Origin of the sequence: Paracholeplasma brassicae (assembly GCF_000967915.1) — a bacterium.
GTDB lineage: Bacteria > Bacillota_I > Bacilli_A > Acholeplasmatales > UBA5453 > Paracholeplasma > Paracholeplasma brassicae.
In genome coordinates this window covers 1672469-1730139 of the sequence record NC_022549.1, presented here as the reverse complement: position 1 = coordinate 1730139, position 57671 = coordinate 1672469, and the positions used below count along the sequence as shown (strand labels likewise).

The following is a 57671-nucleotide window of genomic DNA, read 5'->3' as shown; positions in this document are numbered from 1 at the left end:
TTATGGTGAGTCATCAATTGAAAACGAAATCTAGAAAATTACTTTATGTGCAACTCTTTGGCCTAACCTTGACGTTAATCGGGCTGATTAGTTATTGTCTAGCCGTCGTTAACCTAAACGTCACATTTCTAGAACCACCACTAGATGCTTCTCAAGAAGTCTTGGGCAGTTATTATATTAAACTAATCGATCACAACATAAAGTCAAATAACCAACGACTTTTAGGACAGTTTTTTTCAGTTGTGGGGATTCATGTGTTTGGTTTGGGGAGTTTGGTGGTTATGGCCGAACTCAAAGAGAAAAGATAATTGAGGTAAAAATCCACGTTTTGGTGGATTTTTTTATTTTATTGACAAATCAGTTCGATATGCTATAATGAAACTACCATAAAGAGAAGGTAAGAGACAAGCTCGATGACCCTTCAGCAACCTGCAGACGCAAGGTGCTAAAGCTTGAATGATGGGAAACACTAAACCCATCATAGATGGTTTTTTTTCTTTTTGGTAGAAAAGAGGAAATGAATGAAAACATTCAACGTAGAAAAGGTAAAAATGAATTTACCAACGGATTCAAGAAGTAGGCAAATTTATGTGAAGTTAGATGAGGAAAAACAGTTATTTGAGCTGTTGTCAAAGATGGACTACAGACTAACCTACCAAGAGACGCTGTCGAAAGTAATTTGTGTTGACCTAGAAAAGAAAGTAGCTTTTGGTGGCATTCGGGTCGGCATCTTAGCGTGTTTGTCATCAGTCAACGGGGAAGTTCTTTCGTATCGTCAATTTTTAGAGTTACTTGAAGACTCAAATAGATGATGAGAAAATCAATTATCTTTTCAAAATTAACAGGGTAAACGAATGTAACGATAGAAGCGAATAGTTCGCTTCTTTTTTTTCAGCATCTGGCAGATTGATGGTGATGAAACGATTTTGAAAAGATCAAAGAAGTTCTTGCTTTATTTTCATGGAGACAGGCTTAATTTCAAACTTAAAAAAAATAGTAAAATCAATTTCATAAAGTTGATAATGGCTTTATAAGGCCATTTTATAAGACAATATAAAAAGTATTAGTTAGTATATTTTTTTGTATAAGTGCACTAAGGCGCGACGAAGTGGTATTCTTAATGGAATAATTATTCACGTTTTTTAGTAATTAGACCAAGTAGATTAGATGTGGTTTACTATGCATGAATTATAATAGCGTTTACATAAATGAAAATGCGCAATTGAGCCAAAGAGAGGAAAAAAGGCGATATGAATAAAATGATGGTTGTATTGTTTCTCCTTCTAGGTCTTGGACTAGCATCTTGTGAAGAGGCACCAGAAATTTCACTCACAGATGATATCATTGAACTAGAAGTCGGGGAAACAAAACAAATTAGCGCAGAAGTGACGAAAGGATTTGAACTTGAGTTTTTTCTACCAAATGAAACGGTAGCAAAACTAGAAGGAACCTCAATTACGGGTGTTTCTGCTGGTGAGGTCATGTTGACTGTCAAGGTAAAGGATAAAGATATTGAAAAAACCATTACCGTCAAAGTGACACAGCAAGTCGTTGAAGTTAGTAGCATCAACGTTACGGGAGATAACGTTGGTTTTGTTGGTGAAGAAATCACCTTAATAGCCGAAGTACTACCAACAAACGCAACCAATAAAGACGTGGTATGGACCTCAAGTGATGAACTAATCGAAACCGTTACAAATGGTGTCGTTAGCTTATTAAAAGCACGGTAAAGTCACAATCAAAGCGACGGTTGGGGTAATTGAACAAACCCATGTGATTACAGTAAGTGATCCAATAGTACTTGCTGAATCAATTACAATTAGTAGATTAAATCAAGGATTAGTCGGACAAAACATTCAGTTAACAGCATAAAGTGCTACCATAAGATACAACGAATAATGAAGTCACTTGGCAAATCGATGTCACAAGCTTGGGCTAAGGCAGATTATCGTAAATAACATTTATATTCTAAAATCCCCACTCATTGAATGGGGATTTTTTGATTGATAGAGCGCATAATGTTTTGGATTCGAACTATTATCCGTTATAATCGATATAGGTTCATAAGGAGTGATTACATGAGTAAAGTACTAAAATATAAATTTGAAGGTCATGAAGGCTTTTTAAGTATCACAACAATTGATGAGTTCTATTATGCATTAGTTGTTAAAGATACTGATAAGGTTAGACATATTCAAAAAGAAAACAAAATTGAATTAACGACGAGCTTAAAAGGGTTAAACTTTAAAGAACTAGCTGTATCTTATATAGATGATGAAACATTGACATCAAAGATTTATCACAAGTTAGCAGAAGAGAAGAACTTATATTTTAAAGAGTTAACAAATGGTATCGGCGTCATTCAAATTAAAATTAACGACCTCTTATAGGTCAAAATAGAAAACTAAGAACATAAAATGAATGTTTTTAGTTTTTTTTGACTTGTTATATAATGTTAATATAGATAATATGTTATCAAATGGAGGGCTTATGTTTAAAAAAGATTATAGAAGTCTAACTATTTATGAGATCATCCATACTTATAGAAAAATAGTCATTAAAGTAACAAAAAACAAAGATTACTATTATGGTCACCCAAGTTTAAAAAGAGAAGATAGACTTGAGGTCATTAAACGCTTAATGAATAAACTTCAGATGAATGAGACACAAGCATTATTTTTATATGATAACCAAAAGATGGATTTAGATTTACTTAAGATTGAGTTAATCAAAAGAGATCAAAGACCATATGACTTTAATGTTCATAAAGCAAATGAATTTGTTAATCGTATTAAATCAAGATTGGTATTTTTCAAGTATCATCAACAAGCAACGCTATTAATTTCAATCTCTATCGTTCTTACGTTACTACTATCGCTATTTAGCCAAAATGGAATCGTTGGATTATGGATAGTGTTAGTAGAGGTTCTTTTATCAAGTGTGCTAGTCTTATATGTTTATCTATATTACTTTACGGTTTTTAAGATGAAGAAGGCTATAAAGACTGGGAAACGGATACAAAAAGAAGTTAAGATCTACAAATACCGTTTTAAAACATACTTAGAAACCAATAGAAGACCACCTATTATATACGATACATTTGGGCTAAACATATATTGTTTGATTGATGGAAAAAAGACTAAATTGTTCTATCCTTTTCTATCTTCTAATATAGTCATTAGACCTGATAAAAACACCCACGCATTTAAAGAAAAAATGAGATTGATATCGAAGTTAAATGAACATGATAAATTAGAAGTGACTTACCTTAATAAAACAAAAATTATTGTACAAAGTTCAATCAAATTTGAACGTTTATTGAAGTGAAATATTCATTTTTAGATATACCATTGACAGTAATCTATGGTTCAATGTCTAAATAAACCAGACGGTCTAAATAGACGGTCTTTTTTTAATATCTAAGAATTAAAGCCTTAAACATTTGATTATTTATAGTTTGTTGTATAATAAAATTAAAGGGGAATGAGTTTATGAAAATGGTTGTAGCGGATTTGGACGGGACGTTGGTTCATCAAAAAAAAATGAGCAAAGAAACCCGTCAAACGATTCATCAATTAAAAGAAGACGGGTATTACTTTACGCTTGCCACAGGTAGACATAAAGATGCCACTAGAGCATTAGTTGAGGAATTAAACATCGATTTACCGGTTATTCTTACCAATGGCGCGTGCATTTATGATTACCAAAGTGAAACAGTCATTCATCAAGATACGTTAGAGAAGGCTTTACTTGATCAACTACTTAGAATCATTAACCAAAAACAAGTGTCGTATTTAATTTATACGACCAAGCAAATCGTCTCTAGTAAAGTAGCTAAAGACAAATTAGAAAAACGAATTGGTACATTTGAATCGGTAATAGTTGAATTAGAAGAAGAAAGAGCTTATCTAGAAGATGGTGTTTTAAAACTCTTAGTGATCGAAGAAGATCATGACCTACTAAATGAACTTAAAGAAACGTTAAAAACGATTAAAGGAATTTATCTTTTACAAAGCCAACCACAGTTCTTGGATATTGGCAATCAACTTGCGAGTAAAGGACGAGCACTTAAACGCTTAACCAAGTACTTAGGTGTTGATTTAAAAGATGTGCTTGCGATTGGGGATCAAGAAAATGATTTATCCATGATTTTAGAAGCGGGTGTTGGGGTTGCGATGGCAAATGCAGAAGCCATCTTAAAAGAGCATTCAGACTACGTCACAAAATCAGTGACTGAGGAAGGGTTTACTCATGCAGTCAAAACCCTCATTTATCAAAAGTAGGTCATTTTGGACTCACGTACGCGTGCGTCCTTAAATTATAGTGTCTGTAATAATAAACGGTGTTTATTTTTTACAAATTGTGATAAAATGATAATAAAGGCATCCCTTTGAATCGAGGGGATGTATGAAAATAAGAAAGGTTTTGACGCATTTATAAATCCTATTCGAGTAGGAAAAAAAACAAAAGGGAGAAAAAATATGCAACAGACAAAAGAAACAATGTTACAAGAATTGGCTTCAGTGGATGGCATCAAAGAAGCGACTGTGTATGAAAAATCCATTAATCAGGTTTCAGATACTTGGGTTTTCATGCAAAAGAAAGAAACAGTTGATGAATTAATTGCGTATGGCAGTCTATCGTCTAAATTTGAAGGTAAACCTTTTATGGTTTTTGGTAAACCAGGTGTAATTGCACCCTTATCGTCTCATAACGCTAACGTGTTAAGAGAACTATTTAGCTTTACAAAACCTGTACCAGTACTTCATCAAAAAAGAAGCTTTGGACTTGGTGACCGATTGGGTCTTGCGACCGAAGGACATGCGCGTGTTTTTGAAAAATACGACGCTTACCCAATCTTCGCACAACAATCGATTCGTGAGTTAAACATGACAAATCGTACGTACGAAGATGTATTAAATAGCGCAACGTTTGGTGTGTATAAAGTGGGTTTCAAACGCGGGTTTGGCGCTGATGGGGATCACTTGAAGACGAAAAAAGACATTGAATACGCACTATCCTTAGGTTTTACAATGATCACACTGGATGCAAGTGAACACATTAGAAATGATGTTAATCGAATGAGCAAAAAAGAAATACTTGATCAAGACGTGTTATCAGATGAACTCAAAGGACGCTATTTGAATCAATCATTTAATGTTTCTGATCAAACCATCACGTTTAGTGAATATGAGTTAAAACGATCAGTCTTAGTGTATTTAGAGGCAATTTCATTTGTTGAAGACATTTATGATACGTTCTTTAGAGGTAAAAAAAATGCGCCTAATTTTGAGTTATCGATTGATGAAACAGAAACACCTACCACACCAGTAGAACACTACTTTGTTGCAAATGAATTGGCATTAAGAGGTATTAAAGTCGACACATTAGCACCTAGATTTTGTGGTGAATTCCAAAAGGGTATTGACTATATTGGCGATATCAAACAATTTGAACAAGAATTAATCATTCATGTGGCAATCGCTGAACACTTTGGTTACAAATTATCAATTCACTCAGGTTCTGATAAATTCTCGATCTTTGAATTAATCGGTAAACATACCAAAGGTCACTTCCATGTGAAAACTGCGGGTACTAATTGGTTAGAAGCGGTTCGTGTGGTTTCGATGAAAGACCCGGGATTATATAGAGAATTACATGCGTATGCATTATCGATGTTTAAGGAAGCAACTAAGTTCTATCATGTGACAACGAACATAAATAATATCCCATCATTAGATTCACTTAAGGATGAAGAATTACCATCGTTAATGAATCATGAGGATGCAAGACAATTGATTCACATTACGTATGGGTTTATCTTAAACCACAAAGATAGCGATGGAAATTTTGTGTTTAAAGATCGACTTTATCTGTTGTGGCGACAAGAAATATCTGCCTACAAAGACCGTCTTGAAACACACATTGGTAAACACTTAGAATTACTATATCAAGGATTTAAAGCATAGGGGAGGCAATAGAAATGTCATTTAGAAAAAACAGTAAGTATCAGTTAGTATCACCAACGTCGATGGGGGTTAGAATCACACCGTTTGATCGTCAACCGGTGCACACAAGTCATTTATTTGAAATGCAAGCAACGAGCGCTGAAAGTAACGTTTTAAGTATTTCAGCATCGTTAGGTTTAAATACAATGGTGATGACTAAGTTTGTTAAAGATAGTCCAATCGCACTTCTAATCAAAGGGGATTTAAGAAGACGCGGTATTGCTTATGAAGGACTCGATGTTGAACAGGGTGGTCCTTGGGGATTACGTCATCAGTTTAATATTGCCGATAGCGGTTATGGCATGAGAGGGCCTAGGGTCTTAAATGATAGAGCTGGTGAAGTTGGGCGTACAATGTCCATTGACGATTTTGATTTAGAACGTATTTTTAAGGATGAGGGTGTTGAGTTATTACACTTATCAGGGTTAATTGTTGCTTTATCAAAAGAAACCAGTGATTTCTGTTTGAAGTTAGCAAGATATGCTAAAGAAAATGGAACAAAGATTTCATTTGATTTAAACTATCGTGCCACATTCTGGAAAAATAGAAGAAAAGAACTACTTGAAGTCTTTAAAGAAATCGCAAGCTTAACAGATATCTTAATCGGTAATGAAGAAGACTATCAATTAGCACTTGATATTGAAGGTCCTAAAGCAGGCGGTAAAGATATTAAAGCTGAGATTGAAAATTTTAAGGACTTAGTAAATAACGTGAGAAAAGCGTATCCAAACGCACAAACTTACGCAACCACACTAAGAGAAGTTGTGGATGCAAATCACCATGAATGGGGTGCAATCCTATATGATAATGGCAACTGGTCAGTGATTGAACCAAGACCAATCAGTGTCTTAGACCGTATTGGTGGTGGAGACGGGTTTGTTGGTGGTTTATTATATAGTAAACTCAGAGGTTTTGAAAGTGAAAAATGTGCACAATTTGCTTGGGCAACTGGTGCCTATGTCACGACGGTGAAAGAAGATTTTGGGCTACCTTTAGATGAAGAACAAATATGGGCGATTTATGAAGGTAACGCGAGAGTTAAACGATAAGAGGAGAATACTATGCAAAAATTATCAGATATTGGATTAACAGGGCTTGCGGTGATGGGGGAAAACCTAGTCTTAAATATGGCTTCTAAAGGTTTTCAAGTCACAGCGCATGCAAGACAACAAAGTCGCGTCGATGAATTCCTAAATGGCCGTGCTAAGGGCATGTCTATCATTGGGACATCTGACTTAAAAGAATTAGTAAAAACATTAAAAAAACCACGTAAGGTCATGATGATGATTAAAGCTGGTAATCCAGTCGATCAAGTCATTGAGCAATTAATTCCCTTACTTGAAGAAGGCGATATCATCATTGATGGTGGTAACTCGCATTATCCTGATACCATCAGACGTACTAAGTATGTCGAATCTAAAGGTCTATACTACATTGGTACTGGTGTTTCAGGTGGTGAAGAAGGCGCATTACTTGGACCATCAATCATGCCAGGTGGCTCAGTTAAAGCATGGGAACACGTTAAACCAATCTTCCAAGCAATCGCTGCGAAAGTCGACGATGGTGCGGTTTGCTGCGACTGGGTTGGACAAGATGGCGCTGGCCATTTCGTTAAAATGGTTCATAACGGGATTGAATACGGTGATATTCAATTAATCACTGAAGCTTATCATTTAATGAGAAATGTTTTAGGTATGTCTGCGGATGAAATGGCAGAAGTATTTAAAGATTGGAATAAAACAGAATTAGATAGTTATCTCATTGAAATTACTGGCGAAATCTTATCTCATAAAGATGAAGATGGCAGTCCATTAATCGATAAGATTTTAGATACTGCTGGTCAAAAAGGCACAGGCAAATGGACCGCTGTTTCATCACTTGAAGATTCAGTGCCACTAACTTTAATCACTGAAGCTGTATATGCTCGTTTCATTTCAGCAATGAAAGACGAACGTGTGGTTGCTTCAAAAACATTCAAACAAGTACCAATCACTTTTGATGGAGATAAGAAAGCATTTATTGAAGACATCAAGAAGGCCTTATATGTCTCTAAGATTGTTTCATATGCACAAGGTTATGCGTTAATGAAAGAAGCCGCTAAGTCAAACCATTGGGATTTAAACTATGGCGGCATAGCATTAATGTGGCGTGGTGGATGTATCATTAGATCTGTCTTCTTAGGCAAGATTAAAGAAGCATTTGATAAAAACCATGAGTTAAATAATTTACTGCTTGATCCATACTTCAAGCATGCTGTTGAAGAAAATGCAGCCTCTTGGCGTAAAGTCATTGCTACTGCAGTAATGAATGGTATTCCAACACCAGCAATGAGTGCAGCACTTAACTATTTTGATTCCTACCGTACAGAAAAACTGCCTGCAAACTTACTACAAGCTCAAAGAGATTTCTTTGGTGCGCACACTTATGAAAGAACAGACAAACCAAGAGGCGAGTTCTTTCATACAAACTGGACAGGTCGTGGGGGTAAAACCTCATCAACGACTTATAACGTTTAATTATGTATCCACTAACGTTTGACTTAACAGATAAAGTCGTTGTTATTACCGGTGGTGCAGGTGTTTTAGGTTCAAGTTTTTCAAGAGCTTGTGCACAAGCAGGTGCGAAGGTCGTCATTCTTGGTAGAAGTTTAGAAAAAGCATCAAAACTGAAAGATGAGATTGCGAAAAGTGGCTATCATGCCCTTGCGGTATCAGCTGACGTATTAAATAAAGAAAGCATTGAACAAGCCAAAGAGATTGTTAACCAAGTATTTGGACCAGTCGACATTTTAATTAATGCCGCCGGTGGTAATGACTTAAAAGCAACCACAAAAGATGAATATTTCAATGAAGAAACCGTCTTAAAAAACGAGGACATGCATTTCTTCAACATGGACTTAAACGGTTTTGATTATGTCTTTGGATTAAACTTCCAAGGCACATTAATCCCTTCACAAGTATTCATGAAGGATATGATCGGGAAAGAAGGATGTAGTGTGTTAAATATTTCATCCATGAGTTCATACAACCCGCTCACTAAAGTAGCGGCTTATAGTGCAGCAAAAGCAGCAATCAATAACTTTACACAGTGGATGGCTGTCCATTTTGCACAAGCTGGTATTAGAGTTAATGCCATGGCACCAGGTTTCTTTGTTACTGAACAAAACAAAAACTTACTTGTGAATGCCGATGGTACACTCACACCAAGATCACATAAAATCATTGAGGCAACCCCAATGAAACGCTTTGGTGAACCAGATGAATTAGTTGGTACACTCTTATACCTAATTGACCCAAAACAATCTAAATTCGTCACCGGTATTGTAGTGCCTGTCGATGGTGGATTCTCTTCATATAGTGGGGTATAAACAATGGAAAAATTTTATCTTGGAAAAACAATAGAAGGCTTAACTAATGAAGAGATTAAACAAGCGTTAAAGGATTCATTAGAAGGCAAATCTTATAAAAAAGTATTAATTATTCCACCTGATTTTACAAGATTCCACTCAAACTCAGGTTTTATAACGAACACATATTATCATCTATTAAAAGATCACGCACAAGTTGATATTTTGCCTGCTTTAGGTACACACGAACCAATGAGCGATATAGAGATTGATGAAATGTATGGGGATATTCCTAAAGACAGATTTTTAATCCATAACTGGAGAGAAGATGTCGTTCGTGTTGGTGAAGTACCGGCTAGCTATGTTAAAGAGATCACAGAAGGTCTTTGGGATAAAGGCGTTGGGATGGAAGTCAACCGTATTTTAATGGATGAATCATATGATTTAATTCTATCGGTTGGTCAAGTTGTCCCTCATGAAGTCATTGGTATGGCTAATCATGCGAAAAACTTATTTGTTGGTTGTGGTGGTAAAACAACCATCAATGAATCTCATATGATCGGTGCCGTTTTTGGTATGGAACGTATGATGGGTAAAGACCACACACCGGTTAGAAAAGTGCTTGATTACGCGTTAGAACACTTTTTAAAGAGTCGTCCTATCGTGTTTGTATTAACAGTAACTACCGCACCAAAAAATGTCATTAAAACACATGGTGTGTTTATTGGTAATACAAGAAAAGTCTTAGAAGAAGCCATCAAGTTATCTCAAGAAAAGAATATAAATTTTGTTCACAAAGGGATAAAAAAGGCAGTTGTGTATCTTGATCCAAAAGAATTCAAGAGTACTTGGTTAGGTAATAAGTCTGTTTACCGTACACGTATGGCAATCGCTGATGGTGGTGAGTTACTTGTTTTAGGTGAGGGCATTGTAAAGTTTGGTGAAGACCCAAAAATCGATCAACTCATCAGAAAGTATGGCTACTGTGGCAGACTTAATGTCTTAGATTTATTCAAGGAAAATGATGATTTACAAAAAAACATGGGTGCAGCTGCACACTTAATCCATAGCTCTTCAGATGGCCGTTTTAAGATTACATATGCAGTTAAAAACATCACTCTAGATGAAGTTAGAGGCGTTCATTTTAATGCTTGTAGTTACGATGAAGCAGTTAAAAAGTATGATCCTAATAAACTTGAACCAGGTTTTAATACATTAGAAGATGGTGAAGAAATATTCTTTATTCCAAACCCAGCACTTGGGCTTTGGATTGATAAGAACCGATTTTGACATCAATATAGAAAGAAGATAATTCATGACAAACAAACATTTGAAATCCCTGATTTTATCGGGTTTAATGATAGCTTTAGGGATTTTACTACCATTTTTAACTGGATCAAATCCAGCCTTAGGTTCCGTCTTTTTATTGATGCATATACCTGCGTTACTCACAGGGTTAATACTCGGTCCGTGGTATGGTTTAACGGTTGGGTTAATTTCACCCATCTTAAGAAGTGTGTTATTAACCACACCGCCGCTTTATCCAATCGCGACAACAATGATGTTTGAGCTTGCGGCTTACGGATTTTTTATTGGTTTGTTACACAAACTTCTACCGAAAAAAGACGCGCTTGTCTTTGTTAGTTTGGTCATTGCGATGTTACTAGGGCGTGCGACTTGGGGGTTAGCGGCAAACGTATTTTATAAAGACGCAGGAGTACCTTTTAATCTTGATGTGTTTTTAACAACTTCATTTGTTAAAGGCTTACCAGGGATGGCCATTCAATTGATTATGATCCCAGCACTTTACATTGGTTTAACTAAACGAGGTGTTTTGGATGCCTTTAAAGATAACTAACGAGCATGTGCTTCATTTAAAGAGAATCAACCATCATAAATACGAACTAGATAAAAGGGGGACGTATTGTCTTTCTTTTAACCGATTTGAACGGTTAAATAGAGAACAGAAAAAGCTTGGACTTATCGTGGATGAACAAAGCATTTTTGTTACAAAGAACGCTAGAAATTTGATGACAATGGTGTTTGTTATTGAAGAGCTTCAAGACAATGATCAAATTGTCATAAAACTCGATGGGAATGCAGCCTCAGGTAAAACAACCTTAGCTCAACAACTTTCCATGATTTATGAAATGAACGTCATTCACATGGATGATTTCTTTAAAAAACCAGAAATAGATCAAACTACCGCATATGGTAAATATGCTACGAACATCGATTTTAATAAAATGAATCAAAGTGTCGTCAAACCATTTTTATCGAAAGATAAGATTTGTTATCGACCATTTGATTTTAAAACCCATAGTCACGTAGGAGAGGTCCGCTTACCTTATAAAAAATACTTATTGATCGAAGGTGCCTATTCAATGCATCCATCTCTAAAAATTGATGCGGGTTTGACTGTATTTTATGGAATAGGTAAGTATAAGCAAATTAAACGAATTTATGATAGAAATGGATTTAAGCGTCTACGAATGTTTCTTAAAAAGTGGATAAAAAATGAAAATGCCTATCATAAAGCGCTAGAAACACAATCGTCGGCAACGGTTGTTTTAAAAGCGTAAATAGACTTAGAACTCTAATAATTGATTAGAGTTCTTTCTTTTCCCTCTTGAAAAATGGATAAGATGAGGCGTATAATGAACCTAGATGCCGAAATAGCTCAGGTGGTAGAGCAGCTGTCTCGTAATCAGCAGGTCGTAGGTTCGAGTCCTATTTTCGGCACCATTTTTTGAATAATTAGTTTTTAGAGATAGATCATTGAAGTTCAATGGTCTTTTGTTTTTATGGCGAATAAGAATAAATACTCTTTAATTGGGTGACAAGAAATGTAAAATATGAACTTCTAGAGTCAAAAGGGGCGATTTGAATTTGAGTCTCACCCATGAATTTCTAAGAGTTATACCCCAAAAATAATATAAATAGTCTATTAATTGAAGCGATATGTGAAATAACTAAAACAGTCATAACTCTCCTAGTCTTTTTAATGACATAAAAACAAGGAATCATTTATTTCGAAACAAAAACAATGAAAAACGATTCAAAATGAAACGATAATATAATCTATTGTTGCAAGCTTTATTTATCTAGAAAGGAAATTGAGTTTGTTCACACCACTTGTTTCGACTAAAAAAAGAACGAATAAATTATTGTCGACCGAATTTTCGAACGAATCATAAAATGTCGTTGATATTATTTTATCGAAATGAGCTTATTTGATATATTGAAAAAACAAAAATTTTTTTGTATGTGATTTCACTTATGGCGTACACTGTGTAATAGGGAAAAATCACTCTATATTTAACTTGATTAGTAATCAAAAAAACATTAAGCAAATATATAATGACTTTTGTATATCGCAAGAAATGACAGACTATTTTCTAGGTCTGTTTTCAAGCGCAGGGATAAGCCATTATGATGCGATGGGAAATTATCTTTATACAACTACAAAAGCTAATGAATATTATAAAAAAAATGATGACTATTGAACAGGATGGGCAATGGAAAATGGGAGGAGACAAATAGTCTTAAATCTTGATTATGTGTATCAAATGTGATACAATACTATTGAGGTGGATTGTATGAGAAATGATGTTATTCATGTCAGAGTTTCTGATGATTTAAAGAACAATGTTGAATCGATTCTAAGTGATTTGGGGATTACTTTATCCTATGCCGTTAATATATACTTAAAGCAAATAGAATCTAAAAGAGGCATTCCTTTTGAAGTGGTTTTACCAAGTCAAGAGAAAGCTAAAGAAATTGAAATGCTAGCAAACGCGATTAATTTAACTGGTGGGAAAGAAGTATCTTCTTATGCAAATCGAATACTAGGCTTATACGCTCAAGACTTGATTGATTATGAAACAGCAGTATTTGCACTTGGAAGAAACTTATAATGAAAGATCCATATATTTACAAAGACTCTGATGTTTTAATCAACAAAGCTAACATTAAAGATAAAGACAAACTTGATGAGTTTGAGAACCGTATGACAAATCTTGCTTTGATTTCATTAATCAAAGATTCGTTCAAGATAAATACATCAAAAGATGTCTTGAAAATCCATAAGAAATTGTTTGAGAATGTTTATGATTGGGCTGGAGAAACAAGAAAAATTGACATCTATAAAGAAGAACCTATCATCAATGGCAAGAGCGTTGAATATACAGCACATATGAGTATTATCAACGAATTCACTCATATAGATCGTCAATATTTTAAAACCGAGTGGATTTTACTGAAGAAAGAGGACTTCATTCATTTATTTACTCGAATGATTGCTGATGTTTGGAAAGTACACCCATTTAGAGAAGGGAACACAAGAACAGTTGCAGCATTTGCTTACCTATTTTTAAAGCAATATGGGTATGATTTCAATGCTAGACTAATTTCTCATCACGCTAAGTATTTTAGGAATGCCCTTGTGATGGCTTCATTAGGACAGTATGCAGAGTATCAATATTTACAAAACATATTAGTTGATGCTGTATCAAACAAAGTAGATATTGATAATAAAGAAAAATATACTCAAATTAAAGATTACCACATGGATCAATACAAATATGCTTATCACAAGGCAAAGTGATGTAAATATATGTATAAACTTCGGGTCATCTTTTCGGCACCATTAAAAAATAGACGGATTAATTGTAATGAACCCCAATAGTTGGACCAAGTAAAATTGGAAATGTGATTTTATAATAATCAAGGGGCAAACTAAGAAAGGCTATTGATATTCAAGGGTCTTTTTTTAACATTCGAAATAAACGGATTTTTTAAATTTAAAAGAATCCAAATCATGAACTTCTAAGAAAAAAGGGGATGAGTTGGAATATTTTGTCATTCAAGGATATCAAGGAAATCTACTGTATTGATGTTTAGTATAACGCATTGCTGAAAGTGAGTTTCAATACCCAGTCAAATTAAATGATAAATTTAAGATGATGGCTCATTTACTCCCATGGGATAACAACATCAAGATGTCAATTTAAAATGAAAGAAACCTCTAGATTGATATGATCCCCTTAAAGTAGACACTACAAATAATTAAAGTTTGTAGAAGTGTACAGAGAGGGGATTTTTCTTATGTCAAGAACACCAAGATTCAGTAAAGAAACAAAAATCAAAGCAATCAAAGCATATCAAACAGGAATCAAGTCAATGTTAGAAATCGCATGTGAATTAGGATGTGACGTATCCAGTGTTAAACAATGGGTCAGGAACTATGAATCGATGGGAAGTATGGCATTTGAGGATAAACCAAGAAACCAAAGTTATATGAAATCATTCAAATTAGAGGTGATTAAAGCTTACCACGATGGCAAAGGATCATACGCAGAACTGGCCAAACAATATCAAATAACATCAGACTCAATGATTAAGAGTTGGGTTTCCAAGTATAATAGACATAACGAGATCAAAGCGTATGATCCAAAGGGGTATGTTTATATGGCGAAATCAAGAAAAGTGAGTTATGAAGAAAAGTTAGATATAGTGAAATGGACGATTGAACATAACTTTGAATATAAACTCGCAGCGGAGAAGTTTGAGACAGCCTACTCACAAGTGTATAACTGGGTCAGAAAATACAACGTAGAAGGTGAAGCTGGTTTAAAGGACGAACGAGGCAAGAGAAAGCCTGTAGAGAATCTAAGTGAAATTGAGAAACTAAAACGTGAAGTTGAGCTTCTAAGACGGAAGAATGAACGTCTGGAGATGGAGGCTGAAGTCATAAAAAAATTCCAGGAGATCGAAAGGAGGGATATTTTAGCAAGATCCGCCAAGAAGCCAAATACAAAACGATAAAAGGGCTTCATGAGGCAAAAAACTATCCTATTTTGGTGTTATGTGAAATCCTTTTGATTGTTCGTAGCAGCTATTATAAGTGGTTAAAACATGAAGAAACAAATGAAGAAAAGATTAATCATGAGTTATCTCAATTGATTCTTGAATATCATGATGAGTTTAAAGGTATCTTAGGCTATAGACGGATGACTTTATGGATTAATAAGCGGAATCAAACGAACTATAATGTAAAACGCATCAGACGATTGATGAAGAAATTAGGTGTATCGTCGGTTATCCGTAGAGTGCGTAAGGGGTATATTAAAGTAAGACCAGAGATCACAGCAGAGAATGTCTTAAACAGACAATTTGAGGCTAATAATCCCAATGAGAAATGGTTAACAGACGTTACCGAGTTCAAGGTGATTGGATCGAATACTAAGTTATACTTAAGTGCCATCATCGATCTGTGTGATACCAGTATTATCAGTTACAAAATGGGTATATCGAATAATAACCAACTGGTAAATGAAACCTTCGAGAAAGCATTCCAACTTAATCCGGAAGCCAAACCGATGGTACACAGTGACCGCGGGTATCAATATACGAATAAAGTGTTTCAAAAGAAGCTCACTTCTAGAAGCATGACAGTCAGTATGTCTAGAGTTGGTAGGTGTATTGATAATGGACCGATGGAGAGTTTTTGGGGTACACTTAAATCAGAAATGTACTATTTAACCCAGTTTCACGACATCAATCAACTCAAAGTAGCGATTGATCAATACATCCAGTTTTATAATAAACAAAGGTACCAAGAAAAACTAAAAGGCTTAACTCCGATGGAATTTCGGAATCAAGCCTTAAAAATTGAATCAGTTATTTAATTATTTCCACTGTCTACTTGACAGGGGGCGGTTCAGATAGCCAAAAATCGGGCCTAGAGGTTTTTACTTTATATGGGACGTGCTTTTTTAAACGCTCACTTTTTTTCCTACACTTAAACCATCAAAAGATGTTAAGGAAACAGACAGGAAAACATGATACAGATAGAGAACGATTTGAAGTAGTTAAGCATTTCTTAATACATTTTCAAAAACGCCATTGACACTAAACAATGTTAAACACCTTGTTAGAGATGCAGTAGTACCAATGGATGTATGGCAAACCGTTGTCTTAACTTGGGATGGAGACACCTATAACGTTTACGATGGTGTAGACACAAAAACTGAAACTGCAACCCTATCATTGGAAGGATCTCAAACCGTTGTTGGGTCAAACCTAAATGGGTTTAATCCAGATAAACACTTAAATGGACAACTAGAGATGCTCGCCTATAAAGATGATGTGGTTGATTCAACCATTATCTCAAAACTATGCCAAACCAATCATATGATGTCAGTTAAAACCTATGTGGACCACCTAGGTAGAAGTACCAAGGATGTTATTAATACTGGATTACATACATTAGAGAACAGTTATACCTATAAAGCACCAGGTGCTGGTAAATCATCCCTACAAGTAGAATCCATTCAAAAATACGACAGTACAACCGTTATTTACTCGTATGATGCCCTAGGAAATGTAACTTCAATGATTACGCCTGATGGTACCTATGAATATGAGTATGATTACTTGAACCGGTTGGTTAGAGAATACAATCCAATTGATGGACAACCACTTGGTAGAACGTTAATTATGACCTATACTGGTAATAACAATATCCAGTTCAAGAAATACTATAACGGCAATCAACCACTTTCAACTCAACTAACACCAAATGAGTCTTATGAATATAAGCATGATAACGCTTGGAAAGATCAATTAACTAGAATCATTAAGTATGTTGATAATGTTGAAGATAGTACAGAAACCATCTCATATGCTGGTAGTAATTTTATTGGAAATCCAAGTCAAATTGGAAGTAAATCGTTAACATGGTCAGGTAGAAGATTAACAGCAATCACTGAACCAAACAAAGATAATATCGAGTATTTCTACAATGAAGCAGGTATTAGAACTAAAAAGATTGTAGGTAGTGATATCACAACCTATGAACTCAATGGATCAAACATCATTTCAGAAACAAAGAATGGAACGATAACAACTAGATATATCTATAATGAAAGAGGACTTCTAGTAGGGTTCGAATACCTGAGCAAAATGTATTATTATATTAGAGACTTGCTTGGCATCATCACAGAAATAGTTGATGAAAATAAAGTAGTTATGGTATCATATAAATATGATGCAAAGGGTAGATTACTTAACAAAGTTTATACACCAAATACTACTGGCGAAATTATTGCAGAATTAAATAGTTTTATCTACAAAGGGTATTACTTAGATGAAGAAACTGGATGGTATTATTTAAAGAATCGATTCTACGATTCAAAAATCCAAAGATTCATAAATTCAGATAGTGAAACCGGTGATGTTGGTGATATTTATGGCACTAATTTATTCGCATATTGTGAGAACAATCCTGTAAATCTAGTAGACGATAGTAGAAACTGGCCTAAGTGGTTAACGACAGCAATTGTTGTTGTCGCAGCTGTAATAGTAATTGCCGCAGTTTCTGTAGCGACTGCTGGCTTAGGCCCTCTAGTACTTGTGGGAGCTGGCGTTGGAGCTGGGATAGGCGGAGCAACTTCCGTCGTTACCCAGTTAATAACTACCGGTGAAGTTGATCCTCAACAACTTTTCATAGATATAGCAATAGGTGGTGTAATGGGTGCTTTTGGTGGTTCTGCAATCGGTAGATTAGGCATGACTATTGCAGGTGGAATAACAGGATCTGCTGGTGAACTTGCTTCACAACTAGTTTCTGTAGGCCCTATTGAATGGGGTAGAGTGATTGGATCAGGTGCAACAGGTGCTTTATTTGGATTCATCAGTGGACCTGGAGTACAGCATGGTAGACTAACTAACATTCAAAAAGTTAGAGTTAGACAAAGTAATCCGAATAGTAAAGCAAGACATATTAAAAACTTGAACAAACAAATGAACAAGTATGTATCAAGACTTTTAAACTCAGGTAACAAGGATATTAAGAAAAATATTATATGGGATGTTGTTTCATCGATTTTGGATGAATTAATTTAAGAAAATGGGAGGGTAACAAATGGACAATGTATCAAGGTACATCTTTATTGCATTAACGATATTTATTTTAGGACTTATGAGATATGGTTATAAAGCTAAGCCCAAATCTAATAGCAATATTATTAAGCAACCTCTTATGATTCTTAGAGGAGGAATTTTTGTCTCTATTATATTCGTAATTTTGGGTATATCAATGCCGTTTCTACCAACTACAGGTGGGGTTGAAATATTAGTGATGTTTTTTGTATTATCTATACTTATGACTTTATTTGGTATTACATTTATTTGGTACTACATTGTTTGGGAAATCAGAATTGGCGATCATGAATTTATCTATAGAAGTATGTTTGGTAAATCGATTCAATATGAATACACTGAATGCAAATGTGTAGTAACGCCTGCTAGAATTGATATTTATGTTGATAAAAAATGTATTCTTAAAATTTCGGCATTATCAGAAAACTGGTATGAATTATCAAACCGAATTGAACCTTACATGGAAAAGTATCAAAATGAATAAGATTTAAATTTTACATTTCATAAACTAATCAAGGGTGAATCATCATTGTGATAGCCTTTGATTTTTTATTTAATCCTGTGAAGCTGAATTATTGATATTAAAATATAAGATTTATTTTTGTTTTTTGTGAGCGTTTAAAATAACCCGTTCTTCCAATGATGTTTGACAAATACTACAATATCTATAAAAAGATAAGGTGGTAAATGATATGGCAAAAGCATACGATCAAACATTCAAAAATAAGATCATAAAAGAACGACTAAGTGGATTAAGCGTTAAATCAATTTCAATCAAACATGGTGTTTCTGTTTCGGTGATTCATAAGTGGCTTAAAACGACGAAGGAAGATTCATCAAACAAATCCCCACTCATCAACGTGACGGAACTGATTAAAACAAGAGAGATTTCATTTAAACTAAGTGGGCATTTAGTTCGTGTTGAGCTTAGTGATTTACCTCAGTTCCTACAAGCACTTAAATCATGATTGATCTAAAATACATCAAAAACATCAATGGTGTTGAAACTAAGTATTATCTACAAGGCACTAATATCATTGCAGAAGAAAAGAATGGTCAAACCATGCACTTCATCTACAATGAGCAAAACCAACTAGTTGGATTTGAACATCAGTCAAACAAGTATTTTTATGTAAGAGATTTACTCGGAATTATTAGAAATATTATTGATGTTAATGGTAAGATTGTGGTAACATATAAATATGATGCATGGGGTAATCATAAGGTATATGATTCATCAAATGCAGAAAACACACGTTCATCATTTATTGGTAATATTAACCCATTTAGATACAAGGGATATTATTATGATGTAGAAACTGAGTGGTACTGTCTAGAAAGCAGATATTACAGTCCATTATTATCAAGATTTATTAATATGGATCATACATTGTATTTAGAACCAGGAAACGTTGACGGTATTAATCTGTTTGCATATTGCGCTAACAATCCAGTTCACGGATTTGATACAAGTGGCAAGTTTAACTTTAAAAAGCTTTGGGGCAAAGTCAAAGATTATGCTAAAAAAGTAGTAAACAAAGTAGTCGACTATTTTCTAGAAAAGGTAGACATCAAATTTGACTATGGGTTTGGTTTTATAGAAAACCAATTCAGAACTGGTGAAATTGATAAACTATGGGATGCTAAATGGAGCGATGGAGTTGGTTCAATCAAGATACCATCATTGCTCAATCTTGTAGGTATCAATAGTACGTTTAATATTTCTGGTGGATTTAGTAAAGATACAGAGTTGTTCTTATCATTCGGCCATTAAACACAGATAGGCAATACAACAAACACAACAACTTTTGGTATTAGACCAATTCCATTAGCACTAGCAACAGTTGCCATAGAAGGATATGAGTATGCAAAAGAAAAAATAAAAAGTGTTGATTGGGGAGTTATTGGAGGATATGTTACTGTTGGAGTTGCAATATTAGTTGTTGCTGCAGTAATATACTTTGCTCCCTACTTAGCACCGTTATTATTAAAAGTTGCTGTTCCTGCATTAGCATCATATATAAAATTCTTAAACTTATAGGAGGATTAAAATGGAGTATAATTATGAGATTGACAAGTAAAAGGCTTTGAATTTAGCCAGAGAAAATGTAATATATGCATATTCATTTAGAAAAAAGACAGCCTATAAAGTATTTTCAATTCTAACTATATTGGTTCTTATCGGTTTAATATTCTCTATCGTTCCCAAACTAAATATTTTATATTTACTAACAAATTGTATTCTCTTACTCTTTCTAGTATCTATGATTTTGAAGGGTGAAGAACTTCAAATTTATGCTTTAAAAAGACAAACAGAAAAACTATATAGAAATAAGAATATAATAAAGTATGGTGTTGTTATAGATGAAGATCAAATAGCATATATTGGGAAAGATAATTCAAAAAAGTCATCCTTATTAAACTCAATCAAGCATATTACATATAGAAGTGATTTAAATGGCATCTTCTTTTCGAACAGCAAATCAGTTAGATTTGTATTCTTTGTAGATTTATCGGTTATAGACACAAAGGCCAAAGAAAGAATATTAAATATTCTATTGGAAAATCTCATTGACAAAAATGCTCAACAAGAATTAAAGAAGTCTTTACTATAATCTATGAGAGGAGTGATGTATATGATATACATTCAAATAGGACTACCTATACTACTTTTTGTTATTTTAGTATATGTATTGTTCATTAAAAAGAGAAACTTTCAAGTGCATAACCAAGAAAGTAGTATAAAACAAGGTATCTTTTTTATGACTTTTATGTCAACTTCAATCGTTTCTATTATACTTATAGAATATGATGTACCAATATTTATATATCTTTTAATATGGTGGTTTACATTAGCGTTACCAAATATCTATATATATAATTATTTTAGGAATTCTAGTAAATGAGTTGAGGGCTGCAGAGTAGTTATTATTTTTTTAAGGTACATTTTAAGTTATAAAAGTTTAAATTAGTGGCTGCAACTTTTCTCACATAGTTATTTATGTGTAAAAAGTTGCAGTTTTTTTGTGAGCGTTTAAAAGATATGTTGAAATTAAAGAAAGCCTATGTAAACTAAATTATATTAATAATTGGCCATTTAATTGGCTAGACTAAGGAGTGAGGTATGAGGCTATTAGCTAAAAGACATTATAGACAATGGTATCCTTTAATCTGCGGAATCATAATTATCACGTATGGTTTATTGAATTTTTATAGTGATGATTTTATTAGGCATCTAGTGATTTTGAGTAGGATATTAACAATTGGCATACTTACTATTAATTTATTAAACTTAAAGCACATGAAATCTTGGGTTAAAATCTCTATTTTACTGTTGCATTGGCATTTATACTCATATGGATACTTCAGTTTCAAATAACCTATAGTTATTTCTCTTTATTCGCATCTAGTTTCCCGCTAATAGCACTTCTATCAATTACTATCTTTTTTGGAATTCTAAAAGTAGAATAGTTTGGTGAACTAATCTAAAAATACTTATTTATGCATTATTTAGAATAATTTTTTATACCTTCTATAATCATTGTGAATTTCTGTATAAGTAACGAAAAGAAATGATGCTTGATTATATGAGAATAAAACACCTTACACTTTTGAGGGCCTCATTGGGCTATATCGTGCGTTGGGCTCATGGACAATATTTGACAATTATGATAGAGTGTATTTATCGTTGAGTACTGGCTAAAAGTAAGCCTAGAAGTAATAGGCGTTCGAGATGATCGAATTCCTTTTTTTGCTTAATAGGAAATTCTATTTTCAAATCTAAAAATCTAAATAGACAAAAATCCCACAGTCATGTGGGTAAGCAAGATATGAGTTAAAATAATTATTTAAAAACCATTAAGGTTTGTTTATAGTAAGCATCAAGTGGTACAGAAGATTCTTTACCACAATGATCACAGTAAATCACAGGATAATCAGAGATGGATTCATCCCACATTTCTAGTAGGATATCATATTCCTCATCATATTCGAAGCCACATTTAAGACATTTAAAATGGACAAATTCATCAAAAATATCTTTGTTCATAATATCATCGATATCAACAGGCGGTCCAAAGCAATAGTCGTTTTCAAGAGCATAGCGATAATCTTCTAAGCGTAGTTTTTTCTCTTGATCAGAGATCTTTATTTTGATTGTAGTAAAAATGTTTTGGCATTGTGATGCTAGTATAAATAACGGATAAGTTAAACATAGAGTGTTCATGTTAAAATAATTCATGAAAAGGAAGTGAGCTTATCAATGGCAAAACAGTATGATAAACAGTTTAAACTAGACGCAATCAAGTACCAACAAACACATCCTGAATTAAGTGTCGCGGCAGTGTGTAGAAACCTTAATATATCAAAACCGACATATTATAAATGGTCAGCTGAATATAAAAATGATGGTGATATTAATCACAGGGGTAGTAGTAAGATTCTATTTGAATGACGTGACAAAACATGAATTATTGATTAGAAATACACCTTCATTTATTAAAGTACATTTATCACTGACAGTGCTAAATGTACTTATTGTAAAGGACCTATTTGTAGGTTTAGAAAAAGCTATAGCATTGATGGTGTTAACTATGATAAATGTAATGGCATTACGTTTGAGTTCTTCAAACCTAATGAAGAACGTTTAGATGGCTATATAAATCTTTTTTTAGAGTTTTATCCAAATAAGAAAATAACCCTGCAAATAGCTCAGGATTAAGAGAGCTAAATAGCAGGGTTTTTATTAAAAGACCTCCACTCTAATTAATGAGGGATTTGGGTTTGCCACGATTTCAAATCGATGACATCAGCGACATAAGTTAAATCGTTTCCATTCATTCTATAAATCTTTAAATCGTTTTTCACAATATATAATAATCGATTTACGACAGTGAAGTAACCTTGTTGAACGTATAGTTCATCATCTAAAGCATTTAACGTGCGACCACCATAACTACTAGAGACGATTTTTGGTTCTCCTTTGATATATTCAATAATTCGTTCAGACTTGAAGGATTGATAGTTAATAGTGCCATCTTCAAATACACCTAAATAAAATTCATGACCAAAAGCATAATATTTAAGCTTGCTACGCATATTAAAGAATAGGTAAGTTTCTGTAATCGATGTAAAATTATCAGAATCTTCAATGTAAAGTGCAAAGTAATATGAAACCTCATTGGTAAACGGCTTGAATACAGGGAGTGCAACCGTTTTATCCTGGACTAGTATATTGTTTAAATCTAGGGTATACCCTATTAAATCATAGGAATGAAATTCCAATAATTTACCAGTCTTTTTTTCTACAATCACAATTTTCGACTGTGTATCACTATTGAATTCATAGTCGTCATGTGTGTAGTAACCATAAGGCACCTGTTTGTTTTTATTTCTAGAGAAAATAACCAAATCATACTGAGCGTTCAATGTTTTTAAGTAAATCGGTTTGTAATCAAGACGCTTAGAACCCCAATCGAGCAGTTTATAGTCTAATGGTTCATTCAATGAAGACTCATACAATACGTCATCAATTAATGATAATGTAAAATCACTCGTTTTATCATCGAGGACTAGATGTGTATAGTTGAAACCATAATAAGGTTCATCCGTCCAAGTATAAAACTCAAAGGCTAAATAAGAGAGACATAAAATTGCTATTGAAATAATCATCCTACGTTTCTTTTTAAAATAAACAATTGCTGTGATAAGCACAATAGGTGTTAGGATTGAGAATATACTAAACCATGTCATCTTCGGGTTGACCACCTTCCGTATATCTTAGAATGTCTCCTGGATGACACTCTAAAGCTTGACAAATAGCGTTTAATGTTGTGAATCTTATCGCTTTGGCTTTACCCGATCTTAAGATAGATAGGTTAGCCTCAGTTATCCCAATGATCTCACATAACATTTTAGACGTCATTTGTTTCTTTTCTAACATTTCTGTCAAAGTAACATAAATCATACAGTAAGTTTATTTTCCTCATAGATTTCGATTGCTTTACGGTAAATAAGTGCCAGGATATAAAGGATAAATCCAACAACTATGAATATTAATGGTTCTGATGCGATCGTAACAATAAATTCTTTTGAATAAGTTCCACCTATATACCTAACTACGCTTATTCCTAATCCAGTAAGGATTTGAATCGCAGTAATCAAAATGAAGTTCTTACCCATTCTTAATACCGCTTCTGCGTTCTTTTCTTCAAACACAATCCCATGGTTTAACTGATTCATTAAAAATAGCGCATCTTTAAATATGTAGTAGAAGAAGTACCCTCTAAAACTTATATCTAATAATAAAATCAAACTAATCTCGTTCAGTGGTTTAGTAAACAAGGCTACAAGTGATAAGACTACATAAATTAATACAAAGAAACAAAAAACAAAGATTAAGAACTTACTGAAAAATCGTAAAATTTCTGTTAAATTGTTTTTCTTTGTTAGATAGATGATATAAACAGAAAGACTTAGGGTGCCTATAGCGAGTAATGTGAGTAAAATAAACATATATTGCATAATTAATTGTCCTCCAAAAAGTAAGTAAGTTCTAAAGATTGTGGGATAAAGGGTTTTTTACGGTTCGTAAAGCTATTAAAACCTAAACGGACTGTAGATAATACATCTTGTTGTTCATAGACGTTAAACCTAAGTTGTAAGAAATTGTTTGGAATTTCATTAATCTCGTAGAGGATAACCCCTTCAAAATTGGATTTGTGCGGTGAATTTGTGATTGGGGTAGGGAAAGTCTCTTTTTCACCATAAATGATACGACTACCATACAGTTTATTTCTATAAGTTAGTTGTCCAAGATGTGTTTTATACTCATACCCAAGTGTCTCACTGACATTCAGTTCAAAATGATGTACTAAATGACCCAGCGCGGTATGGTTATAATTATAAGTAAATAGTAAATAGTATGTATTCTCTCTAGATTTAAAGAGATGCCCCTCTAAAGAAAACGTAGGCTTGCCATCCCAATCGATGTTTTCATAACGACTCCAATCCCTAGAATAAGTATAAGGTAGTGAACTATCCCAAATGAAATCTACGTTTTTAAGGGAGGTTACATAAGAGTCTGTTTCATAGTGACTCAATAAATCAGAAGCTATGTAAGGCAGTTTACCGTCATAACCTAAACTATCCACATAGGTTTCATACTTATTGGGTGCTTCAATTAAAAAGTAATCTTCTAAGTCTGTGGGTTTAAATAACCAATACCCTAGTAATGACATTAAAAGGATCATATAAGACATTAAAATTTTCATATTTCTCTCCTAAAATTATTGTTTTTCGATAATTATATCTTACAGCACCCTGAATCTATTGTCAATCATTATTTGAAATAAAACCTTTTAAACGATTGATTTTTAAATCTTTAATTCTATTTATAATTGATTAATTAAAAAGACAATTCGCTTTTTTAATGTATTTTCAAAACGCTATTGACACAAGAAGAGTAACGATAGAGAGAAAAGAAGCGTTAAAACTTTATAAACGCTAATGGTGGATAGTTCCTTTGTGAACTTTCCATCTTTTTTTGATCTTGATGTTTTCTTGATTTGGATCAAGGTTTTTATATGGATTAGTTGATAAAATGATGGTGTCTTAGGAGGGATAATATGAATGCGGTATTAAGAAAAGAAGTATTAGAAAACAAACGTTTTTTAGAAATCATCAAAATTGTTAGAAAGGTTCACGGAGAATCGCATAAAGAGTTTTATGAGGTTTATGATCAGTATTTAAAGCTATATGAAGGATTTGAAACTAACGATGATCTAAGGATTAAAGAAACATTACACCGTTTAAGGGTATTAACACATGACTACTTAGTACCTAATGATGTATGTGAAACATATCAAATGGTTTATGAGTATATAAAATCAATCGATCAAGGATATCAAGAAATCTAATGAACACAAAAATTATCTATAAACATAAAAACCATTTGATGTTAGTTTCATTGATACTGATCGTATTTGCATTTGTAAATAATTATGTAACTCATAATAAAAACATATCAGAGATTTTGTTATTGATTGCTTCTATAGTAGGTTTATTACCTATTTTATTTCAAGCATACAGCGCATTAAAAATTAAAGTCATTAGCATTGATGTATTAGTCGTACTTGCTGTACTTGGGGCATTTATTATTAAGAACTATGAAGAAAGTGCGATTGTCACATTTCTATTTCTATTTGGTTCTTTTCTAGAACAAAAAACACTAAATCATACTAAAAAAGCAATCAAAGAGTTAACGGATTTAACACCGCTTGAAGCAGCAGTGTTAAAAGATGGTTTGACTGTAAAAATTCCGATTGAGGAGGTTCTAGTTGGTGATTTGGTCGTTGTAAAAACAGGAGAAAAAGTCCCTGTGGATGGTTTGATTGTTGAAGGCAGTGGTTATTTAAGTGAAGCTTCACTAACTGGTGAATCCATACCTGTATCAAAAACATTATCAGATCAAGTTTATGCATCAAGTATATTAGACGACGGGCATATTGTGATAAAAACTACTGCAGTTTTAGAAGATACAACCTTTGGTAAAATCATTGAAATGGTTGTTGAAGCTCAAGATAAAAAATCAAGAGCATGGCAATTCATTGATCGTTTTAGCACTTTTTATACACCAGTGGTATTAATTTTTGGGTTGTTGATGGGGTTATTAACAAAAGATATAGAACTTGGTGTGACTATTTTAGTGTTAGGTTGTCCTGGTGCTTTAGTGATCGGTATTCCAGTATCTAATGTGGCAGGCATTGGTTTTGGAGCGAAACACGGGATTTTATTTAAAGGCAGTGAGACCATCAGTGACTTAGCCAAAAGTGATGTGTTCATCTTTGATAAGACAGGAACACTCACGAAAGGGTTTCCTGAAGTTGTAGAGATGATAGCTTATGATTCAAATGTGGATAAGATTAAAAACTATTATAAATCGTTGGAAGAAACTCAAACACATCCACTGGCAAAATCTATCCTTAACTACATAGGTGATGTAAGTACTTTTGAGGTAAAAGACTTAAATGTTATTAAAGGTCAGGGCATCAAGGGATACATAAATGACAAACGCATTTTACTTGGTAATCAAGCATTAATGAATGATTATCAAGTAGAACTAAGTTCAGTTTTAAATGACATTAAACGCTTTGAAGATAAAGGATTATCATATGTCATTTTAGCAGAAGAAGAGAAAGTTTTATCGGTTATCTCAATTGGAGATCAATTAAGAGATAATATCAATAATGATTTAAAGAGATTACGTCAACTAGGTGTTAAAGATACTTATATTTTATCTGGTGATAACCAAGGGGCAGTAGATAAAATTAAAGATAGTCTTAATATGACACAAGGATTTGGAGGGATGTTACCAAAAGATAAAAAGGCATTCATTGATAAATTAGTACTTGAAGGTAGAAAAGTAACCTTCATTGGTGATGGCATCAATGATGCACCATCACTAGCTAGTGCAACCATTGGTATTTCAATCAAAGGTGGTACCGATGTTGCGATTGAGACAAGTGATGTTGTCTTAATGCATCATGATCTTTACCATTTGGCAACTGCAAAAAGGCTTGCTGGCAAGATTTTAAGAAATATGTGGCAAAACATTATCATTTCGTTATTAGTCGTTATTGTCTTACTTTATCAAGTGCTATATAACAGTCAGATGACAATGTCTATTGGCATGTTAGTTCATGAACTATCCATTCTAGTAGTGATTTTAAACGGGATGAGACTATTAAAAACAAATATAAAGGAGAAATAAACATATGAAACAAATGACATTACAATTAGAAACATTAACTTGCCCTTCTTGCTTACTCAAAATTGAAAAAGGGTTAAAGCGTCTAGAAGGAATCGACAAGGATTCAGTCGAAGTGATGTTTAATTCGAGTAGAGTTAAATTATCATTTGATGATTCTAAGTTGGATTCTAATGAAATTCAAAAAACAATAGAAAATATCGGTTATGATGTTTTAAAAACAACCCTAAAATAAAGATTAAAAACCTTGGCAAAAAGAAGCCTTTATCATACAATAGAGTTGGAGGTATTGATATGCAAAAAGAACTTAGAACCAAAAAGCTGTATTTTATATGTACCGATATTTAAGAACCTTTCTAAGGATGAGCAAGATGCGGTTTGTTTGATTTCCACCCATCAAAAGCGTTCTAAAGGCAGTTTCATCTATACCTCTGGTGATATCCTTAATAGCTTATATGTCATTCATCGGGGTAAAGTTAAAGTGAGTAAGTTCAATGATGAGGGTAAAGAACAAGTCATTAGAATTCTTGAAAAAGGTGATTTCTTTGGTGAGATGGCTATTTTTAGTGAGGAATTGATGTCATCAACTGCTGAAGTGATTGAGGATGCAGTGATATGTTTAGTCGACAAAGACGAACTAAAGAAGCTGATGGTTACCTCACCTGAGTTATCGTTTAAAATGATGACTGAATTATCAAAGAGATTAGTAAAAGCTGAAGAACTAATCGAAAATACTAATATTCAAAAAGCCATTTATCGTGTGGCTCACTTATTGTTAGAAAATCATAAAAACGGGATTGTTACATTTAAAACAACCAAACAAAATCTAGCAAAACAAGTTGGTTTAACACCTGAAACATTTAGTCGTAAACTTAAAGAACTAGAGTCGTTAGGACTAATTATAACATTGAACCACAAGACAATTGAGATAGTAAATATCGAACAATTTAAGGATGAAATAATGAGGTTTTAGAATTTATTATATCAAAATAAATGAAGAAAAATAATATATCATTCACTTAATGAGGCAATCAAAAAGGCAGCCAATGAAAGATCAATTATCTATGATTTAAAAGATAACGTGGGTAATGAACTAGTTGTTTTCTAATACACCAAATGGTGCAGATTCAAGTGCGCTATTATATTCAATCACACAAAGTTGTTTGATGAATGAGTTAAATCCTTATAAGTACTACACCTACATCTTAGAGCTATTAACTAATTCAAAAGTAAATGAGCTAAAACTAGACGAGTTAATGCCTTATAGTGAAAAGATGATAACTAAATTTCATATGAATAACGGAACTGACTAACCATCACCTTGTTTAAGTAACAGCTAAGATCTGAGCGATCAGGTCTTTTTTTACGTCTGTTATTTGACGCTTACTAAAAGTTTAAATTAGTGGCTGCAACTTTTTACACATAATTAACTATGTGAGAAAAGTTGCAGTTTTTTTGTAATATAGTGTGCATTGCCTCATAAATTGTTCCAATATAGAATAGAGACTTAAGATTTTAGTTAAGCAGTATTCAACAAAAGGCAGTAATCACGGACAACTTCATATGTCTTTAGGTGATGACTTAGAAGAAGTAATTGCATTTCTATTTGAATTAGGGTTTACAATATTTACAGAAAGATTAGATAAAAAATACCCAATGGTAATAAACAATAAAGATTTAAGCGCTTTTCCATTAGGGACAAATGCTCTAATGGCTTGTTTGAGTAGTTGTGGCGGAAAACAGATTAATGTAAAAACTTTAAAAACACTTGTTGTGAACAGTCGTTTTAATCAAGTAATTTATCATCGAAAATTAATTATATACATGTTATAATATATTCATCACATCGATAAAGGAGTATTTCTGATGAATATTAGCATGAAAAAGTTGTTATTTGTATTGTTGGTTTTTATGATGAGCCTTGGGTTAGTGGCTTGTCAAAAAGACAATGACATTGAAAAGGATTTAGATACTTATTTGATTTCATTTGATACAGATGGCGGCGATGAAATTAAACCGGTTGAGTTAAAAGAAGGTGACATCATCGATTTAAGCGATGAGCCATCTAAAGTTGGTCATACATTTATAAGTTGGGATCAAACGTTACCTGAAGTGATGCCTAATCATGACATTAATCTAAAAGCATTATGGGAGACAAATCATTATACGGTTTCGTTTGATACAGATGGTGGAACTTCAATGGCTGATGTTAAACAACCTTATTTAAGCGAGTTATCAATCACCAGTATACCTGAAAAATTAGGACATCGATTTGTTAAATGGGATAAAGAACTACCAACGCATATGCCTTTAAATGGGCTAACCTTAAAAGCGATATGGGAAAAGATAGAGGAAAATATCGAAGATTCATATCACACAGAGGATTTTGAAGAACTTCAAGTCATCAAAGACGGTGGTGGTAATTTTAGTTCATATGAAGATTTTGATTATATTTCAGTTAAAGGTTTTACGTATGATGTATTAAACGGTAGAATCGATATTGGTTTAAAAGCAAATGGTAATGCGATCACCATTGGTGGTTTTGGGAATGACTTAGGTGATGCAGGGTTAGGATTTATAGAATTAACCAATGGTGTTGATGGCATATCTGAAGTATCGTTTAAAGCAAGGTTACCATTTTCACCAAAATCAACTTATCCACAAGGTGGTGGATCAGATAAAGCAAACAACGCTAGAATCAAAGTATTTGTTAATGATACATTGATTGAAACATTCAGTTTCTTAGATGACGATGAAGCAAATAAAGGAAAGACTTTTATGCTTTCTAATTTAAATGTTTCAGGTGATTTTACGTTTAGAATTGAAATTAGTAGTGGTCATCGTTTAACAGTTGATGACATCATATTTAAGACTAATCTAAGTGGACAAACTGAGCATAAAACAACAAGTGTTGACTTTGAATCTGAGTTATTCGACTTTGACAATGAAGAAACTATTCATGAATTAAACGGCATGCAATTTGTATTAAAAGAAGTACACACCTTAGTCATGCATCAAGAAAAAGAAATGAACTACATGAGTGATAGTAATGGATCGGTTGTGGCTAGATTTAGAGGTGATAAGGATGATTACTTTAGTACACCGGTTAGTTATATGTATAACGTTGATCCCTTTTCATATGTTAGAATGTTATCGTTTGATGCTAGACTTTTTGGATCAGAGGTTTACTTCTCGTATGATAGTATCATCAACATATATATTAACGTAACTGATGAGTTTATACTGCTAGATTCAATCGACTTACTAACGACTGACTTCAAGACATATACATTTGATATTAATCAATCAAATGTGATTATCAAGATAGAAGTATTGAATGGAAAAGTTAATCTTGATAACATTATCTACATAATATAATATTTATATGATAAAATCACCATTCTGATATGATACCTCCAAAGTAGGCACAGAAAATAATGTAAAAATATATTATTACTGTTAATACCAGGAGGTATTTTATTTTTGTGAAAAAACATGCGTTTAAGTTATTTGAAGCTTACAAAAAATTATTATTGTTTGAGCAATAAACGGTTAAATATCATGTTGCTGATTTGAGTATTAATGACGTCAGTTTGGGAAAATGAACAGAAGGAGAAAATAATAATAAATTATATTAAAGATGTGTGGATCTTACTAGATAGCTAAATGGTATGATTTCAAATAGTTACTAATGATTAATTACTGTATAGTTAGTTATATGTTATAATTGACATATGTAATAAATGAATCTAAAATTCATGAAATGGGAGGATATTAATATGCCATCAGGTTCAAGAGGGGGTTCAAGGGGAGGACACGGATCTCGTGGCTCTAGGAGCGCTAGTTCAAGAAAATCAAGACCGGCTTATGTTCATCGACATAATGTGTTTTATCCGCCAAGACGTTACCGTTTATTTCGTAGATCTTATAGGGTTGGTTCGTTAAGGTATTATCAAATGACCAAAATGTATAATTGGTTATCGGTTTTTGTGTTCGCTTTGGTTTTGTGTGGTGTGCTTTTATTCACATCAAATAATAAAATTAACTTAATTAAGAGTGATCAAATGTACTACTTTAACATGATTGATACAGCAAAAGAAGAACAGTATATGAATGCGATTGTCACCGATCGTATCAAGGGAGAAGGTGGTAAGTATTACATTACCTACAACCTTGAGATTTTTGGTCGTGACTTATGGCGCGAGGATGGGTATACCTATTCTATTTATACTAAGGAAGAAGCCGATCGCATATTTAACACAGGTGAGATTCGGATTGTTGTTGAAGGTTTACCGCTATTACCATCTACGGATTCCATAAATGCCGATTACAAGACATTTAGTTTGACAGATGATGGGAGTTATTTAGCAGCAATCAAACAAACAAGATACGCTCTAATTATTGGTAGTATTTCAATCATAGGTATTATAGGGTGTTCTATTTACTATTTCAAATTGATGTTTTCACATCGAGTAATGGAGGAGTCAAATAAAACAAATCCATCGACTAATACTGATGAAAAGAAAGAGTATTGTTTGTATTGTGGTGAAGTTTTGTCAAAAGAAGAGACGAAATGCCCACAGTGTCAAGCGGTTCGATGGCAGTCTTAACTGTACTTAATAGGACGTATTAGAGATAGAACCGTTAATATTAATACTTATGGAAATGCCGGTGGTATTTTAGGCATAATGTATGGAGGAACAGTGACTTCAAGTTCATATAGCGGAGTTATTAATGTGTATTATATTCCTAAAAGTAATACAACTATAAATCAAAATAGCACAATTGGAGGCATAGTTGGGTGGCAAGCTTCAGGTACAGTTTCGAATTGTACTGTATATGATAATATGAGAATAAAGTACTCTGCGAGTCTTGAAGCAACAAATGATAAATACTTAAAACCTGCGATTGGATATATTATTGGTAGAAAAACAGGTGGAACAACAAGTAATAATACAATGCCTGCGTCTTCTAGCGTTAACTGTATTGATAAAGGGAAATTATATTCATTTAAAGAGGGTGGATTTTTAGGAATTGGTAGCACAACATATAACCAATACGAATATGTTGCAACAACTAAGAGAGAGATTGGTCGAGAGGGATAATATCAAATGATTGAATTATCAAATATAGCAAAAGAATATAGTACAAAAAACGCACCTAATATAAAAGCGTTATGTAATATTAGTTGTTCATTACCTAATAAAGGATTAGTCTTTATACTAGGGGAAAGTGGAAGTGGAAAAACCACGTTGATGAATATTATAGGTGGTTTAGATATACCTACAGGTGGTGATTTAATTTTTCTAGACAAAGTTATTGGAAAAAAAGAAAAAGAATTAGACGAGTATCGAAACAAGTATGTTGGTTTTGTTTTTCAAGACTACAATATAATACCAGAACTAAATATTAGAGATAATTTAACAATGGGATTAAACTTCCAAGACTTAAGTATCACAAATGAATTTATAGATCGAACACTATCTTCTGTTATGTTAAAAGGATATGAGAAAAGATATCCCAATGAATTAAGTGGCGGGCAACTTCAAAGAGTTGCAATAGCTAGAGCACTGATTAAAAAATCAAAAGTATTGTTAGCCGACGAACCAACAGGTAACCTTGATAAAAAAACAGGGAATGAAATAATAAAACTATTAAAAGAGATTTCTAAGGAAAAATTAGTTATTATCGTTACTCATAACGAAGAATTAGCTAATAACTATGGAGATAGATTAATCAAGTTGGAAGACGGGTCAATCATATTCGATGAAATCAAGACAATTACCCCTCCTAACTCAAAAGAAGTGTATGAAACTGGAGAATCAAAAAGATTTTCAAATCGTATTGCTTTTAAAATGGGTCTTAAAAACTTAAGTTTTAAAAAAATAAAGTTAATTGTAACAGTTTTATTGATGATGATATCGTATGCTTCTATTGCTCTAACAATGTCTTTTTTCAGTTATCATCATGCAGATCCGCATACGAAACTAATTAAAACAAGAGATTATGATTACTTTAGCTTATCTAATGTTAGTTATCATGACATCCAAAACATTAAGCAAAAAAATACGACCACTAAGATACTTGAGGATTTTAAAGTCGGTTCGAAACAAGAAATGATTGATTTCGGATTTGAAATGTATCCTGAGAGTTTAGAGATAACTGAGAATAGTTACTATATATCAGAAAGTTTATTATATAGGTTTTTTGACATGGGAGAAATAGCGTTGATTGAGGATCAGGAAATAACTCTCAATTATAGTAATGTGACGTTCTCCTCGTTAATTGGGTCGAAAATACCGGTTGCAAGTACTGAGTTAGTGGTTGCAGGCATATTTAAAAGTCCATTTAGATATGCTCCAAATCCCACATTATATGAAGATGAAGCAAATTACATCTATAATATTTACAATACGATTTACTTGAAGGACACCTATTATGGAACTGAAACTAATATTTATTCTAACTCGCTCAATGACAAGTTGACTATAAATATTAATCATGATGGAAGATTATCTAATCATCAAACGCCCAAATTTAAAGCATTCTTCGATAAGTCTGATTATCTCATAGCCGGTCAAAATGATTTTATTCTTGAAGACAAACTTAACAAAAAAGAAATATATATCACATTAAACGATTACAATAAAATATTTTCTGAGTCTTATATTGAGTCTTATTATCTTGATGAACAATGGGTTTATGATCCAGATAAAGATATGGAAATAGAAAAAATAATTTTAAAAAATCCTTTGATTCATGTGGGTAAGAAAATTAACATAGAAGTAACAGATAAAACATATTCTCAAATAGATTCTTTCGAAGTAACAATAAAAGGAGTTATTTTCAAATCGGACACACAATCTTTATTTTTAATTGACGAAGAAGCATATAGTGAAATTGTACCTTTCATTACGATGCATCAACTACTTATAAGTACAAGTACAGTAAATAATCTGTCTCAGTTTTTAAGAACATCTGTAGACTATTACAATGTAGAAATTGAAACTCCAATTTCAGCACCCCAAGCACATTTTGAGTTAACACTTGAAAACATTAAGTTAATCATGCTGTTGGTATGTATACTTTTGACGTTTATTGTTTTACTTTTAACCGTATCTCTAATTTCTCAAAGTATTTATGCAAGAAGAAAGGAAATTGGTATTTTAAAAGCTTTAGGAGCAAGAAATAAAAACATTTATAAGGTGTATATTTATGAAAATTTAATTTTATGTATTCCTATTATTATTCTATCTATTATTTTTTCTTATCTTACTATTTGGGTAATTAATTATGGATTTGTTGAGCAGTATAGTAAAGATTATACATTCATCTACTATAAAACTTATATTGCTTTTGTTACCGTATCAGCTATTTTGCTGTTAAATATGATAGGAACGGTAATACCACTTTATAAAATAAACATGATGAAACCAATCGAAGCAATTCGAAAGTAGTAGTTTTAGTGACAAATTTTTTAACACTTGATCTGTGTTGATAAATTAAATTTTTAAAAATATCGATAATATATGGGGTTGGAGGAAGTCCGTAGTAGAATCTTGGCGTGATGAACATGAACTTGGTTTAAGGCATTCTTAGAGGATAAGAGAAAGAGATATCTTAAAGTCTAAAAAAGTGTAAGTGTCAAACAATGTCATTAACCTAAGAAAAAATATAGAAATAGGCTTATCCCTATTTTATATTTTTAATAAATTTGAAGTGTGATGGATTTATTCAGCCGTAAAATCATCGCTTGGGATCTATCAGATAGTTTATCTGTAGATTCAGTAGTCCGGTGTATTAAACGTGCAAAAGAAAGACGGAATTTGGATAATCCACTGATTATTCATAGTGATCGTGGGATACAATATGTTTCAAAAGAGTATTTGAGTTTAATGGATTCTAACATGAGACCAAGCTATTCAAAGAAAGCAGACCCATGGGATAATGCATGTATAGAATCATTTCACGCCATTATCAAACGTGAATGGTTAAAGATATTTAAGATAAAAGATTTAGAGCATACTCAACAGCTAGTGTTTGAATATATTGAAACATTTTACCATACTATAAGGATACATGGCACATTAGGATATATTTCTCCTAATCAGTATGAAAAGCAATACGAGAACTCGAGAAATGCTAATTAGTTGAGAAAAATGAACATACTCTTAATTTAATATGTCCGTTTTATTGACTTAGTATCAACGCATTATTTTAAACGCTCAAAGGCAAACAAGTTGATGTATAATTAGAACTAGAAATGGTTCTAATTTTTGTCTTTATAAGGAAGGTAAAAAATTAATGAAAAAAGTTATTAAATACATACTTATTCTAACGTTAACATTATTTCTTGTTGTGGTGCTAGGTCTATTCATTTATACAAGCAATTCTTATGATGCGCAAAAATCAATGAATGAGGAAATAGAACTATATGATCTTAGTTTGCTTACAGTTAAAGAGGATTTTGATCAAATTAGTTATTATGTGGATGATCCAATCAAGAATATTGTCTTTATTCCTGGTGGGAAGGTGAATCCTGAGAGTTATCGGTATCTTGCGGTTAAATTAGCCTTATCTGGGTATGACGTAACCATAGTCAAACCCCTCTTTAATTTGGCGATTCTAACGCCTAATTATTCAAAGAGGTTTTTAAGTAATGAGAAAGAAAATGTGGTGATTGGACATTCCCTTGGTGGGACCGTCGCGAGTTTGGTTGCTACAAATCATAAAAACATCAACGAAATAGTCTTTTTAGCAAGTTATCCAATTAGAGATGTATCTAGTCAACAAGTACTTATGATAACGGCTGAATTTGATCTTGTTCTTGATAAAACAAAAGTTGAAGAAAGTAAAAACTATTTAGGACAATCGGTTCAGTTTTATGAAATTGTCGGGGGGAATCACGCTCAGTTTGGATGGTATGGTAATCAAAAAAAAGATGGCGATGCGTCAATTTCAACGAAGACTCAACAGGATTTGGTGGTTAAAGCCATCCTTGATTTTATAGGTAATCAATAACGCTAAACAACGGAAGAAGACAAAATTGAGGTGATGTTTGATGAACTTAATTAAAGATGTGTGGAAAGATGAAGATGTAGAGGTGTTTCGACAATATTTAGATAACTTCAAAAACGTAGAAAAAGAAGCATGGGCTAGGCGTATCTTACAAACACAGTTGCCCCTACTTGCTTTAAAAACGAAAACGATGGATGAGATTGTTCGAGCGATTGCTAAAGGCAATTATACGTCATTTTTGGATCTAAGACTTGAAGGTAGTTACGAAGAGATTGCGATTTATGGCAAATTGCTGACCTATATCAAGGACTTCGAGGAATTAAAAAAGTATTTAGAGGTCTATAAAGAGTTAATGGAAAACTGGGCGCATTGTGACCTACTAAATTTTCACTTAATTGAACCAAAAGATCTTTTGAGCTTGGTGGATGATTGTTTATATGACAAACGTGTGTTTGTTAGGCGTTTGGGGCTCTTTATCTTGTTTATCTTACTAAAAGAAGACGGGGTACTTGATAGGGTATTAAAACGTATGTTGTGGCTAGAAGAAGAAAATGCGTATTACGTCATTATGATGTCTGGGTGGTTATTGAGTGAAGCGATTATATTGTATGAAGAAAGAAGCTTAGATTATTTAAAGACGCATCCGCAATTAAACAAAAAAATAGTCAATAAAGCGATTCAAAAGTGCCGGGAATCAAGACGCTTAAGTGTTGATAAAAAAGAGATGTTAAGAGCCTATAAACGGTAGTATTTTTGTTTAAGTCTATTGTTATCTTTTATCCTTTAAGGCGATCAAAAAAGCCAATACTCTGAACCGCCCCCTGTCAAGTAGACAGTGGAAATAATTAAATAACTGATTCAATTTTTAAGGCTTGATTCCGAAATTCCATCGGAGTTAAGCCTTTTAGTTTTTCTTGGTACCTTTGTTTATTATAAAACTGGATGTATTGATCAATCGCTACTTTGAGTTGATTGATGTCGTGAAACTGGGTTAAATAGTACATTTCTGATTTAAGTGTACCCCAAAAACTCTCCATCGGTCCATTATCAATACACCTACCAACTCTAGACATACTGACTGTCATGCTTCTAGAAGTGAGCTTCTTTTGAAACACTTTATTCGTATATTGATACCCGCGGTCACTGTGTACCATCGGTTTGGCTTCCGGATTAAGTTGGAATGCTTTCTCGAAGGTTTCATTTACCAGTTGGTTATTATTCGATATACCCATTTTGTAACTGATAATACTGGTATCACACAGATCGATGATGGCACTTAAGTATAACTTAGTATTCGATCCAATCACCTTGAACTCGGTAACGTCTGTTAACCATTTCTCATTGGGATTATTAGCCTCAAATTGTCTGTTTAAGACATTCTCTGCTGTGATCTCTGGTCTTACTTTAATATACCCCTTACGCACTCTACGGATAACCGACGATACACCTAATTTCTTCATCAATCGTCTGATGCGTTTTACATTATAGTTCGTTTGATTCCGCTTATTAATCCATAAAGTCATCCGTCTATAGCCTAAGATACCTTTAAACTCATCATGATATTCAAGAATCAATTGAGATAACTCATGATTAATCTTTTCTTCATTTGTTTCTTCATGTTTTAACCACTTATAATAGCTGCTACGAACAATCAAAAGGATTTCACATAACACCAAAATAGGATAGTTTTTTGCCTCATGAAGCCCTTTTATCGTTTTGTATTTGGCTTCTTGGCGGATCTTGCTAAAATATCCCTCCTTTCGATCTCCTGGAATTTTTTTATGACTTCAGCCTCCATCTCCAGACGTTCATTCTTCCGTCTTAGAAGCTCAACTTCACGTTTTAGTTTCTCAATTTCACTTAGATTCTCTACAGGCTTTCTCTTGCCTCGTTCGTCCTTTAAACCAGCTTCACCTTCTACGTTGTATTTTCTGACCCAGTTATACACTTGTGAGTAGGCTGTCTCAAACTTCTCCGCTGCGAGTTTATATTCAAAGTTATGTTCAATCGTCCATTTCACTATATCTAACTTTTCTTCATAACTCACTTTTCTTGATTTCGCCATATAAACATACCCCTTTGGATCATACGCTTTGATCTCGTTATGTCTATTATACTTGGAAACCCAACTCTTAATCATTGAGTCTGATGTTATTTGATATTGTTTGGCCAGTTCTGCGTATGATCCTTTGCCATCGTGGTAAGCTTTAATCACCTCTAATTTGAATGATTTCATATAACTTTGGTTTCTTGGTTTATCCTCAAATGCCATACTTCCCATCGATTCATAGTTCCTGACCCATTGTTTAACACTGGATACGTCACATCCTAATTCACATGCGATTTCTAACATTGACTTGATTCCTGTTTGATATGCTTTGATTGCTTTGATTTTTGTTTCTTTACTGAATCTTGGTGTTCTTGACATAAGAAAAATCCCCTCTCTGTACACTTCTACAAACTTTAATTATTTGTAGTGTCTACTTTAAGGGGATCATATCACTCACAGAGTTTTTTCTGTTTTGTATTGGCATTTTTTATTTTTTGAGGAGTCTAAGGCCATTTAGAATCACCAGTATCGTCGATCCTTCATGTAGAATGACCGTAAAGGCGATATCTGAGAAATTAAAAATATTAATAAAGGTAAGAAAAAGGACAATCCCAAAAGAAAATAAGAGGTTTTGTAGCACAATTCTGTGATGTCTTTTTGAGACTTTGTGCAAGTGTGTCAGTTTTAATAAGTCGTTTTTAGTTAAAACAACGTCAGAGACTTCAAGTAGTGCGTCAGTTGAACTGCCCATTGCAATACCTATTGTCGCTTTTTTGAGTGCGACGGTGTCGTTAATGCCATCGCCAATCATTAAAACACGATGACCATGCTCGATTAATCGATCGATGTGTTCACTTTTTTCTAGAGGTAAGACGTTTGCGTAAGACTCATCAAGGTTTAATTTTTCTTTAATTGCGTTTGCTGTCAATAAAGAGTCACCGGTCAGTAAAATGGTTTTAAGGCCATTGGATTTAAAGTATTGAATTGTTTCACAGGCATTTTCTCTAATGGTGTCCGTCAAACCAACCAGTAAGACCGGTTGATGATCTTTGTTTAGAATAAAGACGGTTTTTCCTTCTGATTCAAGCGTAGCTATCTGTTTTTTGAGGGTCTCTTCAATTGATTCAACTGCGCTTGGTTTTAAGACTTGATAGATGTGTTTTTGGTATGTCGCTTCTAGGCCAAATCCAGGGCGTATGGTGACGTCTAAATCAAGGTCTTTGGCGTTTGTTAAGTGATTGATGATTGCCTGTGCGATCGGGTGTGTGGATTTCTTTTCAAGTGAGTATAAAATATCAAGATAAAAAGACTTGTGTTGCTCTTCTAGTATCTGTAGGTCACTTAAGACGATGTTGCCATTGGATAGTGTACCGGTTTTATCAAAGACCACGGTATCGATACGAGACAAGTTATCTAAGTGCATGCCGCCTTTGACAAGAACACCTTGTTTGGCTAAGTTCGATAGACTTGATAGCGTTGCAGGTATGTCTATCATCGCAATCGCACAAGGCGATGCACCGATTAAAAAGACCATGGTTTTATAAAAACTAGATTCGATGTTATGGTTTAATAGTTGATTCATTAAGATGAAGAACAGTGGGCTTAATATTAAGACAGTTGTCACATAAATGGGTTCAATTCGCTTGATGAGTGAGGCTGTCTTACTGTGATTGTTTTGTGCGGTTTTCGCAAGTTCAACGATTTGATAAAACAAACTCTCATTATTCTTTTTAGTGGATCGTAGTTTAAAGGCATTGCCTAGATTGATGGTAGATGCGTAGAGGGTATCATCAAGTTTTTTTTCAACAGGCATGGATTCACCGGTAATGTTTTGCTCGTTCAGGATGGCTTCTTCGCTTAAGAGCATACCATCGGTTGGTACTTGATCGCCTTTTAATACGAGAAGTGTGTCGTTTTCGTTAACGAGACTCGCATCAATGGTTTCGTAATCGGTTTGATTGATTAGTCTTCTGGCTTTGGTTGGGTTTAGTTTTATCAGTCCAACAAGGTCGTTCTTACTTTTGTTTTTGGCGTAATCTTCTAAGAAGTGCGCCCCTGCAAAGATCAAGATGAGCAGTGCCGCCTCATCATAGTAATCAATGAGGATTGCACCTAGGGCACTTAAGGTCATCAATAGATGGATGTTAGGTGAGAATTTTCTATTTTTTAGCGTATTAGTGAGGGTTTCAACAAACCCTTCTTTAATGACGTGCAGGCCTGATAGAAGTATGGCGAAGACAAAAAGTATATTGGCTATGAGTGGGTTTGAACTAACCAAACCAACAAGGTAGAAAATGGTGCCTAGGATAAACAAGAAGAAGTCTTTTTTATGGTTATGTTGATGATGTGTATGATTATGCTGTGTGTGCATGGGTTACTCCTTAATATGAGATAGTGCTTGGTTATAGATTAAATGCACATGGTCATCAACTAGTGTGTAGTAGATGGTTTGTTTTTCTCTTCTGGATTTGATGAGATTTGCATCTTTTAACGTCTTTAATTGATGAGAAATCGCACTTTGGGATAGGTTTAAGACATTAGCGATGTCGTTGACACAAACCTCGTGTTTAGAGATTGTGTAAAGTATTTTGATTCTGGTTTCATCAGATAAGACTTTAAATAATTTGGATAGTTTTTGAGTGTCTGATTCGTTAATGAGATTTGTTTTAATTTCTTCTAGGTGTTTGTTGTGATTACAAGTGTCGTGTGTCATGTTATTCTCCTTATTTTATTATATGAGCATATATGCATATATTAACATAACGATGGTTGGAAATCAAGACAGTAAGAAAGAAATGATCACTATATCGCATTGGCAGTCAATTGAATTCATAGGATAAATTGTGGTATGATTAGTTCGACTAAAGGATATAGGCGATTCAAGTCGTTGATATCTATTAGAAATTCCGTTTTATAAAAATAGGACAAAAGGTAGGGCATTCTCATGTATTATACTAGTAATAAGAAGACCGGTAAGGCGTATAACAACTTGAATCAAGTCATCAAAGAAGCCCTCAATGAGGGCTCCTTAGTCTATAACAAAGATAAAAACGTGCTTTATGATTTTAGTAAAGAGTCGGTGGTTGTTGATTATGGTAAAGCTTTATTCACCATAGATACAAAGAAGAAGAGATACACAAGTATCCCAATCAAGTATTATGAGAACTCAATTGAAGAAACTGAGTTAGAGTATCATACGGGGGCCTATAATTACTTATTTTCTAAAGAGGGTTATGATGAGCTAGAAGCCATCGTTTCTTTAAAAGATGCGATATTTAAGTGTTCAAAAAATGAAACAAACTACAACGCTTACGTGCTATTTAACCATCAAGCACGTGATCAAATCGATGTGGGTTTGTCCATTAGTAAGCAAAAGGATAGAGTAGTAGTACAACCATTTTACTATTATATGGGTGGGATAAAACCCAAACAGTTTTATATAGAGCCAACCATTCTTTCCTCGTTTCAGATGGTAGAACCAAATTCATATCAAGGGCATGATCGTTTTAGAATCACACTAAAAAGGCAGGTCTCTGGGTGGTATTTTAAGATTGAAGTCTTAGATACGGGTATTATTTATGAAAAAGAAGTGCTAATAGAAAAAGATATGCATCAAGGTTTCTTAGGTAGGTTTTTGGTTGGCGTTTCTCTTGTGCCTATCAAGGATGATTTATTTGATCCACTTTGCGGTGCGTTATTTAAAGATGTGCTCATTGAACGTGTGTGTTTAAATCAGCAAGCGTACTTATACCCAGGATCAGCGAGTATGTCAAAAGGTTATTCGCAAGGCTATCCTTTTGCGGATGTGAAAGTTGATGGTATTTCATTTGTTTGTAAGACGTGTTACGAAAAAAAATCCCAAGCATGAGCTTAGGATTTGACGATTGAAGGCATTTCAGTTAATGTAAAGTTTGCTGAGTTGATTTTGTAAGTATTTGAACCATCACCTTCGATTTGTTCTGGGTTGGTAAAGTAGAGTTCTGAGACCCCTTTTACAAGTACGCCTAAGATAGATGTAATGTTAATACTTATTTTTATTTTTGAAAATAAGTTGATAGACGCCTTGTTGAAGAAATCGGCGTCTTTTTTGACGATTAAATTGATAATGACATTGTTTCGTTTGGTGTGTTCATTATAAAGTAAGAACGTACGACTTGTTTGTTCTGGTTTTGGTGTAATAAATTCATAGGTATTGCCATTTCGTTCAAATTTCAATCGATCAAATGTAATGCTTGAAACGATTTTACCTTCGGTGATCCGATAAGGAATCTTTAAAGAAAAGAATAGAAAGTCTTCAGGTTTCTTTAGAACGTCTTGTTCATTAATGCTTTGTTCAATCATATGAAATAACATGCTTTTTCTTACAACAAGTCGGTCAATGTATCTAGTTGATTCTGGGTAGATGAGCATTCGGTCCATAAACTCAATGATTGAATAATTGGATGACGCAAATTGTTGTTCTCGAAAGAGTTCAGCGCGACGATTGGTATCGTCGTTGTACTTAACGACGGTTTTATTATGCATTAGGATGAGTAGTGAAAAAATCATTGAGGATAAAAAAGATGAAAAGGCAACAAATAAGGTGGCTACACGTATCCCGATGACGTCAAAACGCGCTGCAAGTGCTTCTCCAAAAAACAGCATGGTGATGGCACTAGCAAGCACAAGTGTACCAACAACTAAGAAAATGATGATAATCAGTGTGTTTTGTTTTCTCATATAGAGTCCCCCTTTATATTTGACCTTGACCTTCATTATAGCATTTTATAAGGATAAATCTAGTGGTTTATTATCGAAAAATATTAAAGCAGCCAATCCCTTTGTTTGGATTGACTGCTTGCTATATTGATGGCTTTATTATTTATGGTTTGATGAGGTAATCTAAAAGTTTGATGAATTGATTTAAAAGAATACCAACCAACATCGCTAAGCTCATGCCGGTTAATTGGATTGTGCTTGTAATAGGTAAGACTGCACCACCTAGACCGATGACTAGCATCGTTGAAACAATGACTAAGTTTCTCATGTTTGATAGGTCAGTACGGTCTTTAATTAATATTTTGACACCATTGGCTGCGATTAACCCATACAAGATGATGGTCATCCCGCCAATGACTGCCCATGGAATACTTGTAATAAAGGCTTGGATGTAACCGAAGAAGCCAAGGGATATGGCAAAGAGTGCGGCAAGACCAATGACGTAAACCGAACCAACGCGAGTAATCGCGATGACACCGGTGTTTTCACCGTAAGTGGTATTGGCAGGTCCACCAATTGAAGCAGAAATGAATGTCGCAAGTCCATCACCAAGTAGGGTTTTATCAAGTCCTGGATCGGTTAGGAAATCTTTATTAGTGATTTCACCTAAGACCACGTGATCACCGATGTGTTCGGCAATGGTAACAAATGCAAGTGGTGCAAACATTAGAATTTGAGAGAAATCAAAATCATAAGTACCGATGAAACTAAACTTTGGTAGTTGAAAGAATGAAACAGTTTCAAAGACGCTGTAGTCAACGATACCGAAAATCATCGCGGCTGCGTAACCAATAAAGATTGAAACAATAAATGGCACAATCTTTAACATACCTTTGGCTTTGGTTGAGATAATCACAACGGATAAAAACGTGATGAGTGCCACAACAGGTACTTCATACCCAGAATCTCCATTAAGACCTGCGCTCTTGATTGCCTCAGGTGCGAGCGTTAATCCAATGATCATAATCATCGGTCCGACCACAATTGGTGGTAAGAGTTTTCGTAACCAGCCACTACCAAAAATTTTAATGATGGAAGCGAATAAAATATAAATGAGACCAACCGCCATCAAGCCTAGGTAGGCTGAATCAACCCCAGCGTTTGCGGTTGCTAACTGTATTGCGCCAATGTAGGCGAAGGAACTACCTAAGTAAACAGGGACTTTTCTTTTTGTACATAACAAATAAGTGATGGTTCCAATCCCAGAAGCGACTAGTGCCACCCCGACATCAAGTCCTGTTAGAAGTGGGACTAAGATGGTTGCGCCAAACATGGCAAATACGTGCTGAAGGCTTAGGATGACCCAAGACCCAATACTCGTTGGTTTTTGATCAATTCCAACAATCAATTCTTTTTCTTGCATTGTGTTTTCTCCTTTTCTTTTGTAAAAGGCCTTTAACAAAAAAAGACACCAGTGGTGTCCTTTAAATTGATCTAGGTATAAAAAAACATCACCTTATCATGCTCACGGGCACAACTTAAAGGACCTTAACTACAAATAGTATAACATAGGATTTTAAAAAGACAAGAACTAATTTTGTTTTTTTACAATTCGTTGTTTTGAGTGATTCATTCTTTTTATTCATAAAATTATTGTGGTATAATTAGTATGGAGATGATAAGGTGTTAAATGAAAAACGAATTGTCTGGTTAGCACGAATTTTACAAATGGGATTGGCTATTTTTTTGATAGTACTAGTAATCTTTCTAATCAATAATCCAGTAAACAGGCCTTATGGACGTATTTTATACCCGCTTTTTTTTCTTCTGTCTGTGTTTATGCTATCGGTGATGTATTTATTAAATCAATTGTTGACACTAAGAAGTCAAAAGACGTCGGCACGCTTAAGAAACGTTCAGATAGGCAGTGCTATATTGTTAGGACTATATTTAGTCTCAAGTCCTATGGTGTATGTGCTAGCTGATCAAAGTGATGCCCCGGGGATTTTAGTTATCTATTTGTTGGGTGCGTTTTTTCTGCTTCTAGTTTTATTAAGGTTTAAGCTAATTAATTTTCAAAAATACTGGAGGTAGTCGTATGATTGATAAACGAATCAAAATCTTAGAGGTAATCTACTTAGTCTCATTTCTGATGACGATGTATCACCTGTTAATTTCAACATTTATAGAAGATTTACCTTATGTTTTAGAAGAGGTATTTTACGTGCTTTTTCTTACGCTATTTGTTTTACTCAGCATTTATTATCTGGCTGTTTTTATCAAAAATCGGTTATTTAGACTTGTCGTTAGATATTTAGTCATCTTGATACCGATGGCGGTTTTTACGTCATACATTTTATATTTGGTAAAAGCGCTGGGTGAAGCGTTGAATCATTTTTAAGTAAAATCTGAAGTAATTTTGAAAAAACAGCGCATTTTCGTTGTTTTTTTTGACTTTCTGAGGCATTTTGAAAAAAGATGACAAAAACGTCATTATTTTATTGTGACAAGAAAAAGTCGATTTAATTGAAGCCTTTATTTTAGAGAACTATCAACAACTAACAGAAAGTGACCAACCATTAGCACTTCAAATGGCACAAAGTTTATTTATGGATGCGCTCGTTTCCTATGAAGCCTTAAATGAACAAGACGTCATTGATTTTGAGAACAAGTGGATTAATCTTGTCACAGAAGAAACCTTGATTGAAGTAAAAGCAACCATTCTTATTGGTGAACTTCAAAAGGAAGTCTTACTTATGAGGACGATTACGCCTGTTTATGAACTTGTGATTACCTCAATTAGTGAGGCGCTGTTAACCACAGAGATGGTAACCGTTGAGGCAAGCGTGATTGGGGTTATTGATTCTAGTAAGACTAATTTCTACAACCTAATCTTAAAAGATGACACAGGGGTCATTGATATTGAGTTGGATTACCAAACGTATCAAGCCTACAATGACTATGGAACCTCCGGCTACATCTCAGACGTATTAAGGGTTACCGGAAGAACCAATCAAAGCTTAGGTACACACCGCTTTGAGGTGATAGTATCACCCCAGTAGCAAGAAACCAAGTGATGAGGCACTTTACTATCAACAATACGAATCATGGATAGGGACACAAGTGAGGGTATCCGGGTTTACTTACTTAAGAACGAATCAACTAGCGTTCGATTTTGAAATGCTTGTCTATCACACACACAACAAGTCATAACAACAGAATAGAAATATCATTAATAAAGGACACACGAACCGTAGCTGGTTCATGTGTTTTTCTTACAACATAGTTGTATGGTAAAACAAGGTGTTTGAAATCATTATTGAAATTTTAAACATGAGAAAATTGCCTTTTTTCAATTATTTGTCATTCAAAGTATCTAATTCGATATGAAATCGTTTTCATTTCAATCAATGTTGAAAAAAGATTGACACAAGCGAAAATATCAAGCATAATAGAACACAAAATATCATCACAAAGGAGAGATACTGATGAGAAAAAGAAAGTTTTAGTGCTTTTACTAGCATTATTTAGTACATTTGGCTTAGTTGCTTGTGGATCAAGCGCTAGTGCATCGGATACATTAGTCGTCGCCAATGGCGCTGACCCAATTACGTTTGATATTCAAGCAACCAATGACCAAGCGACAACAAGAGTCGCTAGACAAATCTATGAAACACTTGTCCATCAAGACGAAGAACTTGTCTTAAGACCTGGACTTGCTAAATCATGGACTGAGGTTGGAAATAACACGTATGAGTTCGTTTTAAGAGATGATGTCTACTTCCATAATGGAGAGAAATTCACGGCAGCAGATGTTGAATACACAATGAGACGTGCGTTGACCTCCTCAACGATTGCGCACATCGTCGGTTCAGTCGATCCTGAGAAAATCGAAGTGGTAAGTGAGTATGTGATTCGAATTGGAACGAAAACCCCATTTGGCCCATTCATCACACACCTTGCACACCCTGCAACGGCTATATTAAATCAAAAAGCGGTTGAAGCGGCAGGCGAAGACTATGGCACAACGAGTGCGGTAGGGACAGGTCCATTTAAATTCGTTAGTTGGGTATCTGGTGAGAAAGTTGTTTTAGAGAGAAATGACGCTTATTGGGGCCAAAAAGCATTAATGGCTAAAATCGAGTTTAGAACCATCAGAGAATCAAGCGTTCGTTTGATTGGTTTAGAAAACGGAGAGATCGATATTGCCTATGATATTTCACCAGCAGACACCGCTAGTGTTCGCGCAAATGATAAATTAACCTTAGTCAACACACCAAACCTTGGTGCAGAATACTTAGGATTAAACCAAGCAAGCAATGATTATTTAAAAGACATTAACGTTAGAAAAGCGATTGCACACATCATTGATGTCGATGCCATTGTTAAGGCGGTCTATCAAAACGTTGGTACTCAAATGAGTGGTCCAATCAACAGTTCGGTGTTCGGGTATAATTCAAGCCTATCTCCATACGCTTATGATGCAGATTTAGCAGAAGAATTCTTAGGCAAATCGGCATGGCCAACGGGTGGTTTCACACTACGTCTGTATGTTGGTGATAACAGCGCTGAACGTATTAGTGTGGCACAAGTTGTCCAAGAACAATTGAAGAAACTTAATATCACGGTTGTGATTAATCAAATGGAGTGGGGCGCATTCTTAGCAGAAACCGCTAAACCAAAAGAAACCACTCAAGCGGATTTATTCTTACTTGGTTGGACAACGGTTACAGCGGATGCGGATTACGGACTATACCCATTATTCCATTCACAATCGACCCCATCTGGTGGTAACCGTGTGTTCTATAGCAACAGTGAAGTTGATGGCTATTTAGAAACGGGTAGAAATACTTCGGATCAAGCTGTAAGAAAAGCAGCTTATGAAGCCGCACAAGCGATTATCCACGATGAGCTGCCTTGGGTATTCTTACAAACCAGAGAAAACGTATCGGCGTATCGTAATGTCGTTACTGGATTTAAACACCACCCAATGGGAAGCTATTTCTTAGCTGGTGTATCAAAGAAATAACAAAATAGGAAAAAGAATGGGAAGCCAAAAACGACCCATTCTTTTTTAAAAAAAATGAAGGTGAGTTTATGTACAAATACATCATTAAACGTGTGATTTGGTTAATCCCGATTCTCATCGGTGTGTCGTTTATTGTGTTTACCATTATGTTTTTATCGCCTGCCGATGCGGCAGTGATGATTTTAGGTGAGAATGCTTCACCTGAGGCATTAGCGGCACTAAGACTTGAAATGGGGTTGAATGACCCGTTTATTGTTCAATATGCTAGATACGCAAGTGATGTGTTTCTAAGGTTTGATTTGGGACGTTCGTATTTAAATAACCGAGAGGTGTTAAAAGAAATACTTATCCGTCTACCAAATACCATTATTTTAGCAAGTCTCAGTATTGTCTTTGCGACACTCATTGGCATACCAATGGGCGTTATGGCTTCTAGAAAGCCAAACAAAGCGGTAGACAATACAACCATGGTGGTGTCGTTGTTTGGGGTGTCAATGCCGACGTTTTGGCAATCGTTAATCTTAATTATCATTTTCTCTTTGACCCTTGGTTGGTTTCCATCAAGTGGCTTTGATACACCTAGACAAATGGTCTTACCGGTGATTGCCTTATCGAGTTCCTCGATAGGCTCAATCGCCCGGATCACAAGATCTTCAATGATTGACGCACTCAATCAAGACTACATTAGAACGGCTTACGCCAAGGGGTTATCATCCAATAAAGTTGTTTATCGTCACGCATTAAAAAACGCCTTAATTCCTGTCGTTACAGTCATTGGCTTACAATTTGGTGCACTTTTAGGTGGAGCGGTATTAACCGAATCCATCTTTAGCATTAATGGTCTTGGGGTATTAATGGTTAATGCCATTAGACAAAGAGACATTATGATGGTTCAAGGCAGTGTGTTATTTGTTGCGTTTGTGTTTACTGTGGTCAACTTGATTGTTGATATCTTATATGCCTACATCGATCCACGCATTCGTGCACAGTACAAGTAAAGGGGGTAAGACGATGTTTAAAAAAAGAAATGAAGTTATTGAAAATCTAAGTCGCTTACCAAAAACACCTTTTCAAGAGGTATTGATGTCACTTAAAGAAAATAAACGTTTTTTAGTTGGGTTTGGGTTTCTCGTTTTGGTTATCATTATGGCGTTATTCGCCGATTTTATCGCACCGTTTGGGATGAAAGAACAAAACCTTTCAAATGCGCTTGCTAAGCCTAGTTTAGATCATCTATTTGGGACGGATCATTTAGGAAGAGATGTGTTTTCAAGGGTGGTTTATGGGGCTAGAACCTCACTTACCATTGGGCTATCTGCCGTCTCAATTTCACTTGTGATTGGCGGATTATTAGGCGTTTTAGCGGGCTATTATAAGGGCTTACTTGATGTGGTCATTATGAGGGTTTCAGACGTTTTATTATCGATTCCATCGATTTTACTAGCCATTGCGATTGTTGCGTCTTTCGGGGCTGGTATGTTTAATATGATTGTTGCGATTGCCATTGGTAATATTCCAATCTTCGCAAGGATCATTCGTTCAAACGTCTTAGCTTTGTCGGAAAAACAATTCATTGAAGCGTCGCACGCCCTGGGCTCATCAAATTTAAGAATTATTGTAAGCCACATTATTCCAAATACGTTATCGGCAATTATTGTGCAATCGAGTCTTGGAATCGCATCAGCCATCTTATCGGCGGCAGGCTTAGGGTTTATCGGACTAGGACTTGAATCCTCCGTTGCGGAATGGGGTTTAATGCTTTCCTCAGGTAGAGCCTACATTAGAACCCATACGTATTTAACGATTTACCCAGGTCTTGCGATTATGTTTTCAATACTTGCTTTTAACATGCTTGGTGACGGCATTAGAGACGCGCTTGATCCAAAGATGAGAGAGAGGTAATTTTTTATGAACAATGAACGAGTACTCTTAAGTATCAAACACTTACAAAAATACTTTCCAATTAAAAAGAAACACCCGTTTCAAGTCAAACAAGACTACGTCAAAGCCAATAAAAATGTCTCAATTGATATTTATGAAGGCGAAACACTTGGGATAGTTGGCGAATCTGGGTGTGGTAAATCGACCTTGGGTCGAACAATCATCCAACTTCAAAAACAAACGGGTGGTTCTAGTCTTTACTACGGGGAAACGATTGATAATTTCATGCCTAAATACGTCAAGAAAGTCTATCAAAGCCTTGTAAAAGTTTCTAAAAGTTACGACAAAGACTTTAAGGCACTAAACATACTCAAACAAAATAGAGTCGATGAGGCTTCTAGCGAACTGTACCGATTGTCTAAAATTGAGTTTGAAAATAAATATTATAATACGTTTCGTTTAATTGGCGGCCTCGCGGCCTATCATGATTTAGAAGAAATCAGTCGTATTTTATTAGACGAATATAAGGCATTAAAAGAACTATCAGTACTCAAACAAAAATACGATTTTGAAGAAACCAAGTTAAAAATGAGGCACTTAGATAGTGGTGTGCTTCTAAAAAAACTAGAAGAGCAAATCAACGAAAAAGAGGCGGACGTTAAAACGATTAAAGAAAAAGTCGAATCCATTAAAGTAACATTAAAAAATGATCCGAAATTCATCAAATATGAATCGTTTAAAGATCAAGGCATCGATTTAAGTGCACTAACTAAAAAAGAAATTAGGTATTTAAAGAAGGATTTGCAAATCATTTTTCAAGACCCTTATTCGTCACTTGATCCTAGAAGTAAAGTTAAAGACATCATTGGTGAAGGTCTATTAATTCATAAGTTTTTTAAACGAAAGAACAGTGAAGCCTACAACAATTATGTCGAAGATATCATGAAGAAGTGTGGGTTAGATGAGGCATATAAGAACCGTTACCCACACCAGTTTTCAGGTGGTCAAAGACAGCGGATTGGGATTGCAAGAGCGTTAGCATTAAAACCGAAATTTGTGGTTTGTGATGAGGCCGTATCGGCACTTGACGTTTCGATTCAATCTCAAATCATCAATTTGTTAGAAGACTTAAAGAAAACCGATAACTTAACTTACTTGTTTATTACACATGATTTAGGTGTAGTTAGATTTATTTCAGACCGTATCGGTGTGATGTATTTTGGCTCATTAGTTGAGCTCGCAAGTGCTGAGGAGATTTTTAAGAATCCGAAACACCCATACACCAAACAATTACTAAATGCGATACCGGCTTACGAGGACGAAACATTCAAACAAACAATCCACGAAATCACTTATGAGACAAGTGACTACGAGTTTCATTATCACAAGACAGGAGAAGCAGATCCAAACTGGTATGAGGTATCAAAAGGGCATTTTGTTTCCTGTAAGTTAAAACAAGAGAAAGACGAAGGTGGTCTCTTATGAGTTTACTAAAAGTAGAAAACCTACACACGTACTTTGACACTAGAAATGGGCTTGTTAAAGCGGTTAACGGTATATCGTTTACACTTGAAGAAGGAAAAACCTTAGGGATAGTTGGTGAATCAGGTAGTGGAAAAAGCCAAACGGCCATGTCAATTATCAAATTATTTCAAGCCAACCAAAAAATACATGAAGGCACGATTACGTTTAATAATCAAGTGTTGTCTTTAATGAGTGATAAAGAGTTAGAAAAAATCAGAGGTAATGAAATTTCGGTGATTTTCCAAGAACCGATTTCTAGTTTAAACCCAGTATTGACGGTTGAAAAACAGTTAACAGAAGTGTTGATTTTACATCAAAAATTGACAAAAAAAGAGGCCGTAAGTAAGGCTTATGAGATGTTAAATGTTGTAAAAATCCAGAACCCACAACGGGTCATGAAAGCCTATCCGCATCAACTCTCAGGCGGGATGAGCCAGCGTGTCATGATTGCGATGGCGCTTTCTTGCAATCCGAAGCTTTTAATTGCCGATGAACCGACGACCGCACTTGATGTCATCATTCAAGCAGAAATCCTTAAATTGATGAATGAACTTAAGGCGAAATACAAAACCTCAATCTTATTTATTACCCATGATTTAGGTGTGGTATCGAAGATGGTCGATGACGTGATTGTTATGCATGGGGGGAGGATTGTTGAAAAAGCACCGGTCGACCGGATTTTCAAAAATCCTTATCATCCCTATACAAAAAAACTCTTAGCGGCGTTTTTAAAAACTGATCTTGAACGAAACAGTTCACATAAATCCCTCGATTTGTATGAAAAAGAAAATGACGTGTTTGATTTTGATCGCTATAAGACCTTAGGAATTGCAGATGAGTCATTCCTAGAGGTTGAACCAAATCATTTTGTTAGTTGTCACATCAAATAAGCTCAAAATTTAAAGAAAACTTCATCGTTGAAGTTTCTTTTTTTACTTAGAATGAATTTATTTACAATAGTTATAAAAACAGGTAAAATATTGTTATAGAGTATCAATTTCAGGAGGTAGAAATGAAAAAAGTAACGTTATTATTGCTTGTTTTATGTTTAGGACTACTTAGTGCGTGTTACGATAAAACACCAAATGAGAATAAAGATCCAAAGGATGAAGAACCAATCATTTACCAGTTGAATTTTCATCAAATCGATCAGTCAACAATTACAGTGGATTTAGAACTTGATGCTAAAATCATGGTACCAGAACCACTCGAAAAAGAAGGTCATTCGTTTGTCGGCTGGTATATTTCTAATCGTTACCAACAACCATTTGACAAAGATAGCCAATCGCTATTAACCTCAAAGTCAAACATCGATGTTTATCCAAGATACATTCAAAACTACGCTTTTAAACCTGTGTCCGAAGGAAATACTTACACAATGCCAACGGGAAGTTATGGTCAAGCAACCATAGATGGCGGTTATGAACTTGGTATGTCTGAGGTGACTGCAGGCTTATACTTTGAAGTATACGAATACGCAAAGGCAAATGGTTATGATTTTCAAAAAGGCAAGGCGGGTTCTTATGTGTTTGGCTCAAACGATAAAGTCCGTTTATATGAACCAGTGGTCGAAGTGAATCTAATCGATGCCATTCTTTTTTCAAATGCTTACTCCGAAATGATGGGGTTAGTCCCAGTCTATTACGATGAGTCGTTTAACGTGTTAAAGAAAGTCGATGATTACGTCAATACACTTAAAGGTTTAATCATTGATGATCAAGGTGGCTTTCGTTTGCCAACCTCTAATGAATGGGAATTTGCGGCTAGAAGAGTCCCTGCGGAACAGACCTACACCATCAATGTGGCCGGTAATTACTACATCCCATCTGACTTTTTAAGTGGGGCAAGCATGAGTTCGTCTGATTTTAGTGAGCACCATTTGATTGCTTGGATTTATGGCGGGGCATACCCAGATCAACCAAAAACAATGAACGTGGGTTTAAAACAAGCCAACCACATGGGTTTCTTTGATATGAGCGGTAACGTTCGAGAGTGGACAATCACAACAACCAGTTATTCTGATTCGTTTATGACGGTAACTAGAGGCGGTTCTTACACAACGCTACGAAAAGACGCTGTGACAGGCATTAGTTTTTCACTTGATTCAATCACTCGCATGGAAGACCTTGGGTTTCGTTTAGCAAGAACAAATTAAAAAATATAAGGATTAATGCCTCAATCAAACGGCCGTTCAAGGTATTGGTCTTGTGATTGAGGTTCTTTATATTTATCGGTGTTTCAAAGACTTCTTGTAACTTACCCAGTTAGAAAACAAATAAACTAATCAGGATAAGCTATTTTATGAAAAGAAGATGATAAATATTATTTGTTAGTGCTATAATGGAATTACGTAGAGGAATTGGGTGATTAAATGAAAAAGAAATTAAAGTGGTTTCGCTTGTCTTATGTTTTAGGTATCATTCTTTTTTTTCTTGGCTATTACTTTTTAGGACACGTGCACCTAGAGGATAATCTATTAGGCGAGTTATCCGCCTATTTTATTGAAGAACGTGCGAAAGCATTCATTAACTATGGCTATATCAGTTTTATTGTTGGGCTATTATTGAGTTTTGACTTAATTGATTTGATTTTAGGTATAATTCGAACGAAACGCATCAGTAAACCCGTTAAACTACTCTTTTTAGTATCGGTTGGTTTTTATCAGTTAAGTTTCTCTTTTACGCCTTATGCGTTCATGATTTATCTTTATGTGCTTTTAATGGTTACCTACACACTTTATGCTTTAATCACAAAGGCCGTTAACTTGGTTTATGTGATATTTTTAGTTGTGATGCTTAGCATGCGCCACAATTATGATCATATGTTTTTCGATCATCAGCACTATTTAAATACGAGTTTGGTGATACTAGCTGTTATTATCGGTCTGATTTATTTAGTGGCTCGAATGCTAGTTAGGCATCGGGATAAACAAACGTTTACTGACGAGTTAGGGTCGTTTGTTCAAGGGGTATTCTTATTAGGGTTTTATTTCTTAATTGAGACCATGATCAAAATTAACTACAGTTCACTTGTGGGTGTGATTCATGTGTTTTACGAACCGCTTTGGGTCTATCAACTGTTGTTTTTTATTGGGGTATTTGCCTTAAGTGTGATTACCTACTCGTTTGGCTTGTTTGATACAAAAAAAACAGAGTTGCTATTCAATAAAAAGCGGTTTGTCGCTGAACTTAAACGATTTTTAGCATTCATCAAGGGGTTTAAGTTTGAAGCGGTATTTTTAATCGTTACCGCGCTAATCGGCATACTTATGATGTATACGTTTGTCTCAATCACGTTAACTCAACAAGAAAAACTCGATGACATCAAAGGGTTAGAAGACAACATCATTATTCTAGATCGGTACGCGTTTTTTGAGCATCAAAGCACACTTAGTCTTAGTGACTCGTATGAAGTCTCTTATATAGACCAAAACGTCGATGGCATCGGAAATGGCATCAATCTAAATGTCGTATCTGATAACTACTTTGATTCAGGTGTGATTTATAAAACGGGTGTTCATGACTATTATTATAACGTTCAAGAAACACAGGTTCTTTATGAGTCAAAAAATGTGAATCCAACAAATCCAATCATCATCGATGAAACGGCTGCAATCAAGTTATTCAATCAAAAAAATGCGGTTGGTAAAACCGTTGAACTATGGATCGAAGGCAAAATCGTCTTATTTAATGTCTATAAAGTCATCAGAGAAACAAACGAACGACTTCATGTGATTGAGTACCTCAAGACTAGAGGTCATAACAACATTGAAGCTCAGATTGATTTTAGTCAAGCCTACATTTTTATTAGCGACTACGAAAATCTGATTGGGTCAAAAAGTGACATCAGTTTAATGAAGCTAACGTTTGAAAAACCGGTATCAGCTTCTGATTTGGATCAAATTATTGAGATCGTAGGCATAGATAAAGCCACGAGTGTCCATAGTCACCGTCAGTACTTAGAAGGCATTAAACAAGACTATCAAACGTCTGTTTTAAATAACTTAGTGATCTTGTTGATGGTGGTATTTTTATATATGATTTACTTGTATCTATATACCAACAAGCGGTTTAAACAAGTAAAAGGTCAAAACTACATTGAGTCACTTAGAAACTACATTAATCAAAACCGAAGTAGGGTATTATTTTCCTTTCTAGTTTCAAACGGACTACTAGCGATTTATTTTTATGTGAGGTTTGGCTTTTTCTTCTTAATCAATGCCTATATTTATTTGTTTATTTTAACATTGATGACGGTTATTTATGTGTTGTTATTTGGTCTATCTAGTTTTTTAGTTTTCAAGAAGAACATCGAGCATTAATCGTTTAAAGTAGCCACTAATCATGGCTATTTTTTTTTATCGGATAATCATTTAGAAATCAATCTGTTTTCATTCGTGGTAAAATAAAGTATTAGAAGTCATGAGGTGATCAGATGCAGGACATAGATAATTTAGCATATGAAAAATTAATCACAGAAGCGATGGGTGCTGCAACTTGGATTTGGAATATCAAAACCAATGAGTTAACCATTAACGATCGCTGGTTAGAGATGATTGGGTATGATCGAAAGACATTAGAACCTATTACCGTGGATACGTGGTTTGATTTTGTCTACGAAAAAGACCAAGATAAAGCCAAAATGGCCGTTGATGATTTACTTTCAGGTAAGACGCCTTTTTACAAAGTAGAAGTACGAATTAAACATAAAAATGGCCAGTTGATTTGGGTTCTAGATATGGGAAAAGTCATCAAAAAAGATGACTTAGGCAAACCTCTAATTGTGATTGGGGCACACATTGACATTAATGACTCAAAAATTGAACATCAAGTCAAAGAAGAAAATGAAAAAAATCTAAACGAGATTATTAACAACACAAAAGATGTCATTTACAGGCTATCATTAAATGGTAACTTTACCTATTTATCGAAAGCTTTTGAACAACGACTTGGCTTTTCTCTAAATGAAGGCATGGGTACCGCCTTTAAAGGTTATGTGCACCCAAGTGACTTACCAAAGATTAACACATTTTTTGAAATTATTAAGGATTCCAACAAGCATCATGAAATTAGCTCATTTCGTTTAATCACAAACAAAGGGCAGTGGCGGTATTTTGAGACCTCAGCAACAACCATTTATGAGGATGATCAACCCGTTGGCTACGCTGGTATCTTAAGGGATGTTTCAAAGTTAGTGGATACTTACCATGAACTATTGGAGTCAAGAAAAGAAAATGAAACGTTTTTTGATGTGAGTCTAGATTTACTTGCGATTGCGAATAAGGAAGGCTACTTTATCAAATTAAATGACACCTGGGAAAAAACACTAGGGTTTTCAAAAGAAGAATTGATGAGCAAATCCTATTTTGAATTTGTCCATCCTGAGGATCTAGAACGCACCAAAAAGAC

Annotated in this window: 58 protein-coding genes, 1 tRNA gene and 1 riboswitch (2 of these 60 running past the window's edge); of the genes, 48 read left to right on the top strand and 11 right to left on the bottom strand. The window is 34.4% G+C overall.

The genetic code is table 11. The annotated features are described in order from the left end of the window. The 23 genes from BN853_RS08030 to BN853_RS07920 form a co-directional block, all read left to right on the top strand. Positions 1 to 308, top strand: the 3' portion of a protein-coding gene (locus BN853_RS08030) for a hypothetical protein (RefSeq protein ID WP_030005439.1). It extends 190 nt beyond the left edge of the window; the window shows 308 of its 498 coding nt (coding positions 191-498); the start codon falls outside the window, past its left edge; it ends in the stop codon at positions 306 to 308. A gap of 73 nt (positions 309 to 381) precedes the next feature. Next, positions 382 to 491, top strand: a riboswitch (SAM riboswitch). A 30-nt stretch (positions 492 to 521) separates the two neighbouring features. Continuing rightward, complete coding sequence (locus BN853_RS08025) at positions 522 to 812, top strand: hypothetical protein (RefSeq protein WP_030005438.1); 291 nt, start codon at positions 522 to 524, stop codon at positions 810 to 812. Positions 813 to 1250: 438 nt separating this feature from the next. Beyond that, on the top strand, positions 1251 to 1730 hold the full coding sequence (locus BN853_RS08020; RefSeq protein ID WP_030005437.1) for a hypothetical protein: 480 nt from the start codon (positions 1251 to 1253) through the stop codon (positions 1728 to 1730). A gap of 348 nt (positions 1731 to 2078) precedes the next feature. Then, entirely contained in the window at positions 2079 to 2390 is a 312-nt protein-coding gene (locus tag BN853_RS08015) for a hypothetical protein (protein ID WP_030005436.1), read from the top strand. A gap of 100 nt (positions 2391 to 2490) precedes the next feature. Next, positions 2491 to 3327 (top strand): hypothetical protein, encoded by an 837-nt coding sequence (locus BN853_RS08010; protein WP_030005435.1) that lies wholly within the window; start codon positions 2491 to 2493, stop codon positions 3325 to 3327. A 164-nt stretch (positions 3328 to 3491) separates the two neighbouring features. Beyond that, a complete protein-coding gene (locus BN853_RS08005) occupies positions 3492 to 4283 on the top strand; it encodes a Cof-type HAD-IIB family hydrolase (RefSeq protein WP_030005434.1) in 792 nt (263 codons plus the stop codon). A gap of 198 nt (positions 4284 to 4481) precedes the next feature. Further along, positions 4482 to 5969, top strand: a complete 1488-nt coding sequence (locus BN853_RS08000) for a tagaturonate epimerase family protein (RefSeq protein WP_030005433.1) — start codon at positions 4482 to 4484, stop codon at positions 5967 to 5969. 14 nt (positions 5970 to 5983) lie between these two features. Next, entirely contained in the window at positions 5984 to 7057 is a 1074-nt protein-coding gene (locus BN853_RS09020; RefSeq protein WP_030005432.1) for a sugar kinase, read from the top strand. A gap of 12 nt (positions 7058 to 7069) precedes the next feature. Continuing rightward, positions 7070 to 8524: a decarboxylating NADP(+)-dependent phosphogluconate dehydrogenase gene (gene gnd, locus BN853_RS09015; RefSeq protein ID WP_030005431.1), complete on the top strand. Its 1455-nt coding sequence runs from the start codon at positions 7070 to 7072 to the stop codon at positions 8522 to 8524. 2 nt (positions 8525 to 8526) lie between these two features. Next, positions 8527 to 9375 carry an SDR family oxidoreductase gene (locus tag BN853_RS07985; RefSeq protein ID WP_030005430.1) on the top strand — a complete coding sequence of 283 codons (849 nt, stop codon included), beginning with the start codon at positions 8527 to 8529 and terminating at the stop codon, positions 9373 to 9375. A 3-nt stretch (positions 9376 to 9378) separates the two neighbouring features. Then, positions 9379 to 10644, top strand: coding sequence for a nickel-dependent putative hexonate epimerase (locus BN853_RS07980; RefSeq protein ID WP_030005429.1), 1266 nt, complete (start codon positions 9379 to 9381; stop codon positions 10642 to 10644). A gap of 25 nt (positions 10645 to 10669) precedes the next feature. Continuing rightward, positions 10670 to 11212: an ECF transporter S component gene (locus tag BN853_RS07975; RefSeq protein WP_030005428.1), complete on the top strand. Its 543-nt coding sequence runs from the start codon at positions 10670 to 10672 to the stop codon at positions 11210 to 11212. Beyond that, positions 11193 to 11936, top strand: a complete 744-nt coding sequence (locus BN853_RS07970; protein ID WP_052591384.1) for a nucleoside/nucleotide kinase family protein — start codon at positions 11193 to 11195, stop codon at positions 11934 to 11936. Before BN853_RS07975 ends, BN853_RS07970 begins: the two co-directional genes overlap by 20 nt. 87 nt (positions 11937 to 12023) lie before the next feature. After that, positions 12024 to 12099 (top strand) — tRNA-Thr (locus tag BN853_RS07965). An 854-nt stretch (positions 12100 to 12953) separates the two neighbouring features. Further along, positions 12954 to 13271 (top strand): type II toxin-antitoxin system RelB/DinJ family antitoxin, encoded by a 318-nt coding sequence (locus BN853_RS07960; RefSeq protein ID WP_030005425.1) that lies wholly within the window; start codon positions 12954 to 12956, stop codon positions 13269 to 13271. After that, positions 13271 to 13960, top strand: a complete 690-nt coding sequence (locus BN853_RS07955; RefSeq protein ID WP_030005424.1) for a Fic/DOC family protein — start codon at positions 13271 to 13273, stop codon at positions 13958 to 13960. Before BN853_RS07960 ends, BN853_RS07955 begins: the two co-directional genes overlap by 1 nt. A gap of 500 nt (positions 13961 to 14460) precedes the next feature. Then, entirely contained in the window at positions 14461 to 15180 is a 720-nt protein-coding gene (locus BN853_RS07950) for a helix-turn-helix domain-containing protein (protein ID WP_030004029.1), read from the top strand. Between the two features lie 35 nt (positions 15181 to 15215). Continuing rightward, complete coding sequence (locus BN853_RS07945) at positions 15216 to 16043, top strand: IS3 family transposase (RefSeq protein ID WP_030004561.1); 828 nt, start codon at positions 15216 to 15218, stop codon at positions 16041 to 16043. A 265-nt stretch (positions 16044 to 16308) separates the two neighbouring features. Then, complete coding sequence (locus BN853_RS07940; RefSeq protein WP_030005423.1) at positions 16309 to 18261, top strand: RHS repeat domain-containing protein; 1953 nt, start codon at positions 16309 to 16311, stop codon at positions 18259 to 18261. Positions 18262 to 18280: 19 nt separating this feature from the next. Continuing rightward, entirely contained in the window at positions 18281 to 18781 is a 501-nt protein-coding gene (locus BN853_RS07935) for a DUF6560 family protein (RefSeq protein WP_052591382.1), read from the top strand. 208 nt (positions 18782 to 18989) lie between these two features. Beyond that, positions 18990 to 19265, top strand: a complete 276-nt coding sequence (locus BN853_RS07930; RefSeq protein WP_030005421.1) for a transposase — start codon at positions 18990 to 18992, stop codon at positions 19263 to 19265. Further along, positions 19262 to 20071, top strand: a complete 810-nt coding sequence (locus BN853_RS07925) for an RHS repeat domain-containing protein (RefSeq protein ID WP_030005420.1) — start codon at positions 19262 to 19264, stop codon at positions 20069 to 20071. Before BN853_RS07930 ends, BN853_RS07925 begins: the two co-directional genes overlap by 4 nt. A gap of 313 nt (positions 20072 to 20384) precedes the next feature. After that, a complete protein-coding gene (locus tag BN853_RS07920; RefSeq protein WP_052591380.1) occupies positions 20385 to 20912 on the top strand; it encodes a hypothetical protein in 528 nt (175 codons plus the stop codon). 1229 nt (positions 20913 to 22141) lie between these two features. Here BN853_RS07920 and BN853_RS07910 read toward each other — a convergent pair. Next, the gene (locus BN853_RS07910; protein WP_052591376.1) at positions 22142 to 22522 is read right to left on the bottom strand and encodes a hypothetical protein; all 381 of its coding nucleotides are present in this window, start codon (positions 22520 to 22522) and stop codon (positions 22142 to 22144) included. A 36-nt stretch (positions 22523 to 22558) separates the two neighbouring features. Between BN853_RS07910 and BN853_RS07905 the strand changes: the two genes are divergently transcribed. Then, positions 22559 to 22750, top strand: a complete 192-nt coding sequence (locus BN853_RS07905) for a transposase (RefSeq protein ID WP_052591374.1) — start codon at positions 22559 to 22561, stop codon at positions 22748 to 22750. A 311-nt stretch (positions 22751 to 23061) separates the two neighbouring features. On the opposite strand, the gene BN853_RS07895 is transcribed toward BN853_RS07905, so the two are convergent. Genes BN853_RS07895 through BN853_RS07880 form a run of 4 tightly spaced genes read right to left on the bottom strand, consistent with a single transcriptional unit; the run spans position 23062 to position 25568 of the window. Then, the gene (locus BN853_RS07895; protein ID WP_030005417.1) at positions 23062 to 24048 is read right to left on the bottom strand and encodes a hypothetical protein; all 987 of its coding nucleotides are present in this window, start codon (positions 24046 to 24048) and stop codon (positions 23062 to 23064) included. Next, the gene (locus BN853_RS07890; protein WP_052591369.1) at positions 24035 to 24262 is read right to left on the bottom strand and encodes a helix-turn-helix domain-containing protein; all 228 of its coding nucleotides are present in this window, start codon (positions 24260 to 24262) and stop codon (positions 24035 to 24037) included. The genes BN853_RS07895 and BN853_RS07890 overlap by 14 nt, the downstream gene beginning before the upstream one ends. Continuing rightward, positions 24259 to 24819 carry a DUF2975 domain-containing protein gene (locus tag BN853_RS07885; RefSeq protein WP_030005416.1) on the bottom strand — a complete coding sequence of 187 codons (561 nt, stop codon included), beginning with the start codon at positions 24817 to 24819 and terminating at the stop codon, positions 24259 to 24261. Before BN853_RS07885 ends, BN853_RS07890 begins: the two co-directional genes overlap by 4 nt. 2 nt (positions 24820 to 24821) lie before the next feature. Next, positions 24822 to 25568 carry a protease-associated domain-containing protein gene (locus BN853_RS07880; RefSeq protein ID WP_030005415.1) on the bottom strand — a complete coding sequence of 249 codons (747 nt, stop codon included), beginning with the start codon at positions 25566 to 25568 and terminating at the stop codon, positions 24822 to 24824. Positions 25569 to 25922: 354 nt separating this feature from the next. Between BN853_RS07880 and BN853_RS07875 the strand changes: the two genes are divergently transcribed. The 13 genes from BN853_RS07875 (at position 25923) to BN853_RS07815 (ending at position 37829) form a co-directional block, all read left to right on the top strand. Continuing rightward, positions 25923 to 26213, top strand: coding sequence for a hypothetical protein (locus BN853_RS07875; RefSeq protein ID WP_030005414.1), 291 nt, complete (start codon positions 25923 to 25925; stop codon positions 26211 to 26213). Then, complete coding sequence (locus tag BN853_RS07870) at positions 26213 to 28066, top strand: heavy metal translocating P-type ATPase (protein ID WP_030005413.1); 1854 nt, start codon at positions 26213 to 26215, stop codon at positions 28064 to 28066. Before BN853_RS07875 ends, BN853_RS07870 begins: the two co-directional genes overlap by 1 nt. Before the next feature lie 4 nt (positions 28067 to 28070). Further along, positions 28071 to 28298 (top strand): heavy-metal-associated domain-containing protein, encoded by a 228-nt coding sequence (locus tag BN853_RS07865; protein WP_030005412.1) that lies wholly within the window; start codon positions 28071 to 28073, stop codon positions 28296 to 28298. A 12-nt stretch (positions 28299 to 28310) separates the two neighbouring features. After that, entirely contained in the window at positions 28311 to 29036 is a 726-nt protein-coding gene (locus tag BN853_RS07860; protein ID WP_084232973.1) for a cyclic nucleotide-binding domain-containing protein, read from the top strand. A gap of 124 nt (positions 29037 to 29160) precedes the next feature. After that, a complete protein-coding gene (locus tag BN853_RS07855; RefSeq protein ID WP_030005410.1) occupies positions 29161 to 29376 on the top strand; it encodes a transposase domain-containing protein in 216 nt (71 codons plus the stop codon). A 250-nt stretch (positions 29377 to 29626) separates the two neighbouring features. Then, entirely contained in the window at positions 29627 to 29896 is a 270-nt protein-coding gene (locus BN853_RS07850) for a hypothetical protein (RefSeq protein ID WP_030005409.1), read from the top strand. A 33-nt stretch (positions 29897 to 29929) separates the two neighbouring features. After that, a complete protein-coding gene (locus tag BN853_RS07845) occupies positions 29930 to 31441 on the top strand; it encodes an InlB B-repeat-containing protein (protein ID WP_030005408.1) in 1512 nt (503 codons plus the stop codon). Between the two features lie 401 nt (positions 31442 to 31842). Next, positions 31843 to 32673 (top strand): hypothetical protein, encoded by an 831-nt coding sequence (locus BN853_RS07840; protein WP_030005407.1) that lies wholly within the window; start codon positions 31843 to 31845, stop codon positions 32671 to 32673. A gap of 78 nt (positions 32674 to 32751) precedes the next feature. After that, positions 32752 to 33168 carry a hypothetical protein gene (locus BN853_RS07835; protein ID WP_157869954.1) on the top strand — a complete coding sequence of 139 codons (417 nt, stop codon included), beginning with the start codon at positions 32752 to 32754 and terminating at the stop codon, positions 33166 to 33168. Between the two features lie 6 nt (positions 33169 to 33174). Beyond that, positions 33175 to 35520, top strand: a complete 2346-nt coding sequence (locus tag BN853_RS07830; protein WP_030005405.1) for an ABC transporter ATP-binding protein/permease — start codon at positions 33175 to 33177, stop codon at positions 35518 to 35520. A gap of 267 nt (positions 35521 to 35787) precedes the next feature. Further along, positions 35788 to 36213, top strand: coding sequence for a DDE-type integrase/transposase/recombinase (locus BN853_RS07825; RefSeq protein ID WP_030005404.1), 426 nt, complete (start codon positions 35788 to 35790; stop codon positions 36211 to 36213). Between the two features lie 154 nt (positions 36214 to 36367). Further along, complete coding sequence (locus tag BN853_RS07820) at positions 36368 to 37084, top strand: alpha/beta hydrolase (protein WP_030005403.1); 717 nt, start codon at positions 36368 to 36370, stop codon at positions 37082 to 37084. A 40-nt stretch (positions 37085 to 37124) separates the two neighbouring features. Next, a complete protein-coding gene (locus tag BN853_RS07815) occupies positions 37125 to 37829 on the top strand; it encodes a DNA alkylation repair protein (protein ID WP_030005402.1) in 705 nt (234 codons plus the stop codon). Between the two features lie 97 nt (positions 37830 to 37926). On the opposite strand, the gene BN853_RS07810 is transcribed toward BN853_RS07815, so the two are convergent. From BN853_RS07810 to BN853_RS07795, 4 genes are all read right to left on the bottom strand, one after another. Beyond that, positions 37927 to 38754, bottom strand: coding sequence for an IS3 family transposase (locus tag BN853_RS07810; RefSeq protein ID WP_030004561.1), 828 nt, complete (start codon positions 38752 to 38754; stop codon positions 37927 to 37929). A gap of 35 nt (positions 38755 to 38789) precedes the next feature. Next, the gene (locus tag BN853_RS07805; protein ID WP_030004029.1) at positions 38790 to 39509 is read right to left on the bottom strand and encodes a helix-turn-helix domain-containing protein; all 720 of its coding nucleotides are present in this window, start codon (positions 39507 to 39509) and stop codon (positions 38790 to 38792) included. A gap of 109 nt (positions 39510 to 39618) precedes the next feature. Further along, the gene (locus BN853_RS07800) at positions 39619 to 41502 is read right to left on the bottom strand and encodes a heavy metal translocating P-type ATPase (RefSeq protein WP_030005401.1); all 1884 of its coding nucleotides are present in this window, start codon (positions 41500 to 41502) and stop codon (positions 39619 to 39621) included. A 3-nt stretch (positions 41503 to 41505) separates the two neighbouring features. After that, entirely contained in the window at positions 41506 to 41844 is a 339-nt protein-coding gene (locus BN853_RS07795; protein ID WP_030005400.1) for an ArsR/SmtB family transcription factor, read from the bottom strand. A 231-nt stretch (positions 41845 to 42075) separates the two neighbouring features. On the opposite strand from BN853_RS07795, the gene BN853_RS07790 reads away from it, so the two are divergent. Beyond that, complete coding sequence (locus BN853_RS07790) at positions 42076 to 42999, top strand: hypothetical protein (RefSeq protein WP_030005399.1); 924 nt, start codon at positions 42076 to 42078, stop codon at positions 42997 to 42999. 2 nt (positions 43000 to 43001) lie between these two features. On the opposite strand, the gene BN853_RS07785 is transcribed toward BN853_RS07790, so the two are convergent. Both BN853_RS07785 and BN853_RS07780 read right to left on the bottom strand, forming a co-directional pair. Continuing rightward, positions 43002 to 43850 carry a hypothetical protein gene (locus BN853_RS07785; protein ID WP_030005398.1) on the bottom strand — a complete coding sequence of 283 codons (849 nt, stop codon included), beginning with the start codon at positions 43848 to 43850 and terminating at the stop codon, positions 43002 to 43004. 142 nt (positions 43851 to 43992) lie between these two features. Then, positions 43993 to 45252 carry a uracil-xanthine permease family protein gene (locus BN853_RS07780; RefSeq protein ID WP_030005397.1) on the bottom strand — a complete coding sequence of 420 codons (1260 nt, stop codon included), beginning with the start codon at positions 45250 to 45252 and terminating at the stop codon, positions 43993 to 43995. Between the two features lie 675 nt (positions 45253 to 45927). Between BN853_RS07780 and BN853_RS07770 the strand changes: the two genes are divergently transcribed. The 10 genes from BN853_RS07770 to BN853_RS07725 form a co-directional block, all read left to right on the top strand. Beyond that, the gene (locus BN853_RS07770; RefSeq protein ID WP_030005395.1) at positions 45928 to 46230 is read left to right on the top strand and encodes a hypothetical protein; all 303 of its coding nucleotides are present in this window, start codon (positions 45928 to 45930) and stop codon (positions 46228 to 46230) included. 190 nt (positions 46231 to 46420) lie between these two features. Continuing rightward, positions 46421 to 46891 (top strand): hypothetical protein, encoded by a 471-nt coding sequence (locus BN853_RS07765; protein WP_030005394.1) that lies wholly within the window; start codon positions 46421 to 46423, stop codon positions 46889 to 46891. A gap of 446 nt (positions 46892 to 47337) precedes the next feature. Continuing rightward, positions 47338 to 48858 carry an ABC transporter substrate-binding protein gene (locus tag BN853_RS07760; RefSeq protein ID WP_030005393.1) on the top strand — a complete coding sequence of 507 codons (1521 nt, stop codon included), beginning with the start codon at positions 47338 to 47340 and terminating at the stop codon, positions 48856 to 48858. 68 nt (positions 48859 to 48926) lie between these two features. After that, complete coding sequence (locus BN853_RS07755; protein WP_030005392.1) at positions 48927 to 49856, top strand: ABC transporter permease; 930 nt, start codon at positions 48927 to 48929, stop codon at positions 49854 to 49856. A gap of 13 nt (positions 49857 to 49869) precedes the next feature. Continuing rightward, entirely contained in the window at positions 49870 to 50760 is an 891-nt protein-coding gene (locus BN853_RS07750; protein WP_030005391.1) for an ABC transporter permease, read from the top strand. A gap of 6 nt (positions 50761 to 50766) precedes the next feature. Continuing rightward, positions 50767 to 52224, top strand: coding sequence for an ATP-binding cassette domain-containing protein (locus tag BN853_RS09145; RefSeq protein WP_030005390.1), 1458 nt, complete (start codon positions 50767 to 50769; stop codon positions 52222 to 52224). Beyond that, the gene (locus BN853_RS07740) at positions 52221 to 53153 is read left to right on the top strand and encodes an ABC transporter ATP-binding protein (RefSeq protein ID WP_030005389.1); all 933 of its coding nucleotides are present in this window, start codon (positions 52221 to 52223) and stop codon (positions 53151 to 53153) included. Before BN853_RS09145 ends, BN853_RS07740 begins: the two co-directional genes overlap by 4 nt. A gap of 122 nt (positions 53154 to 53275) precedes the next feature. After that, complete coding sequence (locus BN853_RS07735; RefSeq protein ID WP_030005388.1) at positions 53276 to 54418, top strand: formylglycine-generating enzyme family protein; 1143 nt, start codon at positions 53276 to 53278, stop codon at positions 54416 to 54418. A gap of 216 nt (positions 54419 to 54634) precedes the next feature. After that, positions 54635 to 56584 carry a hypothetical protein gene (locus tag BN853_RS07730; protein ID WP_030005387.1) on the top strand — a complete coding sequence of 650 codons (1950 nt, stop codon included), beginning with the start codon at positions 54635 to 54637 and terminating at the stop codon, positions 56582 to 56584. Positions 56585 to 56697: 113 nt separating this feature from the next. Further along, positions 56698 to 57671 carry the 5' portion of a sensor domain-containing diguanylate cyclase gene (locus tag BN853_RS07725; protein WP_030005386.1) on the top strand. The gene runs 652 nt beyond the window's last position, so 974 of the gene's 1626 nt are visible here — the first part of the coding sequence; it begins with the start codon at positions 56698 to 56700; its stop codon lies beyond the right edge, outside the window.

Bases quoted from the DNA above. Each gene is read 5' to 3' on its own strand.
- BN853_RS07735 (WP_030005388.1), top strand. From the start codon at position 53,276: ATGAAAAAAGTAACGTTATTATTGCTTGTTTTATGTTTAGGACTACTT.
- BN853_RS07885 (WP_030005416.1), bottom strand. From the start codon at position 24,819: ATGCAATATATGTTTATTTTACTCACATTACTCGCTATAGGCACCCTA.
- BN853_RS07935 (WP_052591382.1), top strand. From the start codon at position 18,281: ATGGACAATGTATCAAGGTACATCTTTATTGCATTAACGATATTTATT.
- BN853_RS07755 (WP_030005392.1), top strand. From the start codon at position 48,927: ATGTACAAATACATCATTAAACGTGTGATTTGGTTAATCCCGATTCTC.
- BN853_RS07970 (WP_052591384.1), top strand. From the start codon at position 11,193: ATGCCTTTAAAGATAACTAACGAGCATGTGCTTCATTTAAAGAGAATC.
- BN853_RS07800 (WP_030005401.1), bottom strand. From the start codon at position 41,502: ATGCACACACAGCATAATCATACACATCATCAACATAACCATAAAAAA.
- BN853_RS07960 (WP_030005425.1), top strand. From the start codon at position 12,954: ATGAGAAATGATGTTATTCATGTCAGAGTTTCTGATGATTTAAAGAAC.
- BN853_RS07805 (WP_030004029.1), bottom strand. From the start codon at position 39,509: ATGTCAAGAACACCAAGATTCAGTAAAGAAACAAAAATCAAAGCAATC.
- BN853_RS07785 (WP_030005398.1), bottom strand. From the start codon at position 43,850: ATGAGAAAACAAAACACACTGATTATCATCATTTTCTTAGTTGTTGGT.
- BN853_RS08005 (WP_030005434.1), top strand. From the start codon at position 3,492: ATGAAAATGGTTGTAGCGGATTTGGACGGGACGTTGGTTCATCAAAAA.
- BN853_RS07795 (WP_030005400.1), bottom strand. From the start codon at position 41,844: ATGACACACGACACTTGTAATCACAACAAACACCTAGAAGAAATTAAA.
- BN853_RS07890 (WP_052591369.1), bottom strand. From the start codon at position 24,262: ATGATTTATGTTACTTTGACAGAAATGTTAGAAAAGAAACAAATGACG.
- BN853_RS07975 (WP_030005428.1), top strand. From the start codon at position 10,670: ATGACAAACAAACATTTGAAATCCCTGATTTTATCGGGTTTAATGATA.
- BN853_RS07845 (WP_030005408.1), top strand. From the start codon at position 29,930: ATGAATATTAGCATGAAAAAGTTGTTATTTGTATTGTTGGTTTTTATG.
- BN853_RS07815 (WP_030005402.1), top strand. From the start codon at position 37,125: ATGAACTTAATTAAAGATGTGTGGAAAGATGAAGATGTAGAGGTGTTT.
- BN853_RS07875 (WP_030005414.1), top strand. From the start codon at position 25,923: ATGAATGCGGTATTAAGAAAAGAAGTATTAGAAAACAAACGTTTTTTA.
- BN853_RS07865 (WP_030005412.1), top strand. From the start codon at position 28,071: ATGAAACAAATGACATTACAATTAGAAACATTAACTTGCCCTTCTTGC.
- BN853_RS07950 (WP_030004029.1), top strand. From the start codon at position 14,461: ATGTCAAGAACACCAAGATTCAGTAAAGAAACAAAAATCAAAGCAATC.
- BN853_RS07850 (WP_030005409.1), top strand. From the start codon at position 29,627: ATGTCTTTAGGTGATGACTTAGAAGAAGTAATTGCATTTCTATTTGAA.
- BN853_RS07770 (WP_030005395.1), top strand. From the start codon at position 45,928: ATGATTGATAAACGAATCAAAATCTTAGAGGTAATCTACTTAGTCTCA.
- BN853_RS07870 (WP_030005413.1), top strand. From the start codon at position 26,213: ATGAACACAAAAATTATCTATAAACATAAAAACCATTTGATGTTAGTT.
- BN853_RS07925 (WP_030005420.1), top strand. From the start codon at position 19,262: ATGATTGATCTAAAATACATCAAAAACATCAATGGTGTTGAAACTAAG.
- BN853_RS07910 (WP_052591376.1), bottom strand. From the start codon at position 22,522: ATGAACACTCTATGTTTAACTTATCCGTTATTTATACTAGCATCACAA.
- BN853_RS09145 (WP_030005390.1), top strand. From the start codon at position 50,767: ATGAACAATGAACGAGTACTCTTAAGTATCAAACACTTACAAAAATAC.
- BN853_RS07930 (WP_030005421.1), top strand. From the start codon at position 18,990: ATGGCAAAAGCATACGATCAAACATTCAAAAATAAGATCATAAAAGAA.
- BN853_RS07780 (WP_030005397.1), bottom strand. From the start codon at position 45,252: ATGCAAGAAAAAGAATTGATTGTTGGAATTGATCAAAAACCAACGAGT.
- BN853_RS07750 (WP_030005391.1), top strand. From the start codon at position 49,870: ATGTTTAAAAAAAGAAATGAAGTTATTGAAAATCTAAGTCGCTTACCA.
- BN853_RS07840 (WP_030005407.1), top strand. From the start codon at position 31,843: ATGCCATCAGGTTCAAGAGGGGGTTCAAGGGGAGGACACGGATCTCGT.
- BN853_RS09020 (WP_030005432.1), top strand. From the start codon at position 5,984: ATGTCATTTAGAAAAAACAGTAAGTATCAGTTAGTATCACCAACGTCG.
- BN853_RS07835 (WP_157869954.1), top strand. From the start codon at position 32,752: ATGTATGGAGGAACAGTGACTTCAAGTTCATATAGCGGAGTTATTAAT.
- gnd (WP_030005431.1), top strand. From the start codon at position 7,070: ATGCAAAAATTATCAGATATTGGATTAACAGGGCTTGCGGTGATGGGG.
- BN853_RS07980 (WP_030005429.1), top strand. From the start codon at position 9,379: ATGGAAAAATTTTATCTTGGAAAAACAATAGAAGGCTTAACTAATGAA.
- BN853_RS08025 (WP_030005438.1), top strand. From the start codon at position 522: ATGAAAACATTCAACGTAGAAAAGGTAAAAATGAATTTACCAACGGAT.
- BN853_RS08010 (WP_030005435.1), top strand. From the start codon at position 2,491: ATGTTTAAAAAAGATTATAGAAGTCTAACTATTTATGAGATCATCCAT.
- BN853_RS07830 (WP_030005405.1), top strand. From the start codon at position 33,175: ATGATTGAATTATCAAATATAGCAAAAGAATATAGTACAAAAAACGCA.
- BN853_RS07740 (WP_030005389.1), top strand. From the start codon at position 52,221: ATGAGTTTACTAAAAGTAGAAAACCTACACACGTACTTTGACACTAGA.
- BN853_RS08000 (WP_030005433.1), top strand. From the start codon at position 4,482: ATGCAACAGACAAAAGAAACAATGTTACAAGAATTGGCTTCAGTGGAT.
- BN853_RS07825 (WP_030005404.1), top strand. From the start codon at position 35,788: ATGGATTTATTCAGCCGTAAAATCATCGCTTGGGATCTATCAGATAGT.
- BN853_RS08015 (WP_030005436.1), top strand. From the start codon at position 2,079: ATGAGTAAAGTACTAAAATATAAATTTGAAGGTCATGAAGGCTTTTTA.
- BN853_RS07895 (WP_030005417.1), bottom strand. From the start codon at position 24,048: ATGACATGGTTTAGTATATTCTCAATCCTAACACCTATTGTGCTTATC.
- BN853_RS07820 (WP_030005403.1), top strand. From the start codon at position 36,368: ATGAAAAAAGTTATTAAATACATACTTATTCTAACGTTAACATTATTT.
- BN853_RS07730 (WP_030005387.1), top strand. From the start codon at position 54,635: ATGAAAAAGAAATTAAAGTGGTTTCGCTTGTCTTATGTTTTAGGTATC.
- BN853_RS07765 (WP_030005394.1), top strand. From the start codon at position 46,421: ATGGCACAAAGTTTATTTATGGATGCGCTCGTTTCCTATGAAGCCTTA.
- BN853_RS07940 (WP_030005423.1), top strand. From the start codon at position 16,309: ATGGATGTATGGCAAACCGTTGTCTTAACTTGGGATGGAGACACCTAT.
- BN853_RS07790 (WP_030005399.1), top strand. From the start codon at position 42,076: ATGTATTATACTAGTAATAAGAAGACCGGTAAGGCGTATAACAACTTG.
- BN853_RS08020 (WP_030005437.1), top strand. From the start codon at position 1,251: ATGAATAAAATGATGGTTGTATTGTTTCTCCTTCTAGGTCTTGGACTA.
- BN853_RS07905 (WP_052591374.1), top strand. From the start codon at position 22,559: ATGGCAAAACAGTATGATAAACAGTTTAAACTAGACGCAATCAAGTAC.
- BN853_RS07985 (WP_030005430.1), top strand. From the start codon at position 8,527: ATGTATCCACTAACGTTTGACTTAACAGATAAAGTCGTTGTTATTACC.
- BN853_RS07955 (WP_030005424.1), top strand. From the start codon at position 13,271: ATGAAAGATCCATATATTTACAAAGACTCTGATGTTTTAATCAACAAA.
- BN853_RS07880 (WP_030005415.1), bottom strand. From the start codon at position 25,568: ATGAAAATTTTAATGTCTTATATGATCCTTTTAATGTCATTACTAGGG.